We start from the raw sequence: 57,671 nt of genomic DNA, 5'->3' as shown, positions 1-57,671 counted from the left end.
GATAGTTGCATCCAGTGTCGCTTTGTCGATCGGTTGCTGGTAAGCCGGTTTGATTAACTCAAGATACCAGGCCGAAAACTCGTCCCAGAAGAGTTTGTAAACCGCCATTAACGCTTCGCTCAAACGGTATTTACCGAACAGATCGTCTACTTCTTCAATAGTTTGGCTCAATTTTGCGTCGAACCATTTGATAGCAATTTGAGACGATTCGGGTTGTGCAATATCGGCAACCTCCCACCCTTTTACAAGGCGGAGAGCATTCCAGATTTTGTTATTGAAGTTACGTCCCTGTTCGCAAAGCGATTCGTCGAACAACACGTCGTTACCGGCAGGCGCAGCCAGCATCATACCCATACGCACACCGTCGGCACCGAACTGCTCGATCAGGTTCAGCGGTTCGGGTGAGTTACCCAGCGATTTCGACATCTTGCGGCCCTGTTTGTCGCGAACGATACCGGTGAGGTAAACATTGTTAAAACAAGGCTTCTGACGGTATTCGTAACCCGAAATAATCATACGGGCCACCCAGAAGAACAGAATATCAGGACCGGTAACCAGGTCGCTGGTTGGGTAATAGTAATTCACATCTTCGTTTTCGGGGTGATTGATGCCGTCGAAAACAGAGATCGGCCACAACCACGACGAGAACCAGGTATCGAGCACATCCTCATCCTGACGAAGTTCGTCAATTGTCAACGGATAGTCCACCTTGGCCAATGCATTTTGATAAGCCTCTTCTTTGGTTTCGCCAACCACTACCCCACCCTTCGGAAGGAAATAGGCCGGGATACGGTGCCCCCACCACAACTGACGGGAGATACACCAGTCCTTCACGTTCTCCATCCAATGACGGTAGGTATTTTTGAATTTGGCGGGAACCAGTTTTATTTCGTCGCTCATCACCGCTTCGAGAGCCGGTTTTGAGAGTTGCTCCATCTTAAGGAACCACTGCATGGAAAGCTTCGGTTCAATGGGCACATTGGTACGTTCAGAGAAACCCACCTTGTTGGTGTAATCTTCCACCTTTTCGAGCAGACCGGCATCGGCCAGGTCTTTCTCGATTTGTTTGCGAACATCGAAACGATCCATGCCGACATACAAACCGGCAGCTTCGCTCAATGTTCCGTTATCGTTAAAAATATCAATAGAGGGCAAGTTGTATTTTTCGCCCAGCATATAGTCGTTCACGTCGTGCGCAGGAGTCACTTTCAGGCAACCGGTACCGAACTCGATGTCCACGTAGTCGTCTTCAATCACCGGAATAGCACGATTTACCAAAGGAACAATCACCTTTTTACCTTTCAGGTGCGTGTTCTTCGGATCGTTCGGGTTGATACACATGGCAGTATCGCCCATGATGGTCTCGGGACGGGTAGTTGCCACAACGGCATAACCTTCTTCACCCTCGATTTTATAGCGCAGGTAATACAATTTTCCGTTTTGTTCCTTGTAGATCACCTCTTCGTCGGAAAGAGCGGTCAGCGCCTTCGGATCCCAGTTGACCATGCGCACGCCGCGGTAGATCAAGCCTTTGTTGTAAAGATCGACAAACACCTTGATAACGCTTTCGGAACGAGCCTCATCCATGGTAAAACAGGTACGATCCCAGTCGCAGGAAGCGCCGAGCTTTTTCAACTGTTCCAGAATGATACCGCCATGCTTGCGGGTCCATTCCCAGGCATGTTCCAAAAACTCATCACGGGAGAGGTCGGTCTTTTTGATTCCTTCGGCAGCAAGTTTTCCCACCACTTTGGCTTCGGTAGCAATAGAAGCGTGGTCGGTTCCCGGCACCCAGCAGGCATTCTTGCCCAGCATACGGGCACGACGCACCAAAATATCCTGAATGGTATTGTTGAGCATGTGGCCCATGTGCAACACACCGGTTACGTTGGGAGGAGGGATGACGATAGTATAAGGTTCCCGTCCGTCGGGTTTCGATTTGAAAAATCCGTTATCCAGCCAATACTGGTACCATTTCGATTCTACTTCGGAGGGGTTGTATTTACTTGCTAATTCCATAAAAGTTAAGCGATTATTAGTGAACAAGATAACCTTTCGGTTTTGACCTGCAAAATTACAAAAAATATCCGAGGAAATAGGAAGATTTGAGGATTTGAAAATGTGGAGATTTGTGGATGCATATTGCAGTAAAAGACAAATGGCATTCAGCAAATTAACCATAACACATAAAGAATCCAATGCAGATATATCCATTGAAAACTCCAACAGAAAATTTATGTTTTATATTAAAAAAAGTTTTTATATTTACAAGCAGACACTTATTGCGTGTATTCAAAGAAACAAGCATCTAATATATCACCATATCATATTGATTATCTTATATTTGATCCAAAAAATACCACTAAACACAATTTGCATTTACACAGCAAGATAAGTCGAAAATTAACGAAGATTCGTAAACAAAACGTTAGCGGAAAGTTAAAAAGTGAATACAATATAATTTATTAATAATGAATCATTATCCACAAAATAGACAATTTGACATTTGCATTCGTTGTCAAACAGTCTCGAAATTTAACAATGAAGAAAAAGTATTTAAATGTCCCCATTGTGACTTTTCAATTAAATATGCAGAATTAGAAAGCCTTTTAAAAGTATCATTCAATTCCGTTTATTTTGGGTATCAATATAGAGAAATCTATGAATCTGTCTATGAAAATGATGAAGACATCTACATTAGGTTTGCATTAGAGCCAGTTAATGAACTTTATTATTTGATAGCGACTTCTGTTATAAGTGGCATTGTTGGAAATTTAGCCTATGATTTTATAAAAAAAATAGCAAGAAATATATTAAAAAAAGAGATTCAAGTTTACATTAAAGACGAAGAATTAGTCGAATTATTAGATGATGATGAAGAATTTAGAAAATTCTACTTCTACATTTTCGACTACCTGAATGGTTTAAAAAACGTAAAACCCAAAGTAAAAGAGGCAATTGAAGACGAAATACGTGTTGACAAATCAATGGAGTCTATGGACAAAAAGGAAGAAAACAGACCATAACATTGTGTACAAGCAATACCTGCCCGTCCCGTCGGATTTTTAATACAAATACAACATCCAACTATCATTGACAAACTATTATTCTCATGAAAAAACTCTTATTTTTCTTTTCAATTATTTTGGTGATTGGTTGCTCGCGCAATAGTGCGACTTCTAATTCCAGGACCTTTTCATTTAAGAAAGTATATGCATCTTCTACCATTTCGAATACTCTGAAATCACAACTTGAATACGATTGCTACTTATATGATAATGTACAATTAAATGACAGAGCTTATTTTTGGTCAAAACATAAAGATGAGATACTCAACTCGCTTGTTATCCCTGAAACTAGTTCTGTACCAGATAAAAACTTGACACTTGTATTTTATAAATTTTCTGTTGGGCAAGACACAATTTATAAAACTGCATTTATGAAAAAGATTGATGGTAAGTGGTATATCCACAATGAATATTTCCAGAAATTTGCAGACGATCCATTTAAGAACGGACATGGCGTTGAGGGCAAATTATTATTATACAAAGCCTTTGACTGGGAATATAAAAGTCAGAATATTTGGTGGAAATAATAAAATTTCCCGTCCCGTCGGATTTAACTACCTCTAGAGAGGGGCGTAGCTCCGCCGTCTTGGTAGCAAAAAAGAACAACGCAAAAGCGGAGGGATGTAGTCCTGACATCTACGACATTACCCTAAGGCATCAGAGCTACGCTCCTCCGGTTTCAATATCTCTGCATTACTACCAAGACTACAGGACTAACGTCCCTGAATTTGGAATTGGAAAGCGACGAGACCGGAAAACCATTTTCCTGACGTCAGGAAAATGGTTCTGTCCCATCAAATTACAATTGAAAATCAGCAACAGCGAAATCCCGTCCCGTCGGATTTGCAATCCGACGACGGAATGGAGCATAGGGATCTGAGATCCCGCAAAAAAGAAATACAACAGAGACGTTTATGAAAATTCAACATAGGATAAACGGGCAAGTTTACTTTATTACCACAACCGTCGTTGATTGGATTGATCTGTTTACCCGTCCGGCATATAAGCATGTTGTACTGGAATCTTTGAATTATTGCATACAAAACAAATGAATAGAGGTATATGCGTGGGTATTAATGACGAATCATCTGCATTTGCTGGTTGGAATAATCGGAGAGAACTCCGTGTCTGACATCATGCGAGACTTCAAAAAATACACCAGTAAGAAACTGATCGACACTTTACAACACGAAGTAACAGAAAGCCGCAGAGAATGGATGCTTGACAGATTTGAGTTTAGTGGTCGCAACGATAAAAAGATAAAGAATTTCAGATTCTGGCAGGAAGGCACAGACATCCAGGAGGTTTTCTTAAACGATTATTTCGAACAAAAAATGGAGTATATACACAACAATCCCGTAAAGGCAGAAATCGTAAACTTACCTCAAGAATATCAGTATAGTTCGGCGATAGATTACGCCGGTGGAAAAGGATTGCTGCCAGTGGTGGTGGTATAAGTCAATCGGACTGTGATGAGCTTCTCTGACTTTCGATTTGCTATGCTTCAAGCTTCATCGGATTACAAATCCTAATACTCTTTGCCGTCGTCGGATTGCAAATCCGACGGGACAAGTTAGCTTCGCTGATCTTCGATTCCGGCGGGATGAAATGCATCACATATCGACCGCTTTGATACTGTAGTTCGATCCGGCAAAAAGCAATACGTTTCCATTGAAAGCCATGCACCGCAGATCGTCGGTGCCGATCGGGATCAGTTTGTTGCAGTGCGAACAGGAGGGAATCTGCATCATTATTCCATTATTGCAGGCAAGGAAATAGAGATCTTCGGGATAGTAGTAGTAAATGTCGTTGAGTATTTCGGTCGGACTGTTCATTTGCCGCTCGTCATTGGTGTAATCCAGTATACGGTCGGTCCACACATTTCCCTGCGTTGAAAAAAACAATACCGGCGAGCCGTCGTTTCTTTTCCCAGCGATGGCAATCCGGCCATCCACCGCAAGCACCCGCGTAAAGACACAGGGTTTGTAATAGCCCGCATACTGGGTATTGAAATCGGTTATGGTCCACTGTATCCCGTCTTTGGAGCGAATAATCTCTCCGGCATCGGTCACCCCATAACACTCCGAGACATTGGCCGACAAGGAGACGATATTTCCCTTCAGCGCTAACGGAATTTTATGGAATGTACCATTCCCTGTTTCCGCGACAATCTCGCCCTGATCCGTTCCACCAATTATTTTGTCGCTGAAGAAGGCAAGGGAATGAATGGTTTTATCCGTCCCGCTGTCAATCGGTTTGAATTCGCCGTTGTTTGACGAAATCAGCAGGGCTCCCATTTCTCCGGCAGCCACAATCGTCTGGTCGTGTACTACCAGCGCGTTGAATTCGACTCCTGCAAACTTTTCCGATTTAACCACTGCCCCCGATCTGGAGAGCCTGTCTATTTTCCCTTCCGTACCGGCAACCACAAATCCGTCGGCATAAGCTACCGCAGCATTGTATCCTTTTTGTCGGCTAGGTTCGGCGTTGTTTGCAGCTACGCTGACGGTGCAATGAACAAAAAACAGACTACAGGCGATAAAAAACAGGTTTCGTAGGGTCATAATAAGCGTATCGTCGGGTTAATGAGTATCTAATATTTTGTCTTATGGCTTGAAAAGCCCAATTTGCATAACCACAGGTCTGTGACCTGTGTGAATAAACCATCAATTTATACGACCTGAAAGGTCGGACAAAACTCAACGTAGTGCCTTTGACTACGTCGATTTTCAATTCAGGCACGAAAGCATGAGCTGTTGAAACCGTACGCCATTGGCATACGGTTATGAAAATAATGCCTTTCAGGCAATATGCAACATAATCAAGCTATATATCCGATAATCATATCAGCATCGGCTCTTTTTTAGAACAGCCGATGCTGAAGGTGAATATTTTTCTATTTCAGTCCGTTATTTATGATTCGGAAATAGTCGAACGCAACTTCAAACGGCGTGGTCGGTTGAGGAGCCTGCTGCATTCTGGGGAAGCCTCCCATGCGGCCGGATGTAACGCCATCGCAGACCATTACCCCGCTTTGAATATCTTTCAGCACCATGTCGGCCGAACCAACGGGTTTGAAATTCACCCCATCGGCAGAACAGGATGCAGTATAAACGGCACCTTTCTTTACTAATTTCAGGATCAGCGTATTGTCGTTTTGTATAATTCCATCCATACTGAGAGTTACCGCCGATTTCTGGCTTCCGTTACTCTCAACGGACAACTCTACCGACCCCGGTTGTTCGCCTGCTCCGGCTCTCGTCATGCCTCTGCGACCGCCACCACCGGCTCTGTAAACTAATTTCACAAAGTTATTATCATCCTGGTAAGCAACCAAACCGGCGTTTTGAGAAAATCCCGAAGGTTTCCGCGAACAGACGAGCTTTGTCTCTATTGTCCAGTCGGTGTTGGCGCTTTGCAACAGAATGTTCTCTGCATTATTACTTGCTTCGGTAATGTCTCCTTTGCCGCTTGTGATGGTCAACGAACCGGCTTTTTTCGAGAGGCTCCATTGTGCGGCATTTTCACGCACCCAATGCCACTGCTTGCCCAATGCGTTGCTGTCGAATTCAGCACTTACCGATTTGATGCCGAAATTGACAGCGTACTCTTTGGTATCAAAGGTGTTGTAATCGGTCAACAATACGGTAGCCGTTCCCGGAACTCCTTTTGCCTGCTGTGTTTCAACCGCAATATCAGGATCGGATGGTACAGCTACAACAACCGGCGCTTTGGACGACGGCTTGCCTTGTAGGTAACTGTATTGTGTGGTGGCAACATTAAAGCCCGGCACTACTTTTTTATTGACGGTTATCGAAACCGGATTCAGATCGGGCACCACTTTGATGGGATAGTTGCCTTCTACGGTTTTGTTATCTACCGTCACTGCTGCGGTAATGGTGGCAACGCCCGAAGCTTTGGCCGTGACCACTCCCTTGCTGTCGACGGTTGCAACGGCAGGATTGTTGCTGGAGTAGACAATTTTTGTCTTGGTAATGTCGTAGAAACTGTCGTCGGTCATGGCTGCAGTTACGCTGGTTTGTGTGGTGGCTCCGCTCTTCAGTACAACGGTGTTGCAGTCGGCAACCACTACCTTCAGTTCCGGTTTGAAAGTTCCGTTCATCGTGGCCGACACGGTACCTTTAATATCCTTTGAAGAAGCTCCGATCTCGAACAGATAGTTGCCCTGATCGAATGTTATTTTGTTGTTCTTCATGTCCCAAAACCAGAGATCGGCGCAATCGATGTCGATATTGACCGTTTTGGTTTGCCCTCTGGGGATGGTTACCCGTTGGAAACCCTTCAGGCGTTTGATGGGGCGTTGCAAAACAGCCGGACTATCCGGAGTCCGCATGTACACCTGTACCACTTCGTCACCGGCACAGTTGCCTGTGTTCGTAACATCTACACTCACCGTAATTTTATCGTGCGGTGTAATGGTGTTTTTGCTGATTTTGAAGTTATCGTATTTGAAAGTGGTATAAGAGAGGCCGTAACCAAATTCGTACGAAACATCCTTATTGAAATACCAGAAGGTACGTCCGTTTTTACCGTTACCTCCCAGGAGCGTGTAATCGGTAATGTCGGGCAGGTCTTTCACCGATTTATACCAGGTGCCATTCAGCTTACCGCCCGGATTTGCATCGCCGAAAAGAATGTCGGCAATAGCTGCGCCCTGTACCTGTCCGTTGTAACCCACCCAGATGATGCCGGGGATATTTTGCAGGCTTTTGAACTCTTCCACTTCGACACATCCCAACGTTTGCATCACCACGATGGTATTCGGATTGACAGCAGCCACCGCTTTGATCAGATCGACCTGATTGCCGGGTAGTACCAGTGAGAGACGGTCGGCCTCTTCGGTAGCTGTGTTTTCGTCGGTTCCTACAAACACAACAGCGGCATCGGCCGAAGCTGCGGTGGCAATAGCTTGTTCGTCCACTTTGGCATCGGCAGGAGCTTTGTAAACGAAGTAGAGTGTCTGAAGTCCGTTCAATCCCAGTTTATTTACTTTTACTTTGGTCAGTTTGCCTCCGCCGTAAGGGCCGCCAGCTTTAAATCCGGCTGCAACAGTGGCATTCAGGGTCGTCAATAAATTTCCTTCCGGCGAACCAACCCGTGCTTCAATAATTCCGCCTTCGGTAAGAACATTCAGGCTGATACCGATCGTATCGACCTCTGTCAGATCAACATTTTCGTAGGCAGTCCACGAACCGTCGTCGATGGAGCGTACCTGAAATTCGGTACCCATGCCCGCACCGGTAGTGATGCCTTTGGACGATGAGCTGAATTTGGTGGCATCGTATTTAGTAACGGTACCGTTGGCTTTCCGAAGCTCGAAACCGGCGATGTAAAGCAGGTTGCTTTTGCTGGCCGTATTGCCACCCGAAGAGAGCATTACTTCGGTCGAAAGGCCTTTGTCCGAAATGTATTTCTTGATTCCGGCATACGGAGAAACCATGTTCTCTTTGGCGGGTCTGCCCGAATAGGGGCCGAGCTCCACTTTGTCGGCTTGCGGACCGATCAGTGCAATTTTCTTCAATTCCGCCGGGTTGAGAGGCAGTATCTTTTGGATTGTTTTGGTGCTGTTGTCGTTTTTGAGCAGAACGGGAGTTCTGGTTGCGACCTCTTTGGCAAGCTCCAGGTGTGCTTTGGAACCGACCAACTCTTTCGGATAAAGGTTATACGCAACTTTTGCCGAAGGATCGAACTCGCCGGTGCGCATCCGGATAGCAAAAATATTTACCAGCGCTTTGTCTATATCTGCAACTGTGATAAGTCCCTGATTCAACGCTTTAATCGCGCTTCGTTGATATACGCTTCCGCAGTCGATGTCGACTCCGGCTTTCAGACCCATGGCAGCGGCCTCTTCCGGGGTTTTGGCATAATGGTGGCTGGAGTAGATCTCTTCTACCGCCGAGCAGTCGCCGGTGATATAACCTTTCAGACCGTAAGTGCGTCGCGCAATGGTGTCGAGATAGAATTTACTGGCAGAGGTCGGCACACCGTTCACCGCATTGTACGAAGACATGATGGAGGGCAACTTGTCCTGTTCAATCAGTTGCTTGTAGGGCGATATGTAGAACTCACGCATATCGCGTCCGTCCATCACCGAGTTACCGTCGTGTCGGTTGAATTCGCTATTGTTGGCAAAATAGTGTTTGCCACAGGGAACCGTTTTCAGGTAGGTCGGATCGTTGCCCATCATCCCTTTGATAAATCCGCTTGCGATTTGCGACACCAGGAATGGGTCTTCACCGTACGACTCTCCGGTCCGTCCCCACCGCGGGTCGCGGATAGGTTCTACCACGGGAGAATAGTAGGTAAGTCCTGTGATGACGGGGGAATTCAGCGCCCGGGCTTCGTCTGCAATAGCAGCGGCTTCCCGCTGCATCAGGTTCGGATCCCATGCAGATCCGAGGGCAGCGCTGTTGGAAAACGAACAGGGAGAATTCGCTCCGTTTGTAAATCCAAACGAAACCCCGTGCAGCGCTTCACTCCATACATTGAATGCATGAATACCGAGTCGTGGCACGGCAGCCATATTGTTACCCAGAAGGCTCTCCTTTTCTTCCAGAGTAAGCCGGGAGACAAGATCGGCGGCCCGTTCGTCAAACGAGTAAGCCGTGTTCAGATAAATGGGAATTTTTGTTTTTTGAGGCGCGGGTTTGAACGCCGTAAAAGCGAGTCCGCAGAGAATTGCGCAGGCAATTCCGATAAATTTGTGTTTCATGGACAATTGAATAAGAAGCGGTTACATTGTTTACATCTCTTCTGCCAAACCAAAGTGGTTAATACCTTTGGTATAGCCGGTATTACTACAATACGTTTGTGTCTTTTCAAACAGATAAATTCGGCACAATCAGTTAATGCCGAAGTCACTTAGCTTTGACGACTTTGGCTTCGCATAGTTTAAACGCATTGTTGTACAAACCAGGGGCATTTGAGAGTCGGACATCATGTACCACCACTCACTCCGACGGATGCAGATTAGCGATAACAGAGATATTAGTTTACCCGTAGCCCATTTGTAATTTAAAACCGAATAAATTTGCCATTAGGAACCATTCTATCCAGATTATCTTCATTTTACAGTTACCTCTACTTTCCCTTTTACGTCGCGCGACGAACTGCCCAGCAACAGCGTATAGTTACCCGGTTCTACTTCCCAACCGTATTTCGCTTCGTTATAATAGGCGAAACTACTCACAGGCACTGCCATCGTTACCGTTTGGCTTTCGCCCGCTTTGAGGAATACTTTCTTAAATGCTTTCAACTCCTTAGCAGCACGCGTCACGGCTGATTTCTGTTTGCTTATATAAAGCTGTGCAGACTCCGCACCATCAACTTTTCCGCTGTTTGTAAGCACAAAACTCACTTTTAGGATACCATCAGTAGCAACTTCGGTTTTGTCTGCTGCCGGTTTGGAATAAGCAAAAGTAGTGTAACTCAACCCAAACCCGAACGGGAATAACGGTTCTATCTTTTTGGTATCCAACCAGCGGTAACCCACCAGAATATCTTCTTTGTAATATACATTTACACTATCGCCCGGGTAGCACATTTTATCAAAGGCATGAGCGCCAATATCGGTAAGCTTCTTTGGAAACGAGAATGGCAATTTTCCCGAAGGATTTACATCACCCGAAAGCACATCAACCAATGCGTTTCCGGCTTCGGAACCCAAATACCATGACAACACCACGGCTGGTGTTTTATCCAACCAAGGCATAGTAATAGCGTTACCACTTGAGAAAACAACCACCACGTTTTTGTTTACCTGCTCAATAGAGGTTATCAGTTTGTCTTCGCCAAATGGCAGGCTGAGCGATTTACGGTCGCCACTTTCGCAATCCTGATAGTAATTTTTGTTCAGTCCGCCCACATAAATCACCAAATCAGCCGATTTTGCTACTTCAATCGCCGCTTTTTGCAACGAATCGGCATTCAGTTTCGAAGGTGCTTCTGCTCCGTAAAGCGAAGGACCTGACGCATATCCCATGCTGTAAACCACATGTTCTTTGCCATACTTACTCATAATACCCTGCAAAGGAGTTACCTCATAAGCCACTTTCAGAGCCGTAGATCCTCCACCTACCACCAAACTGCGACTGGCATTTTCGCCAATAACAGCAATTTTCTTGTATTTTCCTACCGGAATAGGTAGCATGTTTTTATCATTTTTCAACAAGACAATGGCTTCCTGCGCAATTTTCCGGGCAGCTGCGCTATGCTCGGGCGATACGAAACGACCAAACGGACGATTGGCACTCATGGTGGTGCGAAAAATCAGGCGTAAGATTCTGCGAGCCTTATCATCAAGCTTAGCCATGTCATATTTTCCGTCCTTAATTCCTTTCAGAAACGGATTGGCCAAATAATAACTTGAGAATGGGAAATGTCCCTGTGTTGTCAGTCCGTTGGTGTAGGTACCCATTTCAATGTCAAGACCATTGTTTACAGCCTCGTCGGTATTGTGTACGCCACCCCAATCGCTTACTACCACACCGTCAAAGTTCCAATCCTGTTTCAGGATTCTATTCAACAGTAAATCGTTGTGGCAACAATGTTCGCCACGGAATTTGTTGTACGCACCCATAATCGACCACGCTTTTCCTTCCTGAACGGCTGCCTTAAATGCGGGAAGATAAATTTCGTGCAAGGCGCGGTCGCTAAGGTTGACGTTTATCTCACCGCGGCTAATTTCCTGATTGTTGAGAGCAAAATGCTTTAGACAAGCCGCTACACCGCAGGACTGTACACCTTGAATATAAGGAACTACCATGCGAGAAGCCAAGTAAGGATCTTCGCCCATGTATTCAAAGTTTCGACCATTCAGCGGACTGCGGTAAATGTTCACGCCAGGCCCCAACAGCATGGTTTTCTCACGATGACGTGCTTCTTCGCCTATAGATTTACCGAACAGTGATGCCATCTCAGGATTAAATGTGGCAGCCAGAGCCGTCAGGGCTGGAAAGGCTGTACACGAATCATTCGCCCACTGTGCGCTGCTCCATTCGTCCCACAATTTTTCGTCGCTCACTCCGTGCGAACCGTCCGATGACCACACATCAGGTATTCCCAAACGGGCAACCCCTTTTGAACTAAATTTCGATTGAGCATGACAAAGAGCCACTTTCTCTTCGGTTGTCATTAGAGACAGGGCATTTTCGACCCGCTCTTCTATCGGTTTGTTTACGTTCAGGTAAACCGGAGTGCTGTTTTGAGCAGAAGTTGTAAAAGCGATTCCCAACAAAAGAGATGAAAGGAGTTTTGTTTTGAAAGTCAACATTATTATTTATTTGATTGTTACGATTACTGCTATAACTTTTCTTTGGATCATAAATTTATTTCAACTTTTTTGCCTGTATAATGAATCACTTGTGCTGTCGAATTGGAAGCTCCGACAGGTATAATACGGAACGTGCGGTTGAGCAACATTCCGGCAAATTTTCCCTGACGATCGCCGATAACCAATTGGTGTTTGGCTTCGTTGTATTCAAAGCTGATGGTAGAAAAAGCACCTTTTTCATAGTTATAGTTTTCGCCCTCGTCTTCGTACAAGCTGAATTTACCATCTTTACCCTGATAGACGCGAATTTCAATATCTTCACCTTTTTTCTCAGAAGCATACTGCATTACATCACCGATTGGCAAAATCGTTCCGGCAGGAACGAACAATGGAATACGTTCAAGCGGTGCTTCTGCTTTTATTTTCTGACCACCGGCTACTTGCTTGTTGCTATAAAAATCGAACCATTGCGTACCTGTGGGCAGATACACCTCTTTTGTACGGGCTTTGTAGCTATACACCGGACAAACCATGATTCCGGGGCCGAACATAAACTGATCGCTTACGCCAAAAGTTTGTTTGTCGGACGTATAACTCATTGCCAACGAACGCATAATGGTGAAGTCCTTGTGATAAGCCATTCCGGCCAACGAATAGATATAAGGCATCAGGCGATAACGCAATTCGTCGTAATAAACCAGGCTTTTATACACAGGATGTCCTTCAGGAGCCAGATTGAATATTTCGCGAAGCGGGAATTGACCGTGGCTGCGGAACAATGGAGCAAACGAGCCAAACTGAAACCAACGAAGGTTCAATTCGCGCCATTCGTTCAGGTCGGCATTTTCTTGTCCCGTTTTATCGAACAGGCGCTGACCTTCCTCGTATCTTTTCTCCACACAGAAACCACCAATATCCATTGTCCAGAATGGAATGCCCGACATGGCAAAGTTCAGTCCTGCAGAAATCTGCGCCTTCATATCTTCCCAACGAGTAGCAATATCGCCACTCCAGGTTGCCGTAGAATAGCGTTGCAAGCCGGCAAAACCCGAACGGGTCAACAGGAACACACGTTTATTGTTGTCCACTTCGCGTTGTCCGTTGTAGATAGCGTCGGCATTCTCCAGCGCATACGCATTGAAATATTTCCACGAAGAGCCCAAAGCCGTTGGTCCGCAAAGCATTTTGCGGTAGGTCATATCAGTACAATCTCTTACATTGGGCTCCGAAGCGTCCATCCACCATGCATCAATACCTTTGACGTAAAGGTTATCTTTCATCTGATTCCAGAATAATTTACGAGCACCGGCACTGTAAGCATCGTAGAACGATCCTACATAACCCGGACCAACCCAGTCGCGGATACTGTCTTTCGCTGCCTGCATGTACATCCAGCCTTTTTGCTGGAATTGTTTGAAGTGATCGGTGGTGACATAAAATTTAGGCCATACCGAAATCATGATATGAGCGTTTTGTTTGTGCAACGAATCCACCATGCCTTTTGCATCGGGAAAACGGTCAAGATCGAATTTGTGGCTTCCCCAGGCATTTTCAGGCCAGTAATTCCAGTCGAGCACAATATTGTCAATAGGAATATTACGTTTGCGGTATTCCGACATTACACCAAGCAGTTCGTCCTGCGTTTTGTAACGCTCGCGGCTTTGCCAGTAACCCATCGCCCATTTAGGCATAATGCTGGCTTTGCCAGTAAGGGTACGGTAACCGCCAATCACATCGTCCATATTTTTGCCTGCCACGAAGTAATAATCAATCTTATCGCCCATTTCGGACCAGAAAGAGATATTTCCGTTTTTCTCAATCGGGCTGGATGACAATGCTTTCAATCCAATGTACGAAACGCCGCCATCGGGTTTCCACTCCAATTTAATTTTATTGCGCTTTCCTTTTTCCAAATGGTAGGTAAATCGAAAAGTATTTGGATTCCATGACGTTCTCCAACGCTCAGGCACAACCAGCGAATCGTTGATCCAAACTTTGGTGTAACCGGCATAATAAAGGCTGAATTTGTAAGTATCGGTTATGGGTGAAACGATAGAGCCTTCCCAGACTATTGATCCATCGTTGAAATCAAAATCCACGGGAAATTTCTTTACCGTTTTCAGGTTTTCGTAATCGATTGCATTCTCTTTGCGAACAATAGATGGTTTTCTTTTTTGAATATAGGTAGCGGTAAGGTTGCCTTCGTTACCCTCTTTGTCGAAAAGTGTAAACTGATTCAGATCTTTATAATCGCGCGGATCGCCATATTTGCTTTGCGAGTAGTTATCCCAAAGAATTCCATAATTAGCCGTTGACACAATAAATGGCACCGACACCTTGGTATTGTACTGAAAAAGGTCTTCGCTTTTGTTCTTGTAATTGAAATCGTCCGACTGGTGTTGTCCCAAACCATAAATAGCTTCTCCCTCTGTGCCTTTAAAAATTTGCTGCATGGTATAGCCGTGGTCGTTTTGAGCCGTAAAAGTCTTGAAACTTTTGCCGTTTGGCATCTCTTGCAACAATACTTTGCCCGATTTATCGAAAAACGACACTTCGCCGGTAGCCAATGCCACTTTCACTGTAAGTTCATCGGTGGTTAACGACGCAAATTTGCTGTTTGTGGCTACCTGAAAATTAGTTTTGGTAGCCGCATTGGGCACCACACACAAACTGGCTACCGAAGGCACCTCGACTGTAGGAAGTGCTTGCACACGGATAATCCTGCTATTAATAACTGAAATTTCGATTGTTTTTGCAGCCCCGTTTTTAGGCGTCACACGCATACCGTTTGACAATGTTTGTACAGCAACTGTTGCACACAAGCTTCCGGCAACACAAAGAAGCATTAAGAGAAATGGAATTCGTTTCATTCTATGTTATAATTGTTCAGTTTAAATTATTCGCTCCATACTAAAACTCCGGCAGGTTTCACTGTCGCTTCTCCAACCAAGATCTTAGCAGCCTCAGGTAAATTCATCTTATAATCAGTTGATGAATAGTTCACAGCTACGTAAAAACCATCGCGCCAGTACACATACACGCCTTCGGGATAATTTTCGGAGGTAGCACCCACGCTTTGGTAAGCATTTCTAAGTATATTCTTTTCCAACTTCGAATCGTCGGTATCCACACCGATGTAGGTTACTGTACCTTTTCCGATTTTGTGACGCACCACTGCCGCTTTGCCTTTGTAGAACTGGTTGTCATAAGTAGCCACAACATCCGTTCCTTTATCGGCATCAAGCAAATCGGCCCAGTTGTTCCAGTTGTATGTAGTTCCTTGCATGGCAATGGTGCCTTTAGCATAGCCCGAAAGCATATCGGTGGCTTTTACATGTGCTCCGATTAACCCCGAAATTGGCGCAGCACATTCACCTTCCCAGAAATGTCCGGCGCGGTCTTTTGTGGCAGTGCGACAGGTCAAAATCAGATTACCACCCTTGCGCACATATTCAGTCCATTTTTTCACTAATGCCGAATCAGCCAGTTCGTAAGCAGGTACGATAAGCACTTTGTATTTTGAGAAATCAGCTGTTTCGGGAATCACGTCGGTAGGTGCACCCAACGATTTTGTCATTTCAAGAAATTTGACGGGATAGTTCCATGTATCCCATTGCCACGTTTGTTTCTGACGATCAATTGACCAATAATTTTCCAGATTCCAAAGAATCGCAGTTGAGCGGGCAGCCAGCTTTTCGGGCATTTTCGCATCCGGTTTGCATACCTTGCGCAACTCTTTGATCTCTTTCATAAACTGCATATATTCTTCGCCACCAGGAGAAGGTGTCACACCATCTGTTTTTATTACTCCTGAATGATATTGCTCCGAACTATACAAAATCTGTCTGAAACGGTAGGAACAAGCCAGTTTACCGCCGGCTGCAAACGAATGATAGAGCCACATGCGCACGGTACCGGGTAAAAGCAACGGATTGTAGCTTCCCCAGTTTACAGGTCCGGGCTGAATTTCCATTACACCACTGACACCGCCCACAGCTTTATAAAATTCGGAGGCAAAAAGAATTACCTTGCTATTTCCCAACCGAAATCCGGTTTCACCGATATTATCGCTTCCTCCGTTAGGGTAAGCCGTATAACTTGCAAAATCGAGTTTTTTTGTTCTTGAAGCATCGGCACCGGTACAAACGGCAGTATAGTTGGTGGTAATATATTGCTGAGCTGAAATGTATTTACGAAGCGTGCCGGCTTGCAAATCAAGAAAATCGGCCTGCGCGTCGGCTTCGTAGCGTTTGAAGTCGAGCAATGCGTGAGGGTTGTTGCCCCACCAGCCCACCAAATTGGTATTGGGAATAATAACCTGATCAAAATCGTTGAACCACTGGCTCCAGAAAGCAGCTCCCCACACTTTATTCAGTTCATCAATAGTTTTGTATTTGTTTTTCAGCCATAATCTGAATGCTTCCTGAGAAGACGGGCTGAAGTCTGAAATTGCAGGGGGTTCGTTATCTACCTGCCAACCGATTACGGATTTGTTTTGTCCGTAACGCTTAGCCATTTCGGCAACAATCCGGGTTGTAAAAGTGCGGTATTTTTCGTTCACCACCGACCCCAATCCGCGCGTTCCGTTTTCGGCACGGATATAATGACCATCCATAATAAAAGTTTCGGGATATTTCAGTCGCATCCAGGTAGGTGTAGTTGCGGAGGGTGTACACATCACAATTTTCAGATGATACTTTTCGCAAAGTTTCACCACTCTATCCAACCATTCAAAATCATATTGTCCTTCAACGGGTTCCATTTTGTACCAGGCAAATTCGGCAAGATGCACAAATTCGTAACCCATGTCTGCAATTTTCTTTATGTCGCGTTCCCATTGGTTTTCGGGCCAATGTTCGGGATAATAATAGATACCGGTGGTGATTAGATCTTTTGCCGGGAAAAACCGACTATTTTCCTTTGTCTGAGAACTTGCAAATTGAGATACCATTGACACGAATATCAGTGTCAATACCAGAGAAAAGTTTTTCAGGTTCATTGAAATGAAATTGTAATGTGTATTAGAAAAAGACCAGACAAGTCATCGGATCAATATCAGAAACAGAATCAAAAAATCCGACAACAACGTTTCCTCTTATTTAAGAAAAAGAGATGGATGACAAAAGTATTTTATTTTTTTGATTTCCATATTATCCATATGTTTCCCATAAGGTATCCTTTTCGTTCTTTACACGCTTGATCCCAATAAAAAAGCCTATCCCGAAGTATTGAGCTTCAGTATAGGCTTTACTCTTTAAAAGGGACAAGCGACTTCCCAGTCGCTTGAATAGCATTTCAGGCAATAGGTACAATTCTTTAATTATTACCAAGCGACTGGGAAGTCGCTTGCCCCTTTAAATATCCTTTATTACAAAGATCTTCTTGCAAGAAGACCTTTCACTTTCAACCATTGTTCGCAGGCTTCCGTCCATGTTGATTCAGTTCCCGAATTTCTTTTTCCCAGGCCGTATCCATGGCCACCATGTTCGTAAATGTGAAGTTCGCACGGAATATTATTTTTTGTCAGAGCCAATGCATATTCAATGCTGTTTTGCACAGGAACTGTCCCATCATCCATGGAATGAGCCATAAAAGCCGGAGGAGTGGTAGCGGTAACCTGCAAAGCGTTAGAGAAATGTTTCTGCATTTCCGGAGTCGGATTCTTTCCCAGTAAACTTTCTCTTGAGCCCCAATGAGTTGTTGCTGAATCCATGGATACTACAGGATAAATCAACAACGAAAAATCTGGACGGGCGCTGGTTGTATCTTTTGGCTCATATACCTTTTCGTCGAAATGGGTAGAAACCGTGGTGGCAAGGTGTCCACCAGCCGAGAAGCCCATAATGCCGATTTTATGCGGGTCAATACCCCATTTCTTTGCATTACGGCGTACAATGCGCATCGCTTCCTGTCCATCCTGCAAGGGAGCAATGGATTTGTTTTGCATAATGGCATCGTCGGGTAAGCGGTAGTGCAAAACAACCGCTGTTATGCCCAACTGATTAAGCCATTTGGCCACTTCAACACCTTCATTAATAAAAGAAATACCATAATAACCACCTCCCGGACATACAACAACTGCCGTGCCGGTATTTTTGTCGGCTGGAGCCGGATAAACCTGAATGGTCGGTTTTGTTACAAACCTGATCTTGATCCAGTAAGCCGAATCAACTATTTGCTTGTAACTGTGATTGGGAATTGCTCCGGGAACTTTTCCATTCCAGATATCAATCACTTTGGTCTGGCTAAAAACAGTAGCAGCTATTAGCATTGTGCCAGTGAGCACTAATAGGTTCTTTTTGAAATACATAACACTAAATTATTTTGACACACATCTATTGATTAACTCAAAAATCAGGCTAACTTACACAAGGGTGATGTCTCAAAAGTCAATTCCAGCAAAATTGAACTAACAAAATGATAGTTGAATTATTCTTATCGCCCCTAAATCCCCTTAAGGGGACTTTGAAAAGTGGTATTTCGGAGCTAATTTGTACTTCAGGACATCCCCTTTAGGGGCTTGGGGCAATTCTCACTTACAATTTGGCACTTCTAAAATAGCCTACATCTCTGTTGGAGCACCCTCCTACTTTACCAAAAGTCCTCTCGCCTCAAACCATTTACGACAAGCTTGTGTCCATGTTGATTCCGTGGTTGTCGATTTGCCCATGCCGTAACCGTGCTTTCCGGTTGGGTAAAGGTGAAGTTCGCAGTCTACATTCGCTTTGTGCAATGCCAAGGCATAATTAATGCTGTTTTGTACCGGCACTGCATCATCGTCGAGAGAATGCACCATAAAAGCTGTTGGGGTTTTGCTATTTACCTGCAATTCGGTTGAATAATGGTTCACCATCTCCGGTGATGGGGAATTACCAAGAAGATTCACCCGCGAACCCCAATGCGTAATATCCTTACTCATAGAAATGACAGGATAAATAAGCAAAGAAAAGTCGGGTCTGGCGCTGGTTTGGTCGTCCGATTCGTACACTTTGTCGTTATAAAGAGTGGAAAGTGTGGCCGCCAAATGTCCACCGGCAGAAAACCCCATGATTCCGATTTTGGAAGGATCGATGCCCCATTCTTTTGCACGACTGCGAACCAAGCGAATTGCCCGTTGCCCATCCTGCATAGGCCCGATTGTTTTGTTTTCCATAATGCTATCGTCGGGCAAACGGTATTTCAGAACAAAAGCGGTTACACCCAAACTATTCAACCACTTGGCCACCTGCTCACCTTCGTGCTTAATGGCAAGTCCACTATACCCTCCACCGGGGCAGATAATAACAGCAGCACCTGAAGCTTTTGCCCCCGGAGCCGGATAAAAATAAAGGCAGGGATTGACAATGAAGTGCTTATCCACCCAGCCGGCTGCGGTATCGACCATTTGTTTAAAATGATCGCTGTATTTTGCTCCGGGAATTTTTCCGTTCCAAAGATCAATCACTCTGGTTTGTGCAGATAAACTCGCGCTTATTGTCATCAGGCATATAAATGCCAACATTGTTTGTTTTAATTTCGATACCATCATTTTTTCTTATAAAATTCATTCATAATATACCAAGCTTTCTTCTTTTCTCCTTTTTCGGATAATAATCCTTTCCGGTTGTAACCGTTTTGGTAAACCTGATTCATGCGTCCCAACGACCTGTAATCAAACAATATCCACGGACAGACCCCGCACAGGTTGGGAATGGTGTTGAACATTTCCGTCTGATTAGCATAGATCTTTTCCTGATAACCTTCGGTCCAATTAGAAGCTTCGTCGGTTGGGGCACTATTGTTTCCATACAAAGCCTCACCGCCAAATTCGGAGATAAAGACCGGCTTGTCGGGGAAAGCGATTTGCCACCTGGTCTCCGACGGGTTTCCCTGCCACGGATCATACCAACCGATATATTCGTTTATGGCAATCAGGTCGGAATATTTGTAAAGCGGCTCCCATACGTTGAATGTATTGTCTTTATAATTGTGAGTATTAATAACGTGCGTGATCAAACGGGTAGAGTCTAACGCATGGCATTTTGCCGTTAAGTTAATAAGTACCTCGTTGCGGTTGGGCGTTCCGGGATAGGTTTCGTTGGAAAGGCTCCACACAATCACCCCACAGCGGTTTTTATCGCGGCGAACGATCTCGTTGAGCATGCGATCCATTTTCTTGGGAACAACACTATCCGAAAATTGAATATGCTGATAAACAGGAAGTTCACTCCACACCATCAGCCCCATTTTTTCGGCTTCGCGAATCGTGTTTTCGCTATGCGGATAATGCGCCAACCGGACAAAGTTGCAACCCAACTCTTTGGCAGCCTTCAGCAAGATGCGGGCATCTTCAATCGAATAGGCACGCGCTTTTTTGTAGGGATTTTCTTCGTGAATATTGACCGCCTTCAGAAAAATAGGGTTGCCGTTAAGCAATACTTTATTCCCTTTCACTTCGATGCTTCTAAAGCCGATGCTATCTGCCAACGTATCACTCTCGCTTTCCACAATTACCTTGTAGAGTTTCGGGCTCTCGGGCGACCAGAGTTTAATGCGGGAAGAAAACTCAACTTTTGCCCGCCCTTTTTTGTCCGTTCGGGTTTTGTATAGCAGGTTCAGTTCGGGTATTTTCACCCTTATATTTTGAGGAGCTTGAGCCCCATTAAGCTGTACCCAACCAAGCACCTGATTCAGACTCCCTTTTTGCAATTGAATGAAATAATCTTCAATATACGAGTTGCCGGTTTCGATCAGGTCAACATCGCGGGTGATGCCACCATAGTTAAACCAATCGTAACCGGTACCCGGCAATCCGTTTGCCTGCCTGCTATTGTTGACCTTCACCACAATGGTATTATTCCCGGGTTTCACTTTGTCGGTAATCTCAAACTGAAACGGAGTGAAACCACCTTCGTGGCTACCGATTTTTTCGCCGTTTAGATAGACATCAGCCATATAGTTGACCGCGCCAAAATAGAGAAAAAGCCTTTTCCCGACTTGGAGTGCATTCTGAAATCGCTTTTTATACCAAATTGTTCCTTCAAAATATGTAAGTTCGCACAATTGCGAATTGAAATCGCCCGGCACTTTCAGATAAGGTCCGCCATCAAACGAATATTCTACAAAATCGGTCTTCTTTTGCGGTTTCTTTTCCTGCCAAACCTGTTTCCATTCGCCAATTCCGGTAGGATCAATTATCACCTGCCAATCACCGTTCAGGCTTGTTTTGTGTCGGTTCAATACATTCACCATAGCTGTTTGAGAATGCAAGCCGCCTGCTAAACACATCAGGCAAAGAAGAGTAACTATCTGAATCCTGAATAGCGTTCCCTTTCCAATAGTCGTTATATATTTCATTGATATCCTTATCGTTTCTGTAAATATATTATTCGGTTATCACATCCACTTCGGCATATCCGGCCACGTTATCGCCTGACGTGTTCTTCAACGCACGAAATTTGATATACCGCGTCGTTACCGGAGCAAACTTTTTAGTCTGTAACAATGGATTGTTTTTGATATTCGAAAATTCGCCCTGACTCACCATTTTCCAATTCTCATTATCTTCCGATACATAAAATTCATAAGTGGTAATGATGCCTGAACTCCACCTATTTTGATCCGGCAGATATTTGAAGCCGGACACATTGTACTTATTTCCCAAATCGATTATCAAATCAACGGGCATTTTTCCGTCACCCTTCTGATGCCATACAGTGGCCGGATCACCATCGATGATTGCAGCAGCCTTGTCGTCGCTCACACCAATCAATTTCCATCCTTTCTTCGAAACATCAAATTTTTCCGCAGACACTGAGCTGCTTTTGTCCGAAGTCGGATCATAGCAAATTGCTTTTATTTCCACTTTCCCGTCAGCAGGGAAAGTACCCGAATATTTATTTGATTTTGAAGTAGGAGTAGAGCCATCCAGAGTGTAGTAAAAAATCGGTCCAATATCATTTGTATTAATTGTCACCTGCCCTGCCTGATTACGGTTAATAACCGGTGCATTGAGAAATACCGGAGCGTTGTAAATACCAATGTTCGAGATTGCAGGACTGCACTTTGAGTCAGTAATATTGAAGCGTACCTGAGTAGCCTTTACGGCCGGGAAGCGTAATATCCGTTTGTAACCGATTGTCGTTGCTTTTGCCAATTCTTTCCATGTTCCATCCACGAGTGCTTCAACGGTAAAAGCTTTCACACGCTGTCCCAAGCGGATATATTCCTGTACCAGAAAACGGTTGAACAAAGTCGGCTTACCCAAATCGATGGTCACCGAAGCTGCTTTTGTATTATCATCGGTAGCCCAATAAGTATTTTTGTTCCCATCGACTGCCATTGCTGCTGCAAATTTGCCTGATTTGCCAAGTACATTGGAAGCTGAGACTTTCTTATTCAATGCCAGATTAACAGCAAACGATTCGTTCACTGCTTTGGCAAATGCAATGGCATTTTTTTCGTCGGTCGGATGTATCAATCCATTGGGCATGATGGGAAAATTGAGCAACATGGAGCCGTTCCGTCCGACAGAATTATAATACAAATCCATCAGTTGAGGAACGGTTTTCACCTTGCCGTCTTCACTCGGGTGATAGAACCACTCGGGACGAATGGAAGTGTTTACTTCGGCTGCCACCCACGCATTTCCGTTTTCCACTCCAAAATGCAACATGTTCCATGGCACTTCGCCGGTAGCATTCAACAAGCTCCAGTTGGTTTCGCCCACATAACCATCTTCCGTTCCTACCCAGCGAAGATCGCCACGATCACCACCATCGTTCCAAATCACACATTTGGGTTGTAACTTATGAATCAAAGCATAGGTGTTTTTCCAGTCGTAATAAGTTTTAGCATCAATTTTGCGGGTTTCGTTTGCACCGCCATAATAGCCATCACCGCCATTGGCGCCGTCAAACCAAACTTCAAAAATTTCGCCGTAATTGGTTAATAGTTCGGTCAACTGATTTCTGAAATAGGTAATATACTCCGGCTTACCGTAATCTTTGCTATTTCTGTCCCATGGAGACAGATAAATTCCAAGTTTCAAACCATATTCTTTGCAGGCATCAGCCATTTCGCGCACCATATCGCCCTTGCCGTTTTTCCATGGAGCATTTTTCACCGAATACTCAGTATATTTAGATGGCCACAGACAAAAACCGCAGTGGTGTTTCGCTGTAATGATAATTCCCTTCAAACCGGCCTCTTTGCAAATTCGCGCCCATTGGCGGCAATCTGCCTTTTCGGGATTAAACAATTTAACGTCTTCATTTCCAAACCCCCATGACTGGTCGGTGTAGGTATTCAATGAGAAATGTATAAATGCGTATCGTTCCATTTCCTGCCACCTCATCTGGTTCTCTGATGGAACCGGGCCACATGGAGCCGGAGCTTTTACCTGAGCATTCAGGCTCATTGTACACACGAAAAGAATTATACTAAAAAAAATAGTTTTAATCATCTTATTCAAGTTATTTTATTTGTTGCTTTTAATACGACAGACACATGAAAAATTAATTTTTCAGTCACCGATTCCGGGTGCATTAGTTACATTTCATTTCACCGAAAACCTTTGTCATTCACCGACCCAATCATCTTTGGGTTTTCTGGATTGAAAGCTAATGTCTGAAAAATCCACGCTACATTTTTCTCCCGTGGGAGATTGAGCACTAAACCCAATTTGGAGATTGTCCGTTTTGTTGAGTTTAAAACTTCGGATTGGAAACCATGTTTTTCCATTTTCAGAATAATACAACCCAAACGTATTCCTTTTTGCAGAACCTATGATCCTATAATACACCTGACTATTGTTAATAGCCATTGAATTACAATCGTCTGCCACATCGTTACAAACTACGGATACTACACGCGGTTGTCCTTTAAAATCACTCTCGAAGCAAAATTTGGCAAAGTGCTTGCTGTCATTATATATCAGCAAAACACCGGCATCCCATTTTGACTTAAAATCAGGAGTAATATTTGCAGTTAAAATAAAGTCCGAATCGGGCTTAAATATCAATCTGGGTGACTTATCAATTGCGTAGCCTCCATCAGGGCTAATAAACAGGTCGGTATTAGCCGGTGCAACTATTCTAATATGGTTTTCACTTAGTATTTTATAGTCTAATGCCTTGTTTTCAAAGTGCATTGCATACGGAATAGTTGAAATTTTTACATTCTGAGCCTGAATTTGCAGTATGTAAAAAACAGCAATCAGATGAATTAATAAAATTCGTTTCATGTGGATCATTTATTGCGAGGCATTAAAGCTTACTATTAGTCAACACTTTTACTCTTAAAGCTGCTTCTACCAAACCCGGAGAGCTTACTATCAATTTAATAGCACCTGCATTATGCGAGCTCTTCAGAACCACCTGTGCTCGACCTTTCCATGCTTTGCGGGAATTGCCCACATACGGATCGCAATCTTTCATATCGGCATTGCCGACACCCGCTATCGTTCCCTCACCTTCTACCGTAAATGTCAGGCGATTGTTGGCATTTGGCTGAACAATTCCATTTTTGTCTGTAATTTCAACCGTTACAAAAGACAAATCCTGCCCGTTGGCAAGCAATTCACTTCTATCGGCTGTCAGTTTTATTCGGGCAGCCTGATCGGCCGTTTGCAGAATGGTAGTTTCCATTTCTTTCTCATTCTCAATACCAACAGCCTTTAACGTACCGGCAACGTACGGAACAGCAAAAGTAGCTTTAAATTGTTGCTCGCGACCTGTAAGCTGTTCGGCTATAAGCTTATCATTGAGAAAAAGCCGTACTTTGGGATATTTTGAATAGACTTCCACCTGCACGTTTTTACCCTCAAATCCGGGCCATGTCCAGCTTTCCCAGGTTGGCCAAACTGACCAAAGGGTTTCTTTAATCTCGATGGGTTCGGGAGCCGGTTCGCGAACGGCCATGTACAATTTTTCGGTATTGTTGTACAACATGCTACGGTAATGCGAGATAGGTTTGCGCCAACCGGTAAGATCCACATCGCCACAATAAGCTCCATGCCACGGAAAGAAATCGTGTTCCCAGTGTTCGCCGGGAATATCGCCCGAATAATACCAGCGGCCGATGGACGATTCGCCAAAATAGTCGAGAGCCGTCCATACAAAATCGCCAATAATATACTTGTTATCCTGCACCAGTTGCCAATTGGTAAACGCATCGCGTGGATACGATTCGGTCTGAACGATGATGCGAGAAGGCACCCGTTGATGATCGTCCGCAGCTCGATTCAACTGGTAATTGTACCCACACACATCATGCGCTGCCATAAGCGGGTCGAACATGCTCCATTCCTTGTCCCAGGTAGTCATGGCCGAAGTTACCGGACGTGTCGGGTCTATTTTCTTTATTGCATTTGCCAGCATTTTTGCGGTCTGTACAGCGGCAGGCTCTTTCCTTTCAATTATTTCGTTTCCGATACTCCACATGATTATGGAAGGATGGTTGCGATCACGCAACACCATGGCATTCAGGTCGCGTTGCCACCAAGCGTCGAAATGAATGGAGTAGTCAAACTTAGTTTTGGACGTCCGCCAGCCATCAAAGGCTTCGTCAATCACCAGCAAGCCCAAGCGGTCGCAAGCCTCGAGAAATGCTTCCGACGGCGGATTGTGCGATGTTCTTACAGCATTGAACCCGGCCGCTTTGAGCAATTCTATGCGGCGTTCTTCGGCACGGTCGTATGCAGCCGCGCCAAGGCAGCCATTATCGTGATGAACGCATCCACCATTGATTTTTATTGTTTTACCGTTCAACTGAAAGCCATTTTCAGCCGTAAACTTCAGCGAGCGAATGCCAAAAGTATTTTTGCTCTCATCAACCACCTGTTTGCCATTTACAATCTCTATTTCAGCCTTGTATAAATTGGGTGCTTCGGGGGACCAAAGCAAGGGATTGGAAACCGTGATGGTTTGAGCGACATCTTTTTGGCTGTTGGCAGCAAGTTCGATGCTGGTTTGCTGAATGCCTGATTTTTTGCCATTCTTGTCCACCAACACCGTTTTCACAGTAACACTTTGAGGCAAAGAGGTTTCATTTTGTACCACCGTTTTTATCTGAACTTTGGCTTTGCGCGCAGAGACTTCGGGCGTGGTAATCCCGACACCCCAATGTGGTATGTGCACCGGGTTTTCCACCATCATCCACACATGGCGATAGATCCCCGAACCGCTATACCAACGACAATTCACTTGCTGCGAATTATCGACCTTTACAGCAATCACGTTTTCCTGTCCGGCACGAAGGTAAGGCGCAAGATCGTAGCTGAAAGAAGAATAACCGTAGGGATAAACACCCAGCGATTTTCCATTGATAAACACTTCGGAGTTCATGTAAACCCCTTCAAAATAAATGGAAACGTTTTTATTTTTCCATTCAGCAGGGACTTTGAACGATTTACGATACCAGCCAATGCCTGTCGGAAAATAACCTCCGGCACTCCCGGTTGGATTTTTTGAGCTAATTTTTCCTTCGATACTCCAATCGTGGGGCAGATCGAGGTTGCGCCAGGCTGCATCGTTGAAATCTACATTCTTTGCATCTTGCGCATCTCCCAAAAAGAACTTCCAGTTAGAGTCGAAAAGCTGTTTCTTTTCCTGATTGTTTTGCGCAAAAATTGAAAAGGAGCAAGCAAACAGCAAGCAAAGCAATGCCTTGGTTCTTAAAAAAATAAGTTTCTTCATGTTCTTGTTGTATGACTATTTCTTATCTGTATATTCCAGCACAAAACCATATTGATATGGCTTATTTCCCGGAATGGTGTATTTATCCATTGTTTTAGCGCCCCACGAATCGTCACCTCCCACACCATGAATATTCAAATCGATATTCAGGTTGATAAAATCGCGTTTTGGCAATTCGTAGTCATGACGGACAGCTTCCAAATCGTCTTCAGTGTAAGGCCATGCACGGAAACACAACGGTTGCAAGCCGGTCACTTTTATGGTAGCATTGTTTTGCGAACTCAGCGTAAACCAACGCACATCACAACGGTTGGCATTATCCTGAGGCGCAGCGTAATGTGTAGCAAAGTCGTCTATTTTTGCACGATAAAGCCCTATAAACGAAGCCGTTTTGCGGTCGGGGTAATTTTCATAGAAACCACGTCCGTACCAGCCAACGGTGCTGTAAATTTCCGGAATGCGCATTCTCATCCCAAATTTAGGCATCAGCGTAATGGCATCGTTCAGAGGTTGATAAGATGCTTCAACCTGCAATTGCCCCACCCCGTTCAATTGATAATTCAACGTATAATTTGCACCAATAGCCGGTAAATTCATTTCAAACTTCACCGATACGGAATTATCCTGTTTGGACAGTTCCACTTTTTTCACCACCCGGCTCTCAGCTGCATTTCTCCATTTGCCAAATTCTTCCACATAACCGGCATGCTTTTGGTTATCGTTAGGTGTTTTCCAAAAATAGGGTTCCAATTGACCTTTCAGTATTTCCTGCTGATTCACCTTCCAACTTGTCAGCGAACCAGTCTTCTTATCCAAAACAAAAGTCATCGTTTCTGTCTTAAGTTGAATTTGAGAGGCGTTCTCAGTCACGTTAACCGTCATTCCGGCAGGTACAATTCTTTTCCATGCAAATGGTTTAAGTACAAATTGCTCACGGGCAATGCAATAACCTGTTTCAGCCCAGAGTGTCGCATTTTTTAGTCGGACGTAGATATTCAAACAAATATCCGACGTAACCGTGTCGGTCAGCTGTGGTGCAGGAAGATTGACAACGGAAGAAGCTCCCGGCAAAACGTCGTCGCAACGGAATGTACCTCTTTGAAAGGATTTGCCGTTGGAAGTATATTCGTATTCGAAATCTAAGTTCTGCAAGGGTTGAAAATCGAAATGATTGATAACCCGAATACTGGCATTTTTATCATTTACCATTTGGAAAACAACCGGTTGATATACTTTTTGAACTTCGTAATAGTGCGGATAAGGTTTTCTGTCGGTAGAAACCAAGCCACGCATCACAAAATTCCCGTCATTGGGCCTGTCGCCGAAATCACCGCCATATGCCCAAAATTCATTATCAGTCAAATTGTAATCATTCGGATGGTCGGTAAGTTTCAGAGGCGAACCATCTTTTGTTTTAGGCAAACCATGTTCGTCCCATTCCCAAATGGCTGCTCCGCAAATACTTGAGTCAGCATAAATCACATCCCAGTATTCCTGTAAGTTACCGCCTGAACTTCCCATCACATGGGCATATTCACGCATAATGACCGGTTTGTCTTTGATCTTTTCTCCCAATTTTTGCAAATCGACCGGATGCAGGTAACTATCGTCGTATATATCCGAAATTTCGCGATGCGTATCGGAGAAAACCAAACGCGTAGGATCCAGTTTGCGGATAGTATCGGCCATAACTTTCATATTCTGCCCCTTACCACCTTCGTTGCCCAGCGACCAGAAAATAACACACGCATGGTTTTTATCTCTCCCAACCAACGAAGTCGCCCGTTCAAGATGTGTTTTTTTCCAAGCCGGATCTTCGCCCAGTTCTTTATTTCCCAAACCATAAGCATGCGATTCCTGATTGGCCTCGTCCATTACGTAAAACCCGTATTTGTCGCAAAGTTCGTAAAACATCGGATCGTCCGGGTAGTGACTTGTGCGTATCATGTTGATATTGGCCTGTTTCATCAGCTCCATGTCGCGGATCATTAACTGGCGACTCATGTATTTTCCGGTACGCGGATGCTGCTCGTGTCGGTTGATACCTTTCAATTTGACAGGCCTGTCATTGATATAAAACACATCGCCTCGCACCTCAATTTTGCGGACACCGAAATAGCATTCGGCTTTATCCACTATTTCGCCTTTTTTGTTTGTAAGTTTGAGATTAAGATGATACAAATCAGGTGTTTCAGCAGACCAAAGCTTAGGGTGCTGTATAAAAGCTTTGATTGAAAGCTGCGTTTGTTTGGATTTCGAAACCGGCACTTTTACGGCTACCGGAATATCTACATACTCGCCAGATTTTGAATATCCGGTTATTTCCGCTTCGACCTGAAGGCCGTTGATATTCTGTAACTGACGGTTATCCAGATTCAAATCGATAGAAACATTGGCATTCTCATAGTTTTTGTCCGGAATTGCTTTCACGAAATAATCACCAATAAAAACCTTTGGACGCACAATCAGATCCACATCACGAAAGATGCCTCCTAATCGCCAAATATCCTGATCTTCCATATAGCTGCCATCGCAGTATTTATAAACTTCGACCGCCAGTTTATTTTCTCCTTTATGAATGTACGACGTGATATCGAACTCGGCAGGCGACATGGAATTTTCGCTATACCCGACTTTCTGACCGTTGACCCAAACGTACATGGCCGATTGCACACCACCAAAATTCAGAAAAATCTGTTTATCACTCCAGTTATCTGGCACTTCAAAACTGGTCAGGTAACTACCGACCGGATTCCGTTCTTTGTAGGTAGTGAAACTCTTATCCGGTTCACCACTAACCCTTGGAATGTCCTTTTTGAACGGATAAGATATGTTTGTGTAAATGGGTGTTCCAAATCCCTGAAGTTCCCAATTGCCGGGCACCAAAATATTGTCCCACTTTTCAGTAGAAAAACCCTCTGTATAAAAATCTGTGGGACGCGTTTGGGGATCAGGTGACCAATGGAATTTCCAAATGCCGTTCAGCGACTGAATAGCAGGGTTATTGCTTTTTTCTTCAAAAAGGAAATTGTAAGCGTGAGGATTCTCCTTGTTTATGCCATTAACATTGGGATTCTCCCAATCGTTGACATTCCCGGCATGAACCTCACTTATTAATAACACGTTGGCAAGCAAATAAAGGGAAAAATATAAAAATCTGATAATCATAGAATATTTGTTTAGAAACGTTTTATATCGAAAACCAGTAGTTAAACTTGGCAAGAATGATATTATTCGGAAATATATTTTTTAATCCACTCAAGTTTGCACCTAAAGCCTGATTACCTGGCTGTGCGAAAGCTGTACGATCCTGCGACCAGACAAGATAAAATTGCGACCCCGGGCGATATTCCCATCTCAACACCAGATTAGACCGGAATTGACTAAAATCAAAATTAGGATTATCGAATTTATAATTAACAACGCCATTGTGGCTTTCTGACACGTCGTAAGCATTACCATTCAATGTAGGATTCAGCGCCGAAAATCGGTCGTTATAATCGACAGCCTTGGGGTTGGTCACATTTTTAAAGTCAGAGTATTTTCCTACTGAAGCAAACGGACTGCCATAATACTGAATCGACAGCTCAGGGGTTATGTTATAATCGGCTCTAAAGGTAATCCCCATGGTATATTGGTCTATTTTTCCAAGTATATACCTCTGTTGGTTGCCGTCAGTAGCAGTTGCAATGTATTGCAGGTCGTTCTTGTTTCTCGAATAATTAAACTTGGCTGAAAACTTCAGTGCATTGATGGGGGTATATGTTACACCTGGCTGGAGAGAATAATATCGTGCGCTGCCACATTTCGAATCAGACAATTCCGAGGTTAAGTCAAAAAATAATTTACGTGAAGGATCCGTTTTCATATACAGGCTTTTGTACCAAACGGAAGGTATCAGCATAGCACTTCCCCCGCGTAACAGGAAGGGATCCAATGCTTGTGTAGTATAACTGACCGTTGCATTGATCGCCCATTTATTCACAAATTCGAGATAGGCATTCAATTTTATATCAGACGACAAATATCTCCAACCAAAATCCCAATTGTTCGTTTCCGACAATGTGGCGTTGTAAGTACGGAATATGGATACTGGCTTATTTACAAAGTAATAAACTGAATTTTTTTGCTTAATAACGTCTGCCATTTGCATGTATCCCAGATCATTTAGATCGAGACCCGGTGAGCGCCATATCAGTTCGGTGGAATATCTCCACAAACCTTTACTGCCTTTCCCGATCTTGACATCTCCACCATAGCCCGATAAATAGTTAATGGAAGTATCAAGATGTGCACACTGAATATCAGGACGTTGATAATAGCGAGCCGAAGATTGCTGAAGATTCATCATTGCTTCATGGCTACCGGTGATGGTACTGCCCACGATTTTTGCATCTAAATAATACTCTTTGTCATGCCACTGATGCAGTAAATCAATTCCTCCGGTGTACGCATTACGGTTCAGAAACTCCAATTGCGGAGTATTAATAAATCGGTTTGTAGATGTCAGCATCCCACCAAGCACCGTATTGCCCTGTTTAAAATCCTGTTGAACCCGGACGATAGCATAATTTGTCAATGGCTCCACCCCCATTTTACTCCTTTCCCCAAACGAATCTATCGTAGCATATTCAGAAGCTGTAAGACTCTCCAGCACCCCTATAGAAAGTCCTTTAGCCGTTTTTCCACTGATTTTGGCAGCACCAAGAATGCTTGTATTATCTGGAAACTTCATAAATTGATTGTCTCCAAGAATGGGATAAAACGATGGAGCATGACCGATTCTACGGCTATAAAACAAGCTCGAGTTATCAAAATCAAAGCTGAAAATATTTTTACCTTCGAGAAAGAAAGGGCGTTTTTCGTCGTAAAAAGTTTCAAAAGCCGAGAGATTCATTACTGACGGATCTGACTCAACTTGCCCGAAATCGGGATTCACCGTCAGGTCGACAGTAAAATTACTTGTTAAACCGATTTTGGCATCCAAGCCTGCATTTCCATACCAGCTCTTGCCTGTGTTTGCAAAAGGATTGTTTGGTTCCGCCTTAACGGTTTTAAGCCGTCCCAGCACGTATGGCATAATTTCAATTCTTCTGGATTTTGGCAGTCCACTGATTCCGTGAAGTTCGCCAAACAAATACAAGATGCCCGGACCTGTTGAAGATTGCAGTTCCCATTCGCTCTCTTGTTGAAACCGATCGATCCAACGCCAGGCATGAAGCCCCCAAACCTGTACGGAATCATTGCTGTAACGAAGCTGACTCAATGGTACTTGAATCTCAGCTGTCCAGGCTGAATCTTCTTTTGATGTTTTCGCATACCATATTGGATTCCAGTTAAAGTCAACATTACAAGGATTTGTAATGACTAAATCGACCTTTTGCCCGGCAGCAGAGACATCAAATTCAAATCCGGTTCGACGATCGTGATAGCTATCAAAAGCAACTCCTACCATATCGCCGGTAAACTCATCTCGTCTCCCCGCCTTCCGGCAGATTTTTTCCGGTATGCTGTCAAATGCCCGTATTGCCACATAGATATTCTTATCATCGTAAAGAATTTTCATGAATGTCGGCTGCGAGGGTTTGGCTCCTTCATGTGGCAGCCATTGGGTATAATCGCCCGCCCATTCTCCCGTTTTCCAGCAAGCATCATTTAATTTGCCGTCTATGACAGGTTTTTCTGTTGAAAGGCGGGATGTATGGTATTTTCGCAAAGGTTTTGGGGCTACAATTTTTGTACTGTCATTTAGCCTATTGTCTTTAGGGCAAGCTTCCTGAAAATGGAAGAAAGACAAAACCAGCAAAAGGCAAAAAAATCCACAAGTGTTTTTCATGCGTAAATAATTGATTTTTAAAGGTCACATGCAACTCGTCCCGTTCTGCAGGGCTCGTTTCATATCAATAATAGTCGGTTATAAATTCCAAAGGTCGTATTTTTTGTTGTGTTTATTCGTCCATTTTATAAATTCGCTCCATCAATTGCCACTTTTGGTCGGCTATTGCTTCGGCAGAGCTATCCTGAAACTGCGACATGTGTGCTTCCCATTCGCTTTGACGGGGCTTTGTAGCAAGCTCAGCCATTGCTTTTTCATGGTCAAAATCGGCTACTGTATCCATTTGAAACTATCATGTACTCATACCGGGCACTAAAAATGTGGTTTAATGTTTTTCCATTGCCATAAATAAAACCGAAAGCTAAAAATGACGTTAGTAATAATGATACTTTTATCTTCTTCATAATAATAAATTTTATTTTTAGAGGAATGATTTGATCCGTTTAATTTCCATTACTCGCCTTTCCAAAAATCTTTCAGTTTTCGCTCCTGCAAGCATATTTCTTCAAAATCTACACTGCATTCTTTTCCCGATGGCGATTGGGCACTGAAACCAATACGCAGGTTATCTGTTTTGTCGAGTTTAAATCCACGGATTGGAAACCAACTTTTCCCATTTTCGGAATAATAAATAACGAATGTATTGCTTTTTGTCGACCCGGTTATCCTGTAGTAAACCCATTTTGAGTTGACAGCCATCGAGTTGCAATCATCTGAAATATCGTTGCACACAACCGAAACAACTCTGGGTTGTCCTTTGAAATCCGCTTCGAAGCAGAATTTTGCAAAATGGACACTGTCGTTATAAATCATCAGTACGCCTGCATCCCATTTCGACTTAAATTCAGGGGTAATTTTTGCAGTAAGGATAAAATCTGAATCAGGCCTAAATACCAACCGAGGTGATTTATTTACACTGAATCCCGGCATGACAAACAGATCGGTATTAGCTGGCGCAACTATTTGAATATGGTTCTCCCGCACAATTTTTAAATCTTTAGCCTTATTCTCAAAATGCATCGCATAAGGGATTGACGAAATATTAACTTCCTGCGCCTGCATATCGGTTATGCAGGATAAAACAATTACGAAAAATAAAACAAATGTTTTCATTGAATATGTGTTTAAAAATTACAATTCAGGGTTTTGCTCTCCAAGGCATCCTTGAAAAGAATAATCCCAGGGAAAGTCTGTTTCAATTGTTCTACTTTCTTTGCCCATTCCTCATACAGGGTTGGAGGCACATGCATTACAATAATGTATTTCGGGTTTAATGTCTTTTTTAGATAGTCCAAATCTACCTTCCCGCCATTCAATAGCTCGTAATTGACAAATGCAACGTTTACGGGTTCTTTCCATTGCCCGTTTTTTGCCATATAATCCTTGAACTGTTCCATTTTCGTATCGCCCGAATGAAAAATGCGTACTCCATCCATATTGATATAAAACCCAACATTTTTCATATATTGCTCAATATCAATGCCATCCTCGATATACGACATGTGTTTTAGCCCGAGAGCCGTCACCGTCACATTATCAATTGTACGTTTGATGCTTTTATTCGTTTCGGGTGTGAGCTCGCAAAACTGCTTTTGCAATTTCACGAACCGAAACTGTTCCCCGTCGATAAATACGAGTGATGGCTTGGTGGTAATCAGTTTCGCAGAAGGGAATTTGCTTAAATAATCGTTCATCAGTTTCGAATCGGAATGATCCTTGTGATAATGGGTCAAGAAGCAAAAGTTTATACTGTCGAATGGAGCCTTTGCATTCATTATTTGATCCAACAATTCTTTTGTCGGAGTTGCAAAATACCCGTATCCGTCTGTAAACAAGGCATCAATCAAAATCTTATGATGCTTTGTTTTGAGCATAAATCCTTCATTAGCAATGTATGTAACGTGCAAATCGCTTGTTCTGACTTGTGAAAATGCTGAGCTATAAATAGTCAGGGCTAAAATTAATCCTATAATCTTTTTCATCCTTTTTATCTTATTTGTATTTTAAACACTTCTGCAATGTTATTCGGAACATTATTTGGCTTCCGGATTACCAGTGCTTCCGGATTTTGCTCCCAGGAAATGTTTTCCTTGCTGCCAAGCAATTCAATTTTCTTGATTTTTTGCGTTCCAATATTTTTCACAAGCGATTTGAGTGAAATATCTTCGGATGAAACTCCCATTACAGTTGCATAAATCACATTTCCCTTTTGGGCATAACGAATATCTTTTGCGGTGTAAGCCAGTTTTCCCTCGTTGAATCCGGCGCCATCCAATTTATTTACGGCATCAACCGAAGGACCTTCACCAAAAACCTTCCATGGACGCGTATCGAAGATACTCTCTTTATTCACATCCATCCATGCAGCAATACCTTCGAGCACAGTCACTTCTTTGTCGTCAATCGTACCATCGCCACGAACGGGAATATTGAGCAACAGGTTTCCATTTTTGCTCACGATATCCACCAGCATACGGATAACTGTAGCTGCCGATTTGTAACCTCCGTTGTCGTAAATACCTCTGTTGTAATGCCAATCGCCAATACAAGTACAAGTTTGCCAGGCATTTTCCTGTGGTTTGTCGGGTGCGCCGCGTTCAACGTCCCAAACCATACATTTCTTTTGATCTTCGGTCAACTGCTTACCAAACATAACCGCTTCCAGCTTCCCTTTGTGTTGAGCCATGTTGGTGTTATAGTAGTGCGCCGCAATTTTCAATCCCGCATCACTGGCCGGATAAAGCGGTAATTTTGAATCATCAAAATACAACAAATCAGGATGGTAAAGATTGATTAGGTCCATGGTGCGGTTGTAAAACTTATCGCAATATTTCTGGCTTGGAGGACAAGCTCCATTGCCCCAGTCCCAGTGACCCCACAATGCCGTGATGTCTTTTTCGCTGTTTTTACTTAGCGGATGGCCTTGTTCATATAACTCCTGCGGATCAAGACCGTCCCACCAGGTTCCTTTCCCATCGGCTTTTGTCAGTCTTTTTGCATCGTAAGGCACTCCTTTCAACGGACCTGCTGTATCGGAGCGTTGCGCGGTTTCAAACCACGTCCAGGTATGCGAAGCATGTACACTTAAGCCGAAGGGCAGTTTGTATTTTTTTGCCGCTGCAGCCCAGCCGGCTACAATGTCTTTTTGGGGACCTACACGGACCGAGTTCCATTCCTGATATTTACTATCCCACAAATCGAGGTTGTCGTGGTGGTTGGCCATTGCAAAAAAGTATTGAGCACCTACACGTTTATAAAGTGCCACCAGTTTTTCCGGATTCCAGTTCAGTGCTTTCCAGTCGTGGATCACCTCCATAAAACCCGCTTTCGACGGATGACCGTAATGTTGAACATGCCATTTATATTGCCAGCTACCTTCGTTGTACATAAAACGTCCGTACCAGTCGCCCATCTCAGGTTGACATTGTGGTCCCCAATGCGCCCATATACCAAACTTGGCGTTACGAAACCATTCTGGCGCTTTGTACTGACTAAGCGATTGCCAGGTGGGTTCAAACCTACCCTGAGCAACAGGTTCCTTATCGGCGTTAACTATCACCATCTTATTATCCTGCGCTGACATATAAAAAGCGGTCAGGGCAAAGACAACACTTAAAATTCTTGTTTTCATGTTACTTGTATCGATTCTTGAATAAACTCATTCTCTTTTTTCAAAGAGCCGGTTCTTTTATTAATTTTCTGCTTTTATCGGTATAAATCACTCATCCATCTTATAAATCCGCTCCATCAATTGCCACTTTTGGTCGGCTGTTGCCTCGGCAGAGCTATCCTGAAACTGCGACATGTGTGCTTCCCATTCGCCTTGACGAGGCTTTGTGGCAAGCTCAGCCATTGCTTTTTCATGGTCAAAATCAGCTACTGTGTCCATTATCATAAATAGTTTTCTTCCCAAGAGGTATATCTCCATATCAAGAATACCCACATCTTTCATCCCCTGGGTTATTTCGGGCCATGCAGCGCCTTTTGCATGAGCTTTTTTATAGGCTTCGATTAATGAAGGATCGTTGCGCAACTCCATTGTTTTGCAAAATCTTTGAACCGATAAATGCATATGATTTTCGTTTATAAATTATTGTGTGATTGATTTCTCTTTCAAAAACTCACAGTGAGTTTGCTACCGCTATATGTAACCAACTTATCTGGTGAAATTGATAATTCTCCACCATGTCCCTGAGCAGTACCAACTACAACGATATTAAATTTCCGATTCGCAAGCATACCCGGGAATTGCCCCTTCCGTTTATCTATAGTCAGCGATTTTTGTTTATCGTTCCATGAAAAACGAATGGTGGAATAAATCCCTTTTTCATAGTTATAATTATCATTTTCATCTTCGTAGAGTGTGAATTCTCCATCTGCTCCCGGGTAAATACGGATTTCAAGATTGTCCCATTTCTTCTCTGTTGCATATTGAACTTTAGGTCCAACAGGCAGTATGGAACCGGCTTTTACATATAATGGAATAATGTCTAAAGGGACTTCCTTGTGAATGGTTTTTCCTCCTTCTGCCTTTTCACCAGTCCAGAAGTCATACCAATCGGTTCCTTTGGGCAAATAAACGTCTTTTGTTTTTACCGCACTGTAATCTTCTACCTTAACAGAATCTTTTCCCTGCAACTGTTTTTTCCAATACATAGGTTCTGTAACCGGGCTAACCAAAAGCGATTTACCAAACATAAATTCATCATTGAGATCAATAGCCTGTTTGTCAGTGGCAAAATCCATTACCAAAGCACGCATCATGCTCGACTGGTTTGCTGTTACCTGCCACGATGCAGAATATATATAAGGCAATAAGCTATATCTTAGATTTATATATTTCTCGATGGCATCGTAAGTAGGATTTCCTTTTTTGCCGAATTGGTAAAGCTCGCGCGGATACCCTTCGCCGTGCGAACGCATCATCGGACAAAAAGTGCCAAACTGCATCCAACGCACGTGCAACTCCCTGTAGTCCGGATTTTCAAGCGGGTTTTTGAAATTCTGCAGAAAGAATCCGCCAATATCTGAGTTCCAGTTTGGTATAGCTGAAAGCGAAAAGTTAAGACCTGTCGAGATCTGATTTTTCAAGGTTTCCCACGACGCAGAAATATCTCCCGACCAGGTATTGGCACCATAACGTTGCTGACCGGCAAATGCCGAACGGGTAAGAATAAAGACCCGTTTATCAGAAGTCACCTCACGTTGATGTTGATAAACTCCACCCACCGACATCAACGGATAAGCATTCCGCACTTTACGGAAACTGCCCAGGTAGGTCTTTGTGTCAAAATCGGCAGGTTTTTCATCCAAATGATCCGGTTCGGTTGAATCCATCCACCAACCATCCATACCCAGTTTGAAAATGCCATCGTTAAGGTATCTCCAGTACAAATCGCGTGCTTTCGGATTGTACGCATCGTAAACCTTTACACCGGAAGGATAATCCTTATTAACCGGGAATTTTTCGGAGCCGGATTCAGGCCAGGTCTTGAAATTGAACAAGGCATTCATTTTCTCCAATTCCCTGAATTGCTTCGTGTTTGGGCCAAACGAACTCCAAATGGAGATAATCATGTGGGCATTAAGCCCATGAACATCATTCACCATTTTTTGAGGATCCTGAAATCCAGGATTGAGAAATTCCATCGCATTCCACAGGTAATTATTGCCCCAATATTGCCAGTCCTGGATGATTCCGTCCAGCGGCACATTGAGTTCCCTGTATTTCTTCACAACATCGACCAATTCATCCTGAGTTTTGTAACGCTCGCGGCTTTGCCAGAATCCGTACGTCCACAACGGGAACATAGGAGCCTGCCCTGTCAGGTTACGCATACAGGCAATCACACCATCAGCATTACCTCCGTTCATCAAGTAGTAATCGATGCAATCGCCTACTTCCGATTTAAAAGTTGTACATTCCTGATTATCATCAAAATTCGTGGGCGAATAGTTGTCCCAAAACAGGCCATATCCCTTAACTGATTGGAAAAACGGGATATAATCATCGAGATTGCCCTGAATCATTTTAAGACTGACATTTCGTTTAGACATCTTTCCTTGTTGCTGTTGCCCCAGCCCGTAGATGCATTCGTCTTTGTCTAATTCGAAAGATTGAGATACGGTGAATGATTTTTCTCCTGCATCGTTAATCTCGGCAAATGAAGTACCGCCCACTTTTTCTTTTAGCAATGGTGTCTGAGCTGCGGAATAAAAATTTACCTGACCACTACCTAGATTAATATTTACGCTCAACGCTTTACTTTTCACCAGAAGAATATCACCCACTCTTTGGGCATTAAAAGAAACTTTCTCGGGTGATTTCACAACTGACAGACTATGTTTTGTACAGACACTGCCTTTCGGATATTTTACAACCCTTACTATGGAAGGGGTATAAAACTGAATTTCGACAGTATTTTCATTAATCTCAGTCTTCACTCCTGTCCCCGTCACGTCATAAGATTGGGCATTTGCGGTGCTTATTAAGAGCGAAAACAACATGAAAATTTTAAATACGTGTTTTTCCATTTAATCTATCAAATTTATTTTTGAAAATCAGGAAGGCCTTCTGTCTTCAAGCCTCATTTTGTTTCGATAAATTCAGGTTCGTAAGGTGCAACGGTAAAACTATCGTTATAATCCTTATCAAAAAGAATACTTCTGGATTTCCCCTTCATTGGTATCTGTTTCGGTTCTCCTGTTACATTCAAATACAAAAAGTGCGTTTTATCAATCTGACGCGCCATAACGCCCGATGGTACTTCCGGCCCCTTCTTTATGTTCAATTGGGCTATAAGCTCATCAAGCAATGGATTGAGAACACTGGCATCAGCCGGTAAACCAACATAAATAGCACGGCCTTTACCATATTTATTTGAAGTCATTATCGGATAATCTTTGTCCAGACTGGTAATGCTGCCAATCACTTCAGCTCCTTTCGGCTCAATTACATCGAACCTTGCCGACTGCATATCAACGGCTTTTCCTTTGTATGTAAATTCAAGAGCTTTTCCTTTATAAGATTTGCGTGAAATCTCATTCATCGACTCGGTTTCTTCGAAACTACCGATCCGGATTCCAAAGACATCGCTTAATTTTCCGGGGTGAGTTGATTTAAATACCTGCCCCGAAGCATCCACCAAAGCCGAATTGCTGGTCATGATTACCGTACCTCCATTTTTTACAAATTCACGGATTTTATTGGCTGTCAAGTCATCCATAACCGTAATACCGGGAACAAAAAGCACTTTATATTTCAATGCGCTTTTACTGATTTCCACAACATTTGCATCCATATTGCGCGAGTAAAAAAGATTCCAGCAGGCTTGCAGCTGATTTTCCTGTTGTTCCGGGAATGAACTACTGGCTATTTGACTCGGGAAAGAAAATGCAAGGCCGACTTCCGGTTGCGATTTGTAGGGGAAATACTTTTCAATCTTTTTAAATTCGGAGGCTATTTTCTTATATTCTTCGTACTTACGATTCGGAACTCCATCCCAATCCAACATTCCTTCCAGGTATTGCTCTTCTCCGCCCCACATGCTTTGCCATGTCCATCCGCAAACCATCTGATTGCCATACATCAATGTGGCATACGCCGATTTGCGAATTGAATTGGGGACAGCTGTCATCGTCGTAAACTCACTGCACCAAAAAGGATTAGTACTCTCGAATTGAATTCTTGATATTCCAAATGCTGCATTCATTACGCCCCAGTTTGTGGTCAGGGAGCTTCCGGGATAAAAACCACAACCTTCACGAGCCATTTTTCCCGAATATGCAATTTCAGACCAGTCGATATATTTCAACGGGCTATAGTACCAGGCATTGGTATTTGTGAGGACACCCGGCGCATTGCTGTTGACTTTATCCAAAACGGCAAACAAAAAGTTATTCACTTCGCTGGAAACAAACGTGCGGAAGTCTAAGATTTTTTCGGGAGCGCCGTTTTTCTGTCCTTCGGATGGAAGACCAACTTCTTCAAAGTTGTTCAACCGACGCGACCAACGTTGGGTAGCCCACGCTGTATTCAACTCTTCAAGAGTACCGTATTTCTTGTGCAACCACTCGGCAAACCGTAACCGAACAGTTTCTGAATAAGAAATAGGGCCGTCACCTGACTCGTTATCAACGCCAAACGCCAACAATGCCGGGTGTTTGGCATATCTTTTTGTCAGCATGTCGGTATATCGAAGCGCATACTTTTGATAGTTGGGATCTCCCGCATCGTCCATATAGCGGTGGTTGGGATATAACTGGTTGCCGGTAGCACTGACCACATCTATCGATGGGAATTTCTTGTGCAACCAAATAGGGGCTGGATGTACGGCAATATCCAGAATAACCTTAATACCTGCCTCGTTCATCATATCCATTACCTTATCAAACCACTCAAAGTCAAACTGACCTTCAGCCGGTTCGTAGCTATCCCATGCCAAATGGCCCATGCGTACCACCGTGAAACCTGCGGCTTTCATTAACTGAATATCACTCTTAATTTTTTCGATATTCTTATCATCGTGAGGATGGTAATTGGTTCCAACATACAATCCTTGGGCTTGCAACACGCAGCCAAAAAACATAGTAACAATAAAAAGCAACAAAAACCTGGAGTTTTTCATGTATAATTTGATTTTAACGGTTAAACGAGCAACTGCGATACGGACTAATTAATTGATTCGTAAAAGTATGATGCCTATTTCTGAGTAATACCTTTCCATTCGTCCGTTCTGAATGGTACAGCAGGCAATCCTTCCGAATTCATCAGATTGCAAACCGGATTATCCGCCCAGGCATAACGCACGGCTACCGGCTTGCTTACTTTGTCGGGAAAAACCACCACCTGATCGCCTTTTATTGTTGCTTTTGCCCAATAAAATTGTTTGTCATCGCCGGCAATAGCAAAGCCGGTCACTTCTTTTCCATCACTGGTTTTCAGTCCTTTTTCTGCATGTGAAAAACGAATATGAATTTCTCCCCCAATGATGCTGAGACTTTTAAACATTGGCCCACTTGCGATTACATTTTGTTTATACACCTGCTTTTCAGCAATCAATGCCAACCGACGACCCACTTCTTGTTTGTTCAGCGGGTGAATGGTTTCTGCATCTCCAATATCAATAATACAAGCCATTCCGGTATTGGGTTGTGAAAGTGTCATGGTTTGTGCTTCACGCAATTCGGCCCATTCGCTTTCCATCGGTTTCGGCTGTATTTTCTTGTAATTTGCCAACTGTACAAATAAGAACGGAAGGTTACCCTGCCCCCAACGTGCTCTCCAGTCTGCAATCATCATCGGAAATAATTTCCGGTAATTATACGCTGCCGAGTCGTTTGCTTCTCCCTGATACCAGAGAAATCCTTTGATCCCGAATGGAATAAGGGGATGAACCATTGAATTGTAGAGCACCGTAGGATAATACTGATAATTGAATATCTTAGGAAAAGTGGATTCAAGATTTTTTTGATATTTCCACTTACCGGCCAAAGATAATTTTGAATTTCCATCAGCCAGATATAAATCTTCTGCAGGTGGATTTATTCCACCTCCGCTCCATATCATCGCGATTCGGATGGCAATGGTATTCTCTCCTTTCTTCACAATGCCTGCCGGAATCTTATAGGAGTGATTCTGAGAGCTATTCCAGACGGATTTACAGACTTCAACGCCATTAAAATAGAGCGAATAATTCATTTCGGGATGCCCGATATTCAGTATCAGGTCTTTTCCTGAAAAGGATTCGGACAACTGAATCTTCTTTCGCATCCAAATCATTCCTTCGTAAGCTCCAATTCCGAAATCTTTAATCAGTCGGGGCATTTCTACAGTCGGCCAGGCAGCATCATCGTAATCTATTGTCGGAACAACTTTATCGGTATTGTTTTGAGGGTTATACACAATGTTCCACAAACGAACCCAGCTCAGGCTGTCCTTCACAAAGTGCATTGGTGTGAGCGTGTCGTTGCTCAGCGTCCTTGCCCGTGTGATGGGCGATGAGAGCAATTTCTCGCGACTTGTCCACGCTTCAACCGGAGTGCCGCCCCGTGAAGGCTGTACAATCCCGATTGGCACATTTTGATCGGTATGTATCTTGCGCGCAAAGTAATACGCCACAGCCGAAAAATCTTTCACATTTGTCGGGTCGCAAACTTTCCATTTGCCCGAAAGAATATCGTTTTGCGGCGTTAATTTCATATCCTGCGCCACAACGATGAAGCGTATCTGAGGATAATTGGCTTTTGCTATCTCGTTTGCTGCATTCTGAGCCTGTTTTACTGACCAGTCCATGTTGGATTGACCGGAAGCCAGCCACACATCGCCAATAAGAATTTCCTTGCATTGAATCTTAGTCTCCGGCGTTCCCGCTTCAGCAATTGTAAGGGTATATGGGCCGCCCGCTTTGAATTTAGGAAAGCGAACCATCCATTTTCCCGCTTCATCGGTTTTTGCTTTAACCTCACTATTTCCAAGCTTGGCAACAATTTGCGTACCGGGTACAGCATTTCCCCATACAGGAATGCGAATATCGCGCTGCAAAACCATACTATCGCCAAAAACCTTGGGCAACGATATTTGCGCTGAAACCAACGACGCAAAGAAACAAAGAACGATACTTAAAATGTTTTTTTTCATGGTAGTTGTCTCTTATTGTTTTTCGAACCGGGCAGCCCAACCACCAGCTGTTGCCAGATTAATTACTATCTTATCTTTATTGGTTAATATCTTTTCCTCACGTTTGAAATCAGTGGCATCGCGGTCGGCGTTGATGCCATCGCTGAATATTTCGGCTTTATATTTTCCTTCGGGCAGAAATGACAAATCGACTGTCAGCGTGCGGGCATCCCAGTTGGTTAATGCTCCAACATACCAGTTATCATTTTTGCTGCGAGCCGTCACTATATATTCTGAAACTTTCGCATCCAAAACCACTGTGCGATCTGTTACTGTTGGCACTTTCACCATAAAACGTGTACATTCGGCTTCCTTGCGGTAAGCGGTGGGATTGTCGCACAACATCTGCAACGGAGCTTCAAACACCACATACATTGCCATTTGATGCACACGGGTTCCCTGACTCATAGGCATTGAGTTAGACGGTTGGAAATTTTCTTTTGTAGCATTTCGCATGGCTCCCGGAGTATAATCCATCGGGCCAGCCATCATTCGGATAAACGGAAGTGTAACATCGTAAGGCGGCATGTTATCATGCGCCCATTTTACATTTTCCATCCCTTTTACACCTTCAAAATTCACCACGTTAGGCCACGTTTTTTGTATGCCTGAAGGTTTCATGCCATGATAATCGAGCAACATTTTATGCTGTGCTGCCAGTTGTGCTATGTCGTAGCACGAGCGCATCGATTTTTGATCGTCACGGTCGAAAAAGTCCACTTTAAAGCCCTTTACGCCCATAGCTGCATATTTCGCAAAGGCTTTTTCCTTCACAATATCCAAATCGTGCCAGGCAGACCAAAGGATAATTCCTACATTTTTACTTTTAGCATAATCGAGTATCGTTTTAAGGTCGATTTCATCTGATGAAGTGAGTATATCACGCCCTTTGTACCAACCTTCATCAAGCACCACATATTCAACCCCGTACTCCGAGGCAAAATCGATGTAATATTTGTAGGTCTGTGTATTAATTCCGGCTCTGAAATCGACGTGCGAGATATTCCAGTTGTTCCACCAGTCCCAGGCTACTTTTCCGGGCTTGATCCACGAAGTATCTGCAATACGTGAAGGAGCGGCCAATCGTTGCACCATGTCGTTATCTGCTAATTCTTTATCGTTTTTACTGATAAAAACCACACGCCACGGAAATTCGCGTGCTTTCGAGGTTTTAGCAATAAAATCGGCCCGTTTGCTTACCCAGTAATTCAAATTTTCGTAGCCACCAACTCTCTCATTCAGGGGAGATTTTGGGAAAACACCTACAAATCCCTGTTTTGTTTGTTTATTGAGATTGAGGTACATTCCGGGATAATCTTCCAAATCAGTTTCCATCAGCAGGGCTTTCTTTTGGTTTCCCAGATCGACCAGTAAAGGAAGAATTGCAAGGGAATCGATGCGGAATTGCGAGATATTTGTCTGGTCGTAGATAATTTCAAAAGGAGTTTGAAATTTGTCACCCTCGCGTGGATCGCGCGTGTAAGGGACCCAGCCCTTGTGGTCGGTTTTGAAATTAAAGTTTGCCTGCTCATCGGCAATCACAATTCCATCTTTCTTCGTGGAAAAGAAACGGTAGGCAACGCCGTCGTTATAAGCTCTGAAAATCAAACCATAATCACCTTTGAAGGTAATGGTCATCTGATTATAATTGTCCGCGATCTCTTGCTTTCGGTAATTAACCGCTTTGATTGTCGAGTTTATCGTAGTTCTTTGGGTTGACTTTATCTTAGCATCTTTTCCTAATATTGTTCCGTCAGCCAACAGCAGAGAAATATTTGAAGGAGATATTATTGTTTCGCCGGCCTGAACTAAAGTCCAGCTTAGATCTGAACCAACTTCTAGTTGCAATACTATTTGTTTATCCGGAGATAATAGTCGCATTTCAACAGGAGTGGTCATAGACAAACAAACCTGAATCGAAAATAATGAAATAAAAAGCAATGAGATTATTCTGATGTTTTTCACGTAAATATATTTTTCTAATTATCAAATCAATACACTAAAAGTCGAATTTCTTCGCTTGGCTTAACCATCCTTTTTCTTCAATTAATCCCCTCTGCATAATCGAACCAGTCAAAATCGGCAGGATTGGCATTCGCCCGCCCATTTCCGGAAGCATACATACCAATATACGTACCGGTAAAACCTCCGATCATCTCGGTAGATATGTCTTTGGTCAACGCAGAACCAAGCAGCCTGTCAGGTTTTCCTTCCTGCAGCACCCAGAATTTGTACTGATTTTCCGTAGCAGTTATGCGTAAAACGATGTCGCCATCAGCAATTTGTCGGGAATTCACGCCGGTAATTTTGCCTTTCAGGTATTTTCGGAACATGGCAACCCGCGTTCCTTTCACCTTTGTAATCAATAAGTCAAAATGGTTATGATCATCACCGCGAACCGTCAAACCGGCTTCTTCATTTGCCGCTGTCGGTATAAAACTTATTTTGGATGAAGCCGTCACATTGAATGCCGTTTGCCTGCGCCCCACAAAAGCAGGCGAGTCTTTATCGTTCAAACTGACGCCGGATCCTTTTAGCCTGAGGTAGCCGGGTTTTTCGGTTAATGACCAATCTTGACCATACGGCACTCTGAGAAAATTCCAGGGTAACCGCAAAACACTGCTGTCAAAATTATCACGAACTGGCTCTTTCTCCCAAACATGTTCGGGAAGATTCGGGCATGGAAACCGCTCTTTCACCACCCCATCGACACCTCCCTTGGGCCAGCCATCCGGGCTCCAGGTAACAGGAGCAAGATACGTTTCTCTTCCTAAGTGATGAAATTTACCTCCGGTAGGTCGGATACCCAGACAAACTAACCACCAACTGCTATCCGCCAATTGTAACAAATCGGCATGTCCTATAGCCTGAATCGGGCTTTGGGGAACCTTCATATTGGACACAACCGGATTGTAAGGGCTTGCATCAAACGGTCCCCAAGGCGTTTTGCTTCTCTGAATCACTTCCCGGTGTTCGTATCCGGTGCCACCTTCGGCTGACATCAGATAATAATAACCGTTTATTTTGTACATGTGCGGCCCTTCGGGGGATGAACCACCCAGTCCGGCGGCAACTTTCCGTAGCGGCGTTATAAATTTTCCTGTAGCAGCATTGATAGTTCCTGTCATAAAACCGCCCTTGTTGTCGGGACTGATCCAGTACATGCTATCGTTGGCAAACATCATCGAAGGATCGACATTCCAGTTGCCTATCCAAATCGGGTCAGACCATGGCCCTGCCGGATTTTTGGCTGTTACGTAAAATACTCCCTGCGAGCCATTTCCGCCATAATTTGTGCATGAGACGTAAAAGGTGCCGTTGTGGTAACGCAGTGCCGGAGCAAAATTGCCCCCTGATGAGGATGCCCCTCCTACCGGACAGTTGTTTGCCCGGGACAACACATATCCGATCATTTTCCAATGCACCAAGTCTTTGCTATGATAAATTGGAAGGCCCGGAAAATACTCAAATGTAGCAGTAACCATATAAAAATCGTCATTGACACGGCAAATACTCGGGTCGGGATTCATTCCCGTGATAATGGGATTCTTATATGTTTTCTGACTAAAAATAAAACTGCTCAACAATAACCCTACGAGGACCAAATATATTGATAATCTTGCTTGTAACCTAACTTTTATCACCATTATTTATAATTTTACCAAATTGAAGAAGATCACATCATTTTCCCTGATATCCAATTTCTTAACAAAAGATTGACCGGATTGTATATTAACAATCTCTCTGATAAATGGTGATCCGTCGTTCAGTTTTTTGATTTGTTCCACCTGAGTTCTATTCAATTGTGATGGTTTTCCTAAATCGAGATAAGAAGAAAAGGCATCATTACACCGATATCCAACTTTATAAATTTCGAATGCATAATGTCCTTCCGGAATTTTTGAGAAGTTAACCGTGAGCTTTCCTTTTGCTTTGGAAGGCAAATCCTGTACGTAATATTTTTGATTATGCACTGAATCACCGGGATGTGTATTCGTGAAGTCCCAACAAAGCAATTGAACATCGCCGTTGTCATTTTTAGTTGCCCACGAACGTTTGTCTGAAGTCGCCAGCTCCGTTTTTCCGAGTTTATTCATCAACTGGTAAGCATAAAAGGCCGGCTTGGGAATTCCCTGAATGTTCAGCAGTCCGAATCCGCCGTGAAAAGGTGTGAAGCGGGGACCTGATTCCTCAAAAATATCGGTAAACACCCAATATGACATAGAATTGGCCGCATTTCCAACCTGCTTGATCTTTTCCAGAATATACGCAGCTTCGTGATAACTGTCATGCAGCGGATCCGCAGGAGTGTATGAGGAACTCCATTCGGTATAATGCAATTCCAGATTGGGTTTGGATGAAGCGGCAATCTCTTTGTGCGACTGAAGCACATCACCACTGACACTCATCGAATCTTTACTCAACACAGTACCTCCTACTCCATATTCATCAAGAAATCCTTGCTTTACACCATACGAATGCGTACTGATAAAGTCAATTGGAATGCTGTTTTTGGTGCAATAGTCAATCATTTCGCTTTCCCAGGCAGCACCCGCTGTTCCTGGTCCGCCAACTTTATATTCCGAATTTACACTCTTGATTGCTTTGGCTGTGTATTGGTACAACCTGAAGTAATCAGCTTGTGTGCCGGACCAGAACCCCGGCGAAAGGTTCGGCTCATTCCAAACCTCAAAATACCATGTTTTCACTTCATCCGCACCGTAACGATCCGTGAAGTGTTGCGCCAGATTACGGATAAAATCGCCCCATTTATTATAATCTTTAGGCGGAGTCACATTTCCTTTCCACCAAAAGATAGTTTGGTTGCCACTGGCCAACGCATTAGGCATAAAACCTAATTCCACAAAAGGCTTCATACCGATACTTAACAAAAAATCATACAGAGCATCCACATACATGTAGTTATAAATGGGATTCCCTTTACCATCTTCGGTATATACGGCCATATCATCCGTCAGCAAACCGTGCATACGAATGTATTTAAAACCACACTCTTTTTTAACGTAAGCCAACTGTTGTTGCCAGTCTGCACGCAAGCCTTCATTAGCTCGTCCGGCCCCTACGCATTCTTTGAACATGGTATTCATTGGCCCGGATGTCTGATTGAAGTCGACATTTATCACTCGTTCCGGTATTTCTTGCTTTTTATTTTTCCGATTCACTCCCATAACCGGAAGAATCATCAAACATACTAATAATGCTACTATTACACGGTTTGCTTTCATTTAGTTCAGTCTATTTTTTTGATTAGATGGTGTCCAGTTTTCATTTTCCTCCTGCAAAAATTGCATCAATTGTGCGTTGATCTTTTACTGCATTATTTAGCCGATCCACGGCTCCTCCGGTATCCCACCAGAAAGGTTTTACTCCATGATCCAATGCCTGCTTGGTAACAAAGGTGATCCAATAATCAACCGAAGCTTCGTGTGTTGGCATATCTTTGGGTAAATTTGCAGAACCATCACGTCGGTAAGCTCCATACTCACCCATCAAAACCGGAATTCCTTTATCAACAAACGTCTCTTTCATTTTCTGGAAGTCTGCGAGATGGGCGTCCTCTTCACCATACGTAGCATTACGGTCAGGTTCAATGGTTGAATGATGGCCGCTACCCCAGTAGTAAAGCATTTTACCCCAGACCTCGTCTGATTTCCCGAAACAAAACTGTGACGGGTTATAGTTATGCACTTCAACCATCAAGCGGTTGGGTATCGGGTCATTAGGAAGCGCACCCATCAATTGAGGCGTCAATGACATACTTGTATTGGGCCCTTGAAGTACAAGAACACGGTAGCTGTTTTTTCCACCCGTGGAACGAACAGCATTTATGAAAGTTTGGTGATATGAGGCGAGAATTGCCATCGTTTCAGCTTTGTCTGCATTCGGTTCGTTAGCGCTGGCAAACATCAGATGCTCATCAAAGTCGCGCATAGAGGTGGCGATTTGCTCCCACAAAGCTTTTTGCTTTGCATTGACAGAATCTTGCTTTGCTTGACTGATGTTGTTTTCCAGCCATCCACCATCCCAGTGAATGTTAAGCAGAACATACAGGTCGTTATTCACACAATAACCAACTACTTCTTTTACCCTGTTGATCCAATTCTGATCTATATGAGCAGTAGCTTTGTTATCGATATGAATATTCCAGGAACACGGGATGCGAATAGCCGTGAAACCTAATTGCTTTATAGATTTTACATACGACTCTGTAATTTGGGGATTGCCCCAACCTGTTTCTCCACCCAGAGCCTCAAGCGTATTCCCAATATTCCATCCAAATTTGAATTTGGCCGCCAGTTGTACAGCAGTACTCATGCCGGTAGCATCCGGAGCTTTTGGGGACGTGTTGTAGGACGGGAATATTTGACTTGCCTGAGACACAGACACCCGTCGGGATTGCCCGTTTTTCGAATCAACAGACAGGATCGCAGAACGAATTGCACCTGTGTCATTAAGCTTTGTGGTAAGGTGGATAGAGTCGCTGCCATTACCTCCAGAGGTTTTATCCAGTTGAAGCCATGTTGCAGAATTATTAACATTCCAATCATTATTGCAGGTGACTCCCACAGCCAACGTTCCTCCTGCTGCCGGGAAAGAGACCGAAGCCGGAGATACTGTCAACTGAGAATCTAATTCTGCCGTCTTTGAACAAGATACAACTGGAAAAATCAGTAACGACAATGCGCAAGCTAGTATTTGGTTTAATCTCATTTGTAAATATTTTTATAGTTTAGCGTTAGTTTAGGGGCGTTAACCCGGTCTTTTTGGAACAGTATGAGTCGCAAGTAGAAAGATTGGCTTTAGGCCATTGATCCGGATTGCAAACTCCGACCAAAAACTCCGAAGTAACGCCCCATTCTGTAAGTTAGTTGTAAAACACGACAAGCATTTTTACTTGATTTTTACAACTCTGAAATTATCAAATCCACCATAAAATCCTGTTGTTGTAGTTGATGTACCGTAATTATTGATAAACACGCTACATCCGGTATTTCCTGTAGGCCCTAATAAGTTTGCTAATGTTGTTACTGAAGCCCCTTTCCCTTCACCCAACGTAGCATCTTTCGCCCGGAACATGGAAAGCGGAATGGTTACCGTTGTCCAGCCCTTGGTTGTATATGCGGCCGTGGCTGTCGAGGAAATTTGCCAGGGTTCGTACCGGGCGGTGTATGAACCGGTAAATCCTGATTGAATACAAACAGCACCTCCGTTCCATACTTTTGGAATGTTTATTTCAAATTTAATAGCCCAATTATCAACCGGATCATTCATATTGGCAGCGGGTATCCACTGAGCAGCACCGAGGGGTATGCTGCTGCCCTTAACTCCGGCAGCCAGAGTTCCTTCGTTGATCGACATGAACATCCCTGGATTGGTTGCCATATCAGCACAAAGAGTTAACCATCCTCCGGTTCGGCTGGCGTCGCTTACCGAGAGATTGGCACCTCCCCACCAGCCCCATCCAAATGCACTGCCCCATTCCATATTGGCTAACACGCCTGTTGTGGCACTTCCCACATACTGTACATTATACTGGTTATAGACATCATATACGGTGGTAGCTGTTCCAAACACGGTGGTTACTGATGCCGGTCCACTATGTACAGACGACGGCAAAACAAAACCGATAGAGTTTCCTTTGGCGGCTAACTTATAAGAAGTAATAGCCACTCCTCCAAAAGTAAATGTCTGGACACCTTTAAGGTAGGTTCCATAAACATAAACTGAATCGCCAGGAACGGCATTTTCGTTGGAAGCACCTGTAATAGTTGGAAGAGCAACTATGTCAAAACTAGCGGAACCACTTTTTGTTGTGAGCAGTACCTTTCCTGATGTTGGGGCAGGAGACGGCATCACAAAACCAAGAGATGTACCATCAAGGTTTGACTTATACGAGCTAATTTTGGCACCTCCATACGTCAGGTTCTCAACTAAAACCAGATTTGTTCCATACAGAAAAACCGAATCACCCGGGTTGGCAAAGACATCTGAAATAGCAGTAATAGTCGGCGCTGGAGGACCCAGCTTAAAAGAAAACGATGCTGTACCCGTTGTTGTTTTATATTCTATAGTATAGAGTTTATTCATATCTATTGTCGAGAACAAGATGGAAGGTATCTGCACCACAGCATGATCTGACGAAAACAATGCATTATTAAAAGTAGCCGGTACACCATCAAATGATATTTGAAGGGCATCCTGAAGGTATTTTCCTTCAATAACCACCCACTGTCCTTTCGCCACTGCGCTATTGATAATGGTATCATTGGGAGAAGCTACATAATTTCTCACAGCAGTAATTACCGGCGAACCTATAGTATCATTTTTACAAGATGTCAGCAGAGCGCAAAATGCAGTCATGCAGCACACAAGTAAAAAATACATTTGTCTATGTGATATTTTTTTCATGTGATCAAAGTTTTAGAGTTATCAATAATAAGGCACCGGTGCATCAGCCAGTTTTGGATCTGAAGTCAACTCTGATGCCGGGATAGGCAAGGTAAATGAACCGATAGTTGGCGCAACAATCGGCTGAGGACCACCAGCTTCACCAGCCGGAGTTGTGGTAGCCACCCCCTTGTCGTATTTAAATGTAACACGCTGCTGATTAGAAAGGACAGACAACGCTTTTGTCGGGTTGTAATACGAGAGCCGTACTAAATCAATCCAATATTGGCCTTCGAATGCCAGCTCAATTCTTCTTTCCCGATAAATAGCATCGAGATCTAATGTAGCAACCGGATCAACCCCTGCTCTTGTACGGACTTTATTAAAATAAGACAGAGCATCGGCATCGGTAGTGGAAGCATTATTACCCAAAACAGCCTCGGCATAAATGAGGTAAACATCTGCCAATCGAAGAATTGCGTTATGTTCAACTGATGACCAGATATCCATGGTTGGTGCATTATTATCTTTCTCATTGCCGATAATATGTTTCTTCATTGCTTGCCCCGTAGACTTGTAACCGCCACCGGCTGCATTTAGTTCGGGATAATAATCTCCGTTGAGCATAAAACTTGCTTTTCGTCTTACCGTATCTTTTGGAGAATAAAGTAAATACAAATCGTAAGTAGGAGCCAATGGCGTCCACGCTCCGTTCTTTTGCGGGTTAATATCATTGCTGGGCGAATACGTTAGCCAATGGTTACCGTTACTATAGCCCACGCCGGCTGTCCATTGAAGGGAAAATAATGATTCCTGGTTGTCATTATACTGTGCTCTGAAAAGGTTATAATAATTCGGCAACAAAGACAACCCGCTGTTTTTGCAAACATTACCTGCATATTTTTTTGCATTATCCAAATATTCCTGATTGCGGGTACCGCCTGTTTGACCCAAGCCTGCCGCTGTTAAATATACCTTGGCCAGCATTCCTTGTGCTGACCATGTAGTTACTCTACCCGACGCATCAGTTGTCGGAAGATTCTGGGCTGCATAAGTCAGGTCGGCAATAATAAATTTATACACATCGGAAATAATGTTCCGGTTCAGTAACGGATTCTGTATCAATTTACGGTTATCCTCAATAATGGGTACTGCACCCCACATTACAGCCAAATGATAATAGGCTACAGCGCGGATAAACCGGGCTTCTGCAATTGCTGCATTTTTGTCGGTTGCAGATATCGAAGACGCAGCTTGCTCCTGTATGGCATTAATTACCGTATTACATTGTGCCACTACATTGTACAAGCCGGTCCACCCACTGGCAACAACACTATTCTGAGCTGTAATGGTACGGGTGTACAACTGAACAAAATCGCCAAACCATGCAAAATAAGCGTTACCACTCAAAATATCACCAAGGGGCAACAAAGCACTATTGTGCCACTGCATCCATGGAGCTCCCCCATAAAGGCTTGCTGTTGCAAGTCGCAAATCTGAAGTCGTTTGATAAAAATTATTAGAGCTGATTTGCGATTGAGACGGCCGATCCAAAAAGCTTTCCGTACATCCTCCGGCTATAACTGCAAAAAACAGCAATAACGGAATGATTGATTTATTTATTGATTTCATGTGTTCATTTTTATTTTTTAAATAGTTGTCACATGGAACTCGCATCCCGATAGCTATCGGGGCATGGTCTTTTGGTTTAAACGTCTGTTTTAATGCTCGTTTCATATGATAATAATTTTCTTATTTCACAATACTTATTTTGTCAGTGATAAGCTGGCACCTATAGTAAATATTCTTGGCTGAGGATAATAACCATTGTCCCAACCCGCTTGAAGAGGATTCCATGAACCGATTTCAGGATCCATGCCGGTATACTTTGTTATGATAAAGGCATTCGTAACACTTGCATATATCCGCAACGCGTGCATACTCACCTTTTCCATCCATTTTTCAGGAAGTGTATACCCAAGTGTAATGGTTTTGCATCTCACAAAAGAGCCATCTTCGATAAACAAGTTGGAAGGACGATTGTTTGCGTTGGTATCGTCATTTCTCAATCCTACAATCTTTGTATTTGGATTGGTGACATACACGTTGTTGACATCGGTCGCCGAGCCATTGGGATCTATCAAAGCCAGTCGGGCATAGTTCATCACCGATTTAAAATAGGCGGTATTATTCTGGGGATTATTTTGTGATATTGCCAGTTGGTTGAGCACTTTGTTGCCTATACTGGCTGTAAAAAATATGCTCAAATCAAAATTCTTGTAATTGAAAGTATTATTGAATCCCAACTGAACCTTAGGAATCGGCGATCCCAAAAAAGTCTGGTCTTTTGAATCTATAACACCATCACCATTCAAATCCTTAAACTTGCGGTCGCCATACCAGATACCACCACCTGCTGAAGAGATTTTATAGGGCACTCCGCTTTGGTCAACGGGCAGGGCATGTGTTTTGAAATCGTTGGCAGTCGCAAATACGCCGTCGAATATGTAGCCATAAAATTCACCGATGGGTTGTACGACAACAGTTTTTTCGAATACCTGATTGTTTAGCGACTTGCTTAAATTTGCTGAACTTCCACCTGACCCCAAATTGAGTACTTTATTAACGTTATGAGAAACGGTAAGGTCGGTTTTCCAGGTAAACTTACTATTGCTAATATTAGTTGAGCTGATTCTAAGGTCAAATCCTTTGTTACTCATAGAACCAACATTTGCATATGGAGCATCCATTGCTCCGGGAGACCAGTCTGCCGTAGTACCGGAATACAAGGGGAGTGGCAATTTTAATAAAAGTCCGTTTGTTTTGCGGTTATAAAGATCTAACGAGAAATTTAATCTCCAGTTAAAGAATGTTCCATCAAGTCCCAAACTGGAAGAATTTGTTTTTTCCCACGTCACATTCGGATTGGCCAGGTTGTTTTGGAACTGCGCTGTTCCCGACAGACCATTAGCTGCCGATGCAAGTTGGGTCACGAAAGTATTACCGGGGATACCCTGATTATTGGTAAGACCATAGCCAAGTCGCAACTTTAATTCATTAATCGCTTTTATGTTTTTCAAAAACTTTTCGTTATTGATTTTCCAAGCAAACGCACCCGAATATGTTGTTACCCAACGCTTACCCGTGTCAAAATTCGATGATCCATCATCCCTCAAGTTACCTGTAATCAAATATTTGTCAAACAGCGAAATATTAACACGACCGAAATAAGATTCCTGGGCCGGACCGGTTCCCTGATCACCTGAATTTTTTGCAGTGGTAGCATCTCCGCTATTTATGGCTTGTACGTTATTTGAAGGAAAATTAGAACGATAAGCATATAAATTGTTGAACGAACTCAATTGAGCCTCATGGCCCAGCATAGCATTGAGTGTATACTTACTAAACGAGTGGTTATAGGTGAGATAATTTCTGATTACTGTATAAAAATTTTGACCGGAAGTAAATGAAGCATAATTAGTCCCATTAACGGTTTTTCCAAACGTGTACGTTGGAGTAAAAGTGTCTTCTGTATTGAAATCAAAATTACCGGACACCTCGTTTCTCAGTGACAAGTCTTTATTGAATTGTATTTCAGCATATGCATTACCAAACACCTGATTTCTTTTTCGTTTATCCTTGAGCAGAAGTGCAATACCGACAGGGTTGGCAACAGAATTTACCCAACCGCTTGTGTTGGTGACGCCACCCCAGGTACCATCTGGATTTTTGACAGGAATATCAGGAGTAAGGCTGAGTGCTGTAGAAATAACACTGGAACTGGTCGCATTCACATTTTCATCAATATGAGCCAACTGGAGACTGGTACCTATCTTCAACCAATTCGTGGTCTTATTATCAAGATTAAGTCGCACCGAATATCGTTTGAAGTCTGAACCGATAGAAATCCCTTGTTGATCAAAATAAGATGCTGACAACAAGTATTGTGTACCCTTATCGCCACCTCGTAATGTAACGGAATGGCTACTCATTGGCGCTTTGCGAAATAAAGCATCCTGCCAATCGGTACCTTTACCCAGATATTGAGGATTGACAAATTCCGGTCTGGCATCAAAACCCCAAACAGCAGCCCGGTCATTGAGCAAAGTGGCATCCTGCTGTAAATTCAAAGTCGGAAGTCTCTTTGCCAATTCCTGGTATCCTGCATAAAAATCGTACGTTATCTGCGGAGTTCCCACGGCACCTCTTTTCGTAGTAATCACAATCACACCATTGGTGGCCTGCGAACCATAAATAGCCGTTGCTGAAGCATCTTTCAACACGTCGATAGATTCTATTTCAGAAGGATTGATGGTATTCAACGGGTTGGAACCATTATGGGGATCGCTAGGGGGAGGAATAATTACTCCATCTATAACATAAAGTGGAGAATTAGTGCCATTTACGGAAGAAACACCATGTATCTGGATAGATACCCCGCCACCGGGTTGTCCCGATACCTGTTGTACCATTAGACCAGCAACTTTGCCCTGCAAGGCCTGGTCAAAGGTTGTGGGCTGTGTTTTGCGGAGTTCATCGCCCGTAACGGAAGAGATAGATCCTGTTACGTCTTTCCGCTTCTGTTTCCCGTAACCGATTACCACCACTTCATTCATTTGCTTGGTGTCTTCGGCCAACGTAATAGTCATATCATTGGAAGCGATGCGCACATCCTTCGGGATGTAACCCACATAAGAGACGTGTACTACAATTCCTTTTTCAATATTGTTGAGAATAAATTTCCCATCAATGTCCGTAACGGTGCCCTGTCTGGTTCCTTTGACGGAAACAGCTGCTCCGATAAGAGGATTCCCTGAAGTATCCACTATTTTCCCGGTCACTCCAGATTGAGGTAGCGCTAAATCAGGTTTGGCCGTTTGCGAATAAATAAAGCCAAACATTGATAGAAACGCCGCGATCAAAACGATTTGTTTCTTCATGTAATTAAATTTTAGTAGTTAATAAAGACGGCCAACACGATCCATAATCATCGCAGTAAAAACAGTTGGCATGTAATACTGCCTTTTATATGTGTTTCAACTATTCACCTATCAGTAACAAACTCTCACTTATAATATGTCAACGAAATTTTCACGTCACAGAACCACATCACCCATACAGCAACCCACCGTAACCAAAAACATCATTTAACACTACAACTCAATACAAATCCAAATTTTTCATCACAAAAATACCCTCACTTTTACTGAAGGATGGTATCATTTTGTTGTAGATATATGTCATATTTGTTGCATTTTTGCTTTCATAAAGCGTAGATCACGAGCCGAAATACACACATAATAATCTATATTAATGCAATTTAAATATCACAAAACAACCAAACCAGCCGTATCTGTCAATATATCAACATCGCACATAGTTATGTTCAACAATCACTTTCAACGACTGTAAAACCACGATTGTTATTTTACATTTATTTACATTTTTGAAATATGAAGATATCTTGCTCGTAATACAAAAAGGAAGTACACAAACGCTTGTTGGGTGTTTCTTACGCGGAAGAGAATAGCGGTGACACGAATGCCGATAAAAGAAGGAAAAGAAATTCGGGAAAGAAATTTCCGGTCAATTAAATATGATTGGAGAGAAACAAAAAAACGGAGCATTCCAAGATGGAATGCCCCGCGATATAATGAAGATAAATGATGCAAATTAAAACGTCTTATTCTTCCTGAGTGGGTTTATTAAGACT

The 57,671-nt window shown here is 43.4% G+C and carries 33 protein-coding genes (2 of these 33 only partly in view); 3 read left to right on the top strand and 30 right to left on the bottom strand.

The genetic code is table 11. The features are described from left to right. On the bottom strand, positions 1–2,019 hold the 5' portion of the coding sequence (locus F8N35_RS13640; RefSeq protein ID WP_293054104.1) for a valine--tRNA ligase. Its footprint begins 597 nt before the window's first position; only the first 2,019 of its 2,616 coding nucleotides appear in the window; its start codon is at positions 2,017–2,019; the stop codon falls past the left edge of the window. Between the two features lie 452 nt (positions 2,020–2,471). Between F8N35_RS13640 and F8N35_RS13635 the strand changes: the two genes are divergently transcribed. The 3 genes from F8N35_RS13635 to F8N35_RS13625 all read left to right on the top strand — a co-directional run bounded on the left by F8N35_RS13635 (position 2,472) and on the right by F8N35_RS13625 (position 4,525). Next, on the top strand, positions 2,472–3,026 hold the full coding sequence (locus tag F8N35_RS13635; protein WP_293054101.1) for a hypothetical protein: 555 nt from the start codon (positions 2,472–2,474) through the stop codon (positions 3,024–3,026). An 86-nt stretch (positions 3,027–3,112) separates the two neighbouring features. Next, a complete protein-coding gene (locus F8N35_RS13630; protein ID WP_293054098.1) occupies positions 3,113–3,595 on the top strand; it encodes a hypothetical protein in 483 nt (160 codons plus the stop codon). Between the two features lie 525 nt (positions 3,596–4,120). Further along, on the top strand, positions 4,121–4,525 hold the full coding sequence (locus F8N35_RS13625) for a transposase (RefSeq protein ID WP_293054580.1): 405 nt from the start codon (positions 4,121–4,123) through the stop codon (positions 4,523–4,525). A 156-nt stretch (positions 4,526–4,681) separates the two neighbouring features. Here the strand turns inward: F8N35_RS13625 and F8N35_RS13620 are convergent, their stop codons facing one another. The 29 genes from F8N35_RS13620 to F8N35_RS13480 form a co-directional block, all read right to left on the bottom strand. Beyond that, complete coding sequence (locus F8N35_RS13620; RefSeq protein WP_293054095.1) at positions 4,682–5,632, bottom strand: hypothetical protein; 951 nt, start codon at positions 5,630–5,632, stop codon at positions 4,682–4,684. A 332-nt stretch (positions 5,633–5,964) separates the two neighbouring features. Next, positions 5,965–9,801, bottom strand: a complete 3,837-nt coding sequence (locus F8N35_RS13615; RefSeq protein ID WP_293054093.1) for a glycoside hydrolase family 3 C-terminal domain-containing protein — start codon at positions 9,799–9,801, stop codon at positions 5,965–5,967. A gap of 351 nt (positions 9,802–10,152) precedes the next feature. Beyond that, a complete protein-coding gene (locus F8N35_RS13610; protein WP_293054090.1) occupies positions 10,153–12,360 on the bottom strand; it encodes a glycoside hydrolase family 3 C-terminal domain-containing protein in 2,208 nt (735 codons plus the stop codon). Between the two features lie 47 nt (positions 12,361–12,407). Then, positions 12,408–15,230 carry a TIM-barrel domain-containing protein gene (locus F8N35_RS13605; protein WP_293054087.1) on the bottom strand — a complete coding sequence of 941 codons (2,823 nt, stop codon included), beginning with the start codon at positions 15,228–15,230 and terminating at the stop codon, positions 12,408–12,410. A gap of 26 nt (positions 15,231–15,256) precedes the next feature. Continuing rightward, the gene (locus tag F8N35_RS13600; protein WP_293054084.1) at positions 15,257–17,359 is read right to left on the bottom strand and encodes a beta-galactosidase; all 2,103 of its coding nucleotides are present in this window, start codon (positions 17,357–17,359) and stop codon (positions 15,257–15,259) included. A gap of 369 nt (positions 17,360–17,728) precedes the next feature. Then, positions 17,729–18,670 carry an alpha/beta hydrolase gene (locus F8N35_RS13595; RefSeq protein WP_293054081.1) on the bottom strand — a complete coding sequence of 314 codons (942 nt, stop codon included), beginning with the start codon at positions 18,668–18,670 and terminating at the stop codon, positions 17,729–17,731. A gap of 276 nt (positions 18,671–18,946) precedes the next feature. Next, positions 18,947–19,861, bottom strand: coding sequence for an alpha/beta hydrolase (locus F8N35_RS13590; RefSeq protein WP_293054078.1), 915 nt, complete (start codon positions 19,859–19,861; stop codon positions 18,947–18,949). Between the two features lie 23 nt (positions 19,862–19,884). Beyond that, complete coding sequence (locus F8N35_RS13585) at positions 19,885–21,696, bottom strand: glycoside hydrolase family 2 TIM barrel-domain containing protein (protein WP_293054075.1); 1,812 nt, start codon at positions 21,694–21,696, stop codon at positions 19,885–19,887. A gap of 28 nt (positions 21,697–21,724) precedes the next feature. After that, a complete protein-coding gene (locus F8N35_RS13580; protein WP_293054072.1) occupies positions 21,725–23,803 on the bottom strand; it encodes a discoidin domain-containing protein in 2,079 nt (692 codons plus the stop codon). Positions 23,804–23,917: 114 nt separating this feature from the next. Continuing rightward, positions 23,918–24,583 carry a DUF1349 domain-containing protein gene (locus F8N35_RS13575; RefSeq protein WP_293054069.1) on the bottom strand — a complete coding sequence of 222 codons (666 nt, stop codon included), beginning with the start codon at positions 24,581–24,583 and terminating at the stop codon, positions 23,918–23,920. 22 nt (positions 24,584–24,605) lie between these two features. Next, positions 24,606–27,035 (bottom strand): glycoside hydrolase family 2 TIM barrel-domain containing protein, encoded by a 2,430-nt coding sequence (locus tag F8N35_RS13570; RefSeq protein WP_293054066.1) that lies wholly within the window; start codon positions 27,033–27,035, stop codon positions 24,606–24,608. A gap of 15 nt (positions 27,036–27,050) precedes the next feature. After that, the gene (locus F8N35_RS13565) at positions 27,051–30,203 is read right to left on the bottom strand and encodes a glycoside hydrolase family 2 TIM barrel-domain containing protein (RefSeq protein ID WP_293054063.1); all 3,153 of its coding nucleotides are present in this window, start codon (positions 30,201–30,203) and stop codon (positions 27,051–27,053) included. Positions 30,204–30,225: 22 nt separating this feature from the next. Beyond that, complete coding sequence (locus F8N35_RS13560; RefSeq protein ID WP_293054060.1) at positions 30,226–32,871, bottom strand: DUF5916 domain-containing protein; 2,646 nt, start codon at positions 32,869–32,871, stop codon at positions 30,226–30,228. Between the two features lie 112 nt (positions 32,872–32,983). Next, a complete protein-coding gene (locus F8N35_RS13555; RefSeq protein WP_293054057.1) occupies positions 32,984–33,154 on the bottom strand; it encodes an L-rhamnose mutarotase in 171 nt (56 codons plus the stop codon). Between the two features lie 170 nt (positions 33,155–33,324). Continuing rightward, the gene (locus F8N35_RS13550) at positions 33,325–33,984 is read right to left on the bottom strand and encodes a DUF1349 domain-containing protein (protein WP_293054054.1); all 660 of its coding nucleotides are present in this window, start codon (positions 33,982–33,984) and stop codon (positions 33,325–33,327) included. An 11-nt stretch (positions 33,985–33,995) separates the two neighbouring features. Then, complete coding sequence (locus F8N35_RS13545; protein WP_293054051.1) at positions 33,996–34,853, bottom strand: MBL fold metallo-hydrolase; 858 nt, start codon at positions 34,851–34,853, stop codon at positions 33,996–33,998. Between the two features lie 5 nt (positions 34,854–34,858). Beyond that, positions 34,859–36,502, bottom strand: coding sequence for an alpha-L-fucosidase (locus tag F8N35_RS13540; protein ID WP_293054048.1), 1,644 nt, complete (start codon positions 36,500–36,502; stop codon positions 34,859–34,861). Between the two features lie 87 nt (positions 36,503–36,589). Then, positions 36,590–36,943 carry an L-rhamnose mutarotase gene (locus tag F8N35_RS13535; RefSeq protein ID WP_293054046.1) on the bottom strand — a complete coding sequence of 118 codons (354 nt, stop codon included), beginning with the start codon at positions 36,941–36,943 and terminating at the stop codon, positions 36,590–36,592. Positions 36,944–36,984: 41 nt separating this feature from the next. Beyond that, entirely contained in the window at positions 36,985–39,405 is a 2,421-nt protein-coding gene (locus tag F8N35_RS13530) for a TIM-barrel domain-containing protein (RefSeq protein WP_293054042.1), read from the bottom strand. A gap of 53 nt (positions 39,406–39,458) precedes the next feature. Beyond that, positions 39,459–41,498: a beta-galactosidase gene (locus F8N35_RS13525; protein WP_293054040.1), complete on the bottom strand. Its 2,040-nt coding sequence runs from the start codon at positions 41,496–41,498 to the stop codon at positions 39,459–39,461. Between the two features lie 74 nt (positions 41,499–41,572). Next, positions 41,573–43,510, bottom strand: a complete 1,938-nt coding sequence (locus tag F8N35_RS13520; protein ID WP_293054038.1) for a sialate O-acetylesterase — start codon at positions 43,508–43,510, stop codon at positions 41,573–41,575. Positions 43,511–43,522: 12 nt separating this feature from the next. Continuing rightward, on the bottom strand, positions 43,523–45,514 hold the full coding sequence (locus F8N35_RS13515) for a glycoside hydrolase family 97 protein (RefSeq protein WP_293054035.1): 1,992 nt from the start codon (positions 45,512–45,514) through the stop codon (positions 43,523–43,525). A 77-nt stretch (positions 45,515–45,591) separates the two neighbouring features. Next, on the bottom strand, positions 45,592–47,196 hold the full coding sequence (locus tag F8N35_RS13510; protein WP_293054032.1) for a glycoside hydrolase family 43 protein: 1,605 nt from the start codon (positions 47,194–47,196) through the stop codon (positions 45,592–45,594). A 3-nt stretch (positions 47,197–47,199) separates the two neighbouring features. Further along, a complete protein-coding gene (locus tag F8N35_RS13505; protein WP_293054029.1) occupies positions 47,200–48,795 on the bottom strand; it encodes a glycoside hydrolase in 1,596 nt (531 codons plus the stop codon). Between the two features lie 40 nt (positions 48,796–48,835). Continuing rightward, positions 48,836–50,281, bottom strand: a complete 1,446-nt coding sequence (locus F8N35_RS13500) for a cellulase family glycosylhydrolase (RefSeq protein ID WP_293054026.1) — start codon at positions 50,279–50,281, stop codon at positions 48,836–48,838. Between the two features lie 180 nt (positions 50,282–50,461). Then, positions 50,462–51,931 carry a glycan-binding surface protein gene (locus F8N35_RS13495; RefSeq protein WP_293054023.1) on the bottom strand — a complete coding sequence of 490 codons (1,470 nt, stop codon included), beginning with the start codon at positions 51,929–51,931 and terminating at the stop codon, positions 50,462–50,464. 69 nt (positions 51,932–52,000) lie between these two features. Further along, positions 52,001–53,590 (bottom strand): RagB/SusD family nutrient uptake outer membrane protein, encoded by a 1,590-nt coding sequence (locus F8N35_RS13490; protein WP_293054020.1) that lies wholly within the window; start codon positions 53,588–53,590, stop codon positions 52,001–52,003. A gap of 134 nt (positions 53,591–53,724) precedes the next feature. Continuing rightward, entirely contained in the window at positions 53,725–56,898 is a 3,174-nt protein-coding gene (locus tag F8N35_RS13485) for a TonB-dependent receptor (RefSeq protein ID WP_293054017.1), read from the bottom strand. A gap of 743 nt (positions 56,899–57,641) precedes the next feature. Further along, positions 57,642–57,671, bottom strand: partial view of a hybrid sensor histidine kinase/response regulator transcription factor gene (locus F8N35_RS13480; RefSeq protein WP_293054015.1) — the 3' end only. 3,990 nt of this gene lie beyond the right edge of the window; 30 of the gene's 4,020 nt are visible here — the last part of the coding sequence; the start codon falls outside the window, past its right edge — the gene reads right to left on this strand; the stop codon is at positions 57,642–57,644.

The sequence above is a fragment of the Paludibacter sp. genome, assembly GCF_009712605.1.
GTDB lineage: Bacteria > Bacteroidota > Bacteroidia > Bacteroidales > Paludibacteraceae > Microbacter.
This window is presented reverse-complemented; position numbering and strand designations above follow the sequence as displayed.

What these genes read in the sequence shown, in the direction of transcription:
- F8N35_RS13635 (WP_293054101.1), top strand. Translation starts at nt 2,472, where the DNA reads ATGAATCATTATCCACAAAATAGACAATTTGACATTTGCATTCGTTGT.
- F8N35_RS13630 (WP_293054098.1), top strand. Translation starts at nt 3,113, where the DNA reads ATGAAAAAACTCTTATTTTTCTTTTCAATTATTTTGGTGATTGGTTGC.
- F8N35_RS13620 (WP_293054095.1), bottom strand. Translation starts at nt 5,632, where the DNA reads ATGACCCTACGAAACCTGTTTTTTATCGCCTGTAGTCTGTTTTTTGTT.
- F8N35_RS13615 (WP_293054093.1), bottom strand. Translation starts at nt 9,801, where the DNA reads ATGAAACACAAATTTATCGGAATTGCCTGCGCAATTCTCTGCGGACTC.
- F8N35_RS13610 (WP_293054090.1), bottom strand. Translation starts at nt 12,360, where the DNA reads ATGTTGACTTTCAAAACAAAACTCCTTTCATCTCTTTTGTTGGGAATC.
- F8N35_RS13605 (WP_293054087.1), bottom strand. Translation starts at nt 15,230, where the DNA reads ATGAAACGAATTCCATTTCTCTTAATGCTTCTTTGTGTTGCCGGAAGC.
- F8N35_RS13600 (WP_293054084.1), bottom strand. Translation starts at nt 17,359, where the DNA reads ATGAACCTGAAAAACTTTTCTCTGGTATTGACACTGATATTCGTGTCA.
- F8N35_RS13595 (WP_293054081.1), bottom strand. Translation starts at nt 18,670, where the DNA reads ATGTATTTCAAAAAGAACCTATTAGTGCTCACTGGCACAATGCTAATA.
- F8N35_RS13590 (WP_293054078.1), bottom strand. Translation starts at nt 19,861, where the DNA reads ATGTTGGCATTTATATGCCTGATGACAATAAGCGCGAGTTTATCTGCA.
- F8N35_RS13585 (WP_293054075.1), bottom strand. Translation starts at nt 21,696, where the DNA reads ATGAAATATATAACGACTATTGGAAAGGGAACGCTATTCAGGATTCAG.
- F8N35_RS13580 (WP_293054072.1), bottom strand. Translation starts at nt 23,803, where the DNA reads ATGATTAAAACTATTTTTTTTAGTATAATTCTTTTCGTGTGTACAATG.
- F8N35_RS13575 (WP_293054069.1), bottom strand. Translation starts at nt 24,583, where the DNA reads ATGAAACGAATTTTATTAATTCATCTGATTGCTGTTTTTTACATACTG.
- F8N35_RS13570 (WP_293054066.1), bottom strand. Translation starts at nt 27,035, where the DNA reads ATGAAGAAACTTATTTTTTTAAGAACCAAGGCATTGCTTTGCTTGCTG.
- F8N35_RS13565 (WP_293054063.1), bottom strand. Translation starts at nt 30,203, where the DNA reads ATGATTATCAGATTTTTATATTTTTCCCTTTATTTGCTTGCCAACGTG.
- F8N35_RS13560 (WP_293054060.1), bottom strand. Translation starts at nt 32,871, where the DNA reads ATGAAAAACACTTGTGGATTTTTTTGCCTTTTGCTGGTTTTGTCTTTC.
- F8N35_RS13555 (WP_293054057.1), bottom strand. Translation starts at nt 33,154, where the DNA reads ATGGATACAGTAGCCGATTTTGACCATGAAAAAGCAATGGCTGAGCTT.
- F8N35_RS13550 (WP_293054054.1), bottom strand. Translation starts at nt 33,984, where the DNA reads ATGAAAACATTTGTTTTATTTTTCGTAATTGTTTTATCCTGCATAACC.
- F8N35_RS13545 (WP_293054051.1), bottom strand. Translation starts at nt 34,853, where the DNA reads ATGAAAAAGATTATAGGATTAATTTTAGCCCTGACTATTTATAGCTCA.
- F8N35_RS13540 (WP_293054048.1), bottom strand. Translation starts at nt 36,502, where the DNA reads ATGAAAACAAGAATTTTAAGTGTTGTCTTTGCCCTGACCGCTTTTTAT.
- F8N35_RS13535 (WP_293054046.1), bottom strand. Translation starts at nt 36,943, where the DNA reads ATGCATTTATCGGTTCAAAGATTTTGCAAAACAATGGAGTTGCGCAAC.
- F8N35_RS13530 (WP_293054042.1), bottom strand. Translation starts at nt 39,405, where the DNA reads ATGGAAAAACACGTATTTAAAATTTTCATGTTGTTTTCGCTCTTAATA.
- F8N35_RS13525 (WP_293054040.1), bottom strand. Translation starts at nt 41,498, where the DNA reads ATGAAAAACTCCAGGTTTTTGTTGCTTTTTATTGTTACTATGTTTTTT.
- F8N35_RS13520 (WP_293054038.1), bottom strand. Translation starts at nt 43,510, where the DNA reads ATGAAAAAAAACATTTTAAGTATCGTTCTTTGTTTCTTTGCGTCGTTG.
- F8N35_RS13510 (WP_293054032.1), bottom strand. Translation starts at nt 47,196, where the DNA reads ATGGTGATAAAAGTTAGGTTACAAGCAAGATTATCAATATATTTGGTC.
- F8N35_RS13505 (WP_293054029.1), bottom strand. Translation starts at nt 48,795, where the DNA reads ATGAAAGCAAACCGTGTAATAGTAGCATTATTAGTATGTTTGATGATT.
- F8N35_RS13500 (WP_293054026.1), bottom strand. Translation starts at nt 50,281, where the DNA reads ATGAGATTAAACCAAATACTAGCTTGCGCATTGTCGTTACTGATTTTT.
- F8N35_RS13495 (WP_293054023.1), bottom strand. Translation starts at nt 51,931, where the DNA reads ATGACTGCATTTTGCGCTCTGCTGACATCTTGTAAAAATGATACTATA.
- F8N35_RS13490 (WP_293054020.1), bottom strand. Translation starts at nt 53,590, where the DNA reads ATGAAATCAATAAATAAATCAATCATTCCGTTATTGCTGTTTTTTGCA.
- F8N35_RS13485 (WP_293054017.1), bottom strand. Translation starts at nt 56,898, where the DNA reads ATGAAGAAACAAATCGTTTTGATCGCGGCGTTTCTATCAATGTTTGGC.